General features: G+C 61.1%; 55 protein-coding genes and 4 pseudogenes (2 of these 59 running past the window's edge). 30 read left to right on the plus strand and 29 right to left on the minus strand.

Annotated features, from left to right (window positions below):
• The 5 genes from KDC96_RS06615 to KDC96_RS06635 all read right to left on the minus strand — a co-directional run.
• Window positions 1-1,150, minus strand: partial view of an efflux RND transporter periplasmic adaptor subunit gene (locus tag KDC96_RS06615; protein ID WP_173214093.1) — the 5' portion only. It extends 2 nt beyond the left edge of the window; 1,150 of the gene's 1,152 nt are visible here — the first part of the coding sequence; the start codon lies at window positions 1,148-1,150; only part of the stop codon is in view: it crosses the left edge, with 1 base visible at window position 1.
• Between the two features lie 11 nt (window positions 1,151-1,161).
• Entirely contained in the window at window positions 1,162-2,400 is a 1,239-nt protein-coding gene (locus KDC96_RS06620; protein ID WP_173214091.1) for a TolC family protein, read from the minus strand.
• Window positions 2,401-2,464: 64 nt separating this feature from the next.
• Window positions 2,465-2,878, minus strand: coding sequence for a hypothetical protein (locus KDC96_RS06625; protein WP_173214090.1), 414 nt, complete (start codon window positions 2,876-2,878; stop codon window positions 2,465-2,467).
• A 2-nt stretch (window positions 2,879-2,880) separates the two neighbouring features.
• A complete protein-coding gene (locus KDC96_RS06630) occupies window positions 2,881-3,525 on the minus strand; it encodes a class I SAM-dependent methyltransferase (protein ID WP_173214088.1) in 645 nt (214 codons plus the stop codon).
• Between the two features lie 8 nt (window positions 3,526-3,533).
• On the minus strand, window positions 3,534-3,896 hold the full coding sequence (locus KDC96_RS06635; RefSeq protein WP_173214086.1) for a DUF3703 domain-containing protein: 363 nt from the start codon (window positions 3,894-3,896) through the stop codon (window positions 3,534-3,536).
• A gap of 82 nt (window positions 3,897-3,978) precedes the next feature.
• Here KDC96_RS06635 and KDC96_RS06640 point away from each other — a divergent pair, with 82 nt between their 5' ends.
• Window positions 3,979-4,365: a helix-turn-helix domain-containing protein gene (locus KDC96_RS06640; RefSeq protein ID WP_173214084.1), complete on the plus strand. Its 387-nt coding sequence runs from the start codon at window positions 3,979-3,981 to the stop codon at window positions 4,363-4,365.
• A 47-nt stretch (window positions 4,366-4,412) separates the two neighbouring features.
• Here the strand turns inward: KDC96_RS06640 and KDC96_RS06645 are convergent, their stop codons facing one another.
• Together KDC96_RS06645 and KDC96_RS06650 are read right to left on the minus strand one after the other, a co-directional pair.
• The gene (locus tag KDC96_RS06645; protein WP_173214082.1) at window positions 4,413-4,679 is read right to left on the minus strand and encodes an AlpA family transcriptional regulator; all 267 of its coding nucleotides are present in this window, start codon (window positions 4,677-4,679) and stop codon (window positions 4,413-4,415) included.
• Window position 4,680: 1 nt separating this feature from the next.
• On the minus strand, window positions 4,681-5,142 hold the full coding sequence (locus KDC96_RS06650; RefSeq protein ID WP_173214080.1) for a hypothetical protein: 462 nt from the start codon (window positions 5,140-5,142) through the stop codon (window positions 4,681-4,683).
• A gap of 363 nt (window positions 5,143-5,505) precedes the next feature.
• Here KDC96_RS06650 and KDC96_RS06655 point away from each other — a divergent pair, with 363 nt between their 5' ends.
• From KDC96_RS06655 to KDC96_RS06740, 18 genes and pseudogenes are all read left to right on the plus strand, one after another.
• Window positions 5,506-5,832: a hypothetical protein gene (locus tag KDC96_RS06655; RefSeq protein ID WP_173214078.1), complete on the plus strand. Its 327-nt coding sequence runs from the start codon at window positions 5,506-5,508 to the stop codon at window positions 5,830-5,832.
• 26 nt (window positions 5,833-5,858) lie between these two features.
• A complete protein-coding gene (gene traL / locus KDC96_RS06660; RefSeq protein WP_173214075.1) occupies window positions 5,859-6,146 on the plus strand; it encodes a type IV conjugative transfer system protein TraL in 288 nt (95 codons plus the stop codon).
• Between the two features lie 11 nt (window positions 6,147-6,157).
• Entirely contained in the window at window positions 6,158-6,727 is a 570-nt protein-coding gene (locus KDC96_RS06665; RefSeq protein ID WP_152434338.1) for a type IV conjugative transfer system protein TraE, read from the plus strand.
• Window positions 6,724-7,479, plus strand: coding sequence for a type-F conjugative transfer system secretin TraK (locus KDC96_RS06670; RefSeq protein WP_173214073.1), 756 nt, complete (start codon window positions 6,724-6,726; stop codon window positions 7,477-7,479). Before KDC96_RS06665 ends, KDC96_RS06670 begins: the two co-directional genes overlap by 4 nt.
• Window positions 7,479-8,762: a TraB/VirB10 family protein gene (locus tag KDC96_RS06675; RefSeq protein WP_173214071.1), complete on the plus strand. Its 1,284-nt coding sequence runs from the start codon at window positions 7,479-7,481 to the stop codon at window positions 8,760-8,762. Before KDC96_RS06670 ends, KDC96_RS06675 begins: the two co-directional genes overlap by 1 nt.
• The gene (locus tag KDC96_RS06680) at window positions 8,759-9,637 is read left to right on the plus strand and encodes a DsbC family protein (protein WP_137678732.1); all 879 of its coding nucleotides are present in this window, start codon (window positions 8,759-8,761) and stop codon (window positions 9,635-9,637) included. Before KDC96_RS06675 ends, KDC96_RS06680 begins: the two co-directional genes overlap by 4 nt.
• Window positions 9,634-10,113, plus strand: coding sequence for a hypothetical protein (locus KDC96_RS06685; protein ID WP_249171956.1), 480 nt, complete (start codon window positions 9,634-9,636; stop codon window positions 10,111-10,113). The genes KDC96_RS06680 and KDC96_RS06685 overlap by 4 nt, the downstream gene beginning before the upstream one ends.
• Before the next feature lie 99 nt (window positions 10,114-10,212).
• A pseudogene (gene traC / locus KDC96_RS06690) lies at window positions 10,213-12,761 on the plus strand (type IV secretion system protein TraC).
• Window positions 12,761-13,165, plus strand: a complete 405-nt coding sequence (locus KDC96_RS06695; protein WP_173214067.1) for a hypothetical protein — start codon at window positions 12,761-12,763, stop codon at window positions 13,163-13,165. The pseudogene traC and the gene KDC96_RS06695 overlap by 1 nt, the downstream one beginning before the upstream one ends.
• Complete coding sequence (locus tag KDC96_RS06700) at window positions 13,158-13,538, plus strand: TrbI F-type domain-containing protein (protein WP_173214066.1); 381 nt, start codon at window positions 13,158-13,160, stop codon at window positions 13,536-13,538. Before KDC96_RS06695 ends, KDC96_RS06700 begins: the two co-directional genes overlap by 8 nt.
• Entirely contained in the window at window positions 13,535-14,041 is a 507-nt protein-coding gene (locus tag KDC96_RS06705; protein ID WP_173214065.1) for a S26 family signal peptidase, read from the plus strand. The genes KDC96_RS06700 and KDC96_RS06705 overlap by 4 nt, the downstream gene beginning before the upstream one ends.
• Entirely contained in the window at window positions 14,041-14,673 is a 633-nt protein-coding gene (gene traW, locus KDC96_RS06710) for a type-F conjugative transfer system protein TraW (RefSeq protein WP_173214064.1), read from the plus strand. The genes KDC96_RS06705 and traW overlap by 1 nt, the downstream gene beginning before the upstream one ends.
• Window positions 14,670-15,683 (plus strand): conjugal transfer pilus assembly protein TraU, encoded by a 1,014-nt coding sequence (gene traU, locus KDC96_RS06715; protein ID WP_173214063.1) that lies wholly within the window; start codon window positions 14,670-14,672, stop codon window positions 15,681-15,683. Before traW ends, traU begins: the two co-directional genes overlap by 4 nt.
• Before the next feature lie 34 nt (window positions 15,684-15,717).
• Window positions 15,718-16,434 carry a type-F conjugative transfer system pilin assembly protein TrbC gene (gene trbC, locus KDC96_RS06720; protein WP_249171957.1) on the plus strand — a complete coding sequence of 239 codons (717 nt, stop codon included), beginning with the start codon at window positions 15,718-15,720 and terminating at the stop codon, window positions 16,432-16,434.
• Window positions 16,431-18,151 (plus strand): annotated as a pseudogene (locus tag KDC96_RS06725) (conjugal transfer protein TraN). Before trbC ends, KDC96_RS06725 begins: the two are co-directional and overlap by 4 nt.
• On the plus strand, window positions 18,148-18,960 hold the full coding sequence (locus KDC96_RS06730) for a conjugal transfer protein TraF (RefSeq protein WP_173214059.1): 813 nt from the start codon (window positions 18,148-18,150) through the stop codon (window positions 18,958-18,960). The pseudogene KDC96_RS06725 and the gene KDC96_RS06730 overlap by 4 nt, the downstream one beginning before the upstream one ends.
• Complete coding sequence (locus KDC96_RS06735; protein ID WP_173214057.1) at window positions 18,950-20,386, plus strand: conjugal transfer protein TraH; 1,437 nt, start codon at window positions 18,950-18,952, stop codon at window positions 20,384-20,386. Before KDC96_RS06730 ends, KDC96_RS06735 begins: the two co-directional genes overlap by 11 nt.
• A 10-nt stretch (window positions 20,387-20,396) precedes the next feature.
• A complete protein-coding gene (locus tag KDC96_RS06740) occupies window positions 20,397-23,099 on the plus strand; it encodes a conjugal transfer protein TraG N-terminal domain-containing protein (RefSeq protein WP_173214055.1) in 2,703 nt (900 codons plus the stop codon).
• Window positions 23,100-23,103: 4 nt separating this feature from the next.
• On the opposite strand, the gene KDC96_RS06745 is transcribed toward KDC96_RS06740, so the two are convergent.
• On the minus strand, window positions 23,104-23,313 hold the full coding sequence (locus KDC96_RS06745; protein ID WP_173214054.1) for a hypothetical protein: 210 nt from the start codon (window positions 23,311-23,313) through the stop codon (window positions 23,104-23,106).
• Between the two features lie 109 nt (window positions 23,314-23,422).
• On the opposite strand from KDC96_RS06745, the gene KDC96_RS16680 reads away from it, so the two are divergent.
• Window positions 23,423-23,554, plus strand: coding sequence for a hypothetical protein (locus tag KDC96_RS16680; RefSeq protein WP_371815550.1), 132 nt, complete (start codon window positions 23,423-23,425; stop codon window positions 23,552-23,554).
• A gap of 303 nt (window positions 23,555-23,857) precedes the next feature.
• A complete protein-coding gene (locus KDC96_RS06750; RefSeq protein ID WP_173214052.1) occupies window positions 23,858-24,493 on the plus strand; it encodes a S24 family peptidase in 636 nt (211 codons plus the stop codon).
• A 181-nt stretch (window positions 24,494-24,674) separates the two neighbouring features.
• On the opposite strand, the gene KDC96_RS06755 is transcribed toward KDC96_RS06750, so the two are convergent.
• Window positions 24,675-25,148: a MarR family winged helix-turn-helix transcriptional regulator gene (locus KDC96_RS06755; RefSeq protein WP_173214050.1), complete on the minus strand. Its 474-nt coding sequence runs from the start codon at window positions 25,146-25,148 to the stop codon at window positions 24,675-24,677.
• Between the two features lie 77 nt (window positions 25,149-25,225).
• On the opposite strand from KDC96_RS06755, the gene KDC96_RS06760 reads away from it, so the two are divergent.
• The 4 genes from KDC96_RS06760 (at window position 25,226) to KDC96_RS06775 (ending at window position 30,714) form a co-directional block, all read left to right on the plus strand.
• Complete coding sequence (locus tag KDC96_RS06760; RefSeq protein ID WP_007163783.1) at window positions 25,226-26,113, plus strand: alpha/beta fold hydrolase; 888 nt, start codon at window positions 25,226-25,228, stop codon at window positions 26,111-26,113.
• On the plus strand, window positions 26,110-26,523 hold the full coding sequence (locus KDC96_RS06765; RefSeq protein WP_173214048.1) for a hotdog fold thioesterase: 414 nt from the start codon (window positions 26,110-26,112) through the stop codon (window positions 26,521-26,523). Before KDC96_RS06760 ends, KDC96_RS06765 begins: the two co-directional genes overlap by 4 nt.
• Before the next feature lie 110 nt (window positions 26,524-26,633).
• On the plus strand, window positions 26,634-27,620 hold the full coding sequence (locus KDC96_RS06770) for an efflux RND transporter periplasmic adaptor subunit (protein WP_173214046.1): 987 nt from the start codon (window positions 26,634-26,636) through the stop codon (window positions 27,618-27,620).
• Between the two features lies 1 nt (window position 27,621).
• Window positions 27,622-30,714, plus strand: coding sequence for an efflux RND transporter permease subunit (locus KDC96_RS06775; protein WP_256439047.1), 3,093 nt, complete (start codon window positions 27,622-27,624; stop codon window positions 30,712-30,714).
• Window positions 30,715-30,833: 119 nt separating this feature from the next.
• On the opposite strand, the pseudogene KDC96_RS06780 reads toward KDC96_RS06775, so the two are convergent.
• Window positions 30,834-31,466, minus strand: a pseudogene (locus KDC96_RS06780) (tyrosine-type recombinase/integrase).
• 349 nt (window positions 31,467-31,815) lie between these two features.
• Between KDC96_RS06780 and KDC96_RS06785 the strand changes: the two are divergent.
• A complete protein-coding gene (locus tag KDC96_RS06785; protein ID WP_173214042.1) occupies window positions 31,816-32,439 on the plus strand; it encodes a helix-turn-helix domain-containing protein in 624 nt (207 codons plus the stop codon).
• Window positions 32,436-33,650, plus strand: a complete 1,215-nt coding sequence (locus KDC96_RS06790; RefSeq protein ID WP_173214040.1) for a type II toxin-antitoxin system HipA family toxin — start codon at window positions 32,436-32,438, stop codon at window positions 33,648-33,650. Before KDC96_RS06785 ends, KDC96_RS06790 begins: the two co-directional genes overlap by 4 nt.
• A 93-nt stretch (window positions 33,651-33,743) precedes the next feature.
• Here the strand turns inward: KDC96_RS06790 and mobF are convergent, their stop codons facing one another.
• From mobF to KDC96_RS06835, 9 genes are all read right to left on the minus strand, one after another.
• Window positions 33,744-36,656 carry a MobF family relaxase gene (gene mobF / locus KDC96_RS06795; protein WP_212451716.1) on the minus strand — a complete coding sequence of 971 codons (2,913 nt, stop codon included), beginning with the start codon at window positions 36,654-36,656 and terminating at the stop codon, window positions 33,744-33,746.
• 48 nt (window positions 36,657-36,704) lie between these two features.
• The gene (locus KDC96_RS06800) at window positions 36,705-39,044 is read right to left on the minus strand and encodes a type IV secretion system DNA-binding domain-containing protein (protein ID WP_212451718.1); all 2,340 of its coding nucleotides are present in this window, start codon (window positions 39,042-39,044) and stop codon (window positions 36,705-36,707) included.
• Window positions 39,034-39,342, minus strand: coding sequence for a hypothetical protein (locus KDC96_RS06805; RefSeq protein ID WP_249171959.1), 309 nt, complete (start codon window positions 39,340-39,342; stop codon window positions 39,034-39,036). The genes KDC96_RS06800 and KDC96_RS06805 overlap by 11 nt, the downstream gene beginning before the upstream one ends.
• 688 nt (window positions 39,343-40,030) lie before the next feature.
• Entirely contained in the window at window positions 40,031-40,252 is a 222-nt protein-coding gene (locus tag KDC96_RS06810) for a hypothetical protein (protein ID WP_212451723.1), read from the minus strand.
• Between the two features lie 308 nt (window positions 40,253-40,560).
• Complete coding sequence (locus KDC96_RS06815) at window positions 40,561-40,959, minus strand: single-stranded DNA-binding protein (RefSeq protein WP_054588550.1); 399 nt, start codon at window positions 40,957-40,959, stop codon at window positions 40,561-40,563.
• 330 nt (window positions 40,960-41,289) lie between these two features.
• Window positions 41,290-42,648 carry an oxygen-independent coproporphyrinogen III oxidase gene (hemN, locus tag KDC96_RS06820; protein WP_371815551.1) on the minus strand — a complete coding sequence of 453 codons (1,359 nt, stop codon included), beginning with the start codon at window positions 42,646-42,648 and terminating at the stop codon, window positions 41,290-41,292.
• A 99-nt stretch (window positions 42,649-42,747) separates the two neighbouring features.
• Complete coding sequence (locus KDC96_RS06825; RefSeq protein ID WP_212451734.1) at window positions 42,748-43,521, minus strand: Crp/Fnr family transcriptional regulator; 774 nt, start codon at window positions 43,519-43,521, stop codon at window positions 42,748-42,750.
• 114 nt (window positions 43,522-43,635) lie between these two features.
• Window positions 43,636-44,334 carry a Crp/Fnr family transcriptional regulator gene (locus KDC96_RS06830; protein WP_212452471.1) on the minus strand — a complete coding sequence of 233 codons (699 nt, stop codon included), beginning with the start codon at window positions 44,332-44,334 and terminating at the stop codon, window positions 43,636-43,638.
• 248 nt (window positions 44,335-44,582) lie between these two features.
• Entirely contained in the window at window positions 44,583-45,431 is an 849-nt protein-coding gene (locus KDC96_RS06835; protein ID WP_212451736.1) for a cupin domain-containing protein, read from the minus strand.
• A 114-nt stretch (window positions 45,432-45,545) separates the two neighbouring features.
• Between KDC96_RS06835 and KDC96_RS06840 the strand changes: the two genes are divergently transcribed.
• Genes KDC96_RS06840 through KDC96_RS06850 form a run of 3 tightly spaced genes read left to right on the plus strand, consistent with a single transcriptional unit; the run spans window position 45,546 to window position 47,988 of the window.
• A complete protein-coding gene (locus tag KDC96_RS06840) occupies window positions 45,546-46,808 on the plus strand; it encodes an acyl-CoA dehydrogenase family protein (RefSeq protein ID WP_212451738.1) in 1,263 nt (420 codons plus the stop codon).
• Window positions 46,805-47,398: a pyridoxamine 5'-phosphate oxidase gene (gene pdxH / locus KDC96_RS06845; protein WP_212451740.1), complete on the plus strand. Its 594-nt coding sequence runs from the start codon at window positions 46,805-46,807 to the stop codon at window positions 47,396-47,398. Before KDC96_RS06840 ends, pdxH begins: the two co-directional genes overlap by 4 nt.
• On the plus strand, window positions 47,395-47,988 hold the full coding sequence (locus tag KDC96_RS06850; protein ID WP_212451742.1) for a molybdenum cofactor guanylyltransferase: 594 nt from the start codon (window positions 47,395-47,397) through the stop codon (window positions 47,986-47,988). Before pdxH ends, KDC96_RS06850 begins: the two co-directional genes overlap by 4 nt.
• Window positions 47,989-48,031: 43 nt before the next feature.
• Here KDC96_RS06850 and KDC96_RS06855 read toward each other — a convergent pair whose 3' ends face one another.
• The 10 genes and pseudogenes from KDC96_RS06855 to narH all read right to left on the minus strand — a co-directional run.
• Window positions 48,032-49,186 carry an NnrS family protein gene (locus KDC96_RS06855; RefSeq protein ID WP_212451744.1) on the minus strand — a complete coding sequence of 385 codons (1,155 nt, stop codon included), beginning with the start codon at window positions 49,184-49,186 and terminating at the stop codon, window positions 48,032-48,034.
• An 81-nt stretch (window positions 49,187-49,267) separates the two neighbouring features.
• Window positions 49,268-50,497 (minus strand): molybdopterin molybdotransferase MoeA, encoded by a 1,230-nt coding sequence (locus tag KDC96_RS06860; RefSeq protein WP_212451746.1) that lies wholly within the window; start codon window positions 50,495-50,497, stop codon window positions 49,268-49,270.
• On the minus strand, window positions 50,449-50,985 hold the full coding sequence (locus KDC96_RS06865; RefSeq protein WP_212451748.1) for a molybdenum cofactor synthesis domain-containing protein: 537 nt from the start codon (window positions 50,983-50,985) through the stop codon (window positions 50,449-50,451). The genes KDC96_RS06860 and KDC96_RS06865 overlap by 49 nt, the downstream gene beginning before the upstream one ends.
• Entirely contained in the window at window positions 50,961-51,461 is a 501-nt protein-coding gene (locus KDC96_RS06870; protein ID WP_212451750.1) for a molybdenum cofactor biosynthesis protein MoaE, read from the minus strand. Before KDC96_RS06870 ends, KDC96_RS06865 begins: the two co-directional genes overlap by 25 nt.
• Window positions 51,458-51,718, minus strand: coding sequence for a MoaD/ThiS family protein (locus KDC96_RS06875; RefSeq protein ID WP_212451752.1), 261 nt, complete (start codon window positions 51,716-51,718; stop codon window positions 51,458-51,460). Before KDC96_RS06875 ends, KDC96_RS06870 begins: the two co-directional genes overlap by 4 nt.
• Window positions 51,719-51,721: 3 nt before the next feature.
• Window positions 51,722-52,750, minus strand: a complete 1,029-nt coding sequence (gene moaA, locus KDC96_RS06880; RefSeq protein WP_249171960.1) for a GTP 3',8-cyclase MoaA — start codon at window positions 52,748-52,750, stop codon at window positions 51,722-51,724.
• Window positions 52,747-53,559: a peptidylprolyl isomerase gene (locus tag KDC96_RS06885; protein ID WP_212451753.1), complete on the minus strand. Its 813-nt coding sequence runs from the start codon at window positions 53,557-53,559 to the stop codon at window positions 52,747-52,749. Before KDC96_RS06885 ends, moaA begins: the two co-directional genes overlap by 4 nt.
• The gene (gene narI, locus KDC96_RS06890) at window positions 53,552-54,253 is read right to left on the minus strand and encodes a respiratory nitrate reductase subunit gamma (protein WP_212451755.1); all 702 of its coding nucleotides are present in this window, start codon (window positions 54,251-54,253) and stop codon (window positions 53,552-53,554) included. Before narI ends, KDC96_RS06885 begins: the two co-directional genes overlap by 8 nt.
• Before the next feature lie 3 nt (window positions 54,254-54,256).
• Window positions 54,257-54,748, minus strand: a pseudogene (gene narJ / locus KDC96_RS06895) (nitrate reductase molybdenum cofactor assembly chaperone); the annotation flags it as partial.
• 211 nt (window positions 54,749-54,959) lie between these two features.
• Window positions 54,960-56,255, minus strand: the 3' portion of a protein-coding gene (narH, locus tag KDC96_RS06900; protein WP_212451759.1) for a nitrate reductase subunit beta. It continues 234 nt past the right edge of the window; the window shows 1,296 of its 1,530 coding nt (coding positions 235-1,530); the start codon falls outside the window, past its right edge; the stop codon is at window positions 54,960-54,962.

Here is a 56,255-nt window from a genome sequence, read left to right on the forward strand (position 1 = left end):
AATGTCCATGTTCGGCCTCCTCTTTTCCGAGTTCGGCTTTGAGTAGGAAGGCGTTTTCGGTCGCGATCCGCTGGCCATTCTGCAATCCGGACTCGATCACGATGCGCCCTCCCGAGCGCGATCCCGTCACGACAGGCATCGCCCGAAACCCGGTACGCGTGCGAACGAACACGACTTCACGGCCTTCGACCATCTGAACTGCGGATTCAGGCACCGAGATCGAGGTCGCATCGGTTTCACCTGAGGGTCGGATGCGCGCCTGCAAGAATGCGCCTGGCTGCAATCCAGGGACCGCTCCGGCGAGTGAGATTATCGCTGTCGCGCTACGGCTTTCCGGATCGAGTGCCGGGGTCACCGAGCGCACACGTCCGCCGATCTCCCGGTCCTGCCCGAGCTCCAACGTAGCTTCATCGCCCGGCCGAATTCTCGCAGCATCGCTGGCAGGCAAGGCGACCTGCACCTGCAAGCCGCTCGCGTTCACGATCTGGAACATCTCTTCACCGGCGGAGACGTAGGAGCCAAGCACGATCGGCGCGCTGGTGATCTGCCCTGAAATCGGACTCGTCACGGCCAGCGAACGCCCATCCCCGCTGACACCAGCAGCAGCGGATGCGGCTTGTGCGCGTGACAGCTCCGATCTTGCCACTTGCAGATTGGCCTGCGCCGCTTCGAGATCCTGCCGGGCCGTCACATTGGCCTCGAACAGCCGCTTTTCGCGGTCGTAGAGCGCAGACAGTTCATTGACCCGCGCACGCGCGGCAGCGACCTGCGCAGCCAGTCCGGCAGCATCAGCGCTCTCGATCCGCGCGATCACCTCCCCCTGCCTGACATAATCGCCAAGCATCTTGTTCACGCTCTTCACCACACCGGATGCACGCGCATCGATCCGTGCGCTGGCATTCGGCGCCGCGGCGACGGTCGCTGGGAATACAAGCTCCGTTGCTGCGCCGAATTGGACAGCTTCGATTTCTATCGACGAAGCTGCGATCTGCTTCTCGTCGATCAGCAGAACGCCTTCGGGGACTTCGCTCTTTTCAACTTGTTCCGCTTGCTGGTCGGGTCCGTTTGAGTCAGCGGGCCAGAAGACCGAGGCCAAGGCGGCCAGCAAGATCAGGACGCCGCTTACGGCGATCAAATGGCTACGTTCCATGGAAATGGGCCTCACTGTGCGTTGAGCCAGATGAGCCGCGCCGCGAGCAGGCCGCGGGTCTCTTCTGCCTGAATCAGATTTTCACGAATGGCGTCGCGCGCTTCGGCAGCCGCCAGAACTTCGATCAGCGGAAATCTGCCATTGCGGTAGCCGATTTCGACGAGCCTGAGCGCTTCCTCAGCCTGCGGCAGGGATGCGCTGGAGAGGGTCTCCACACGCGTTTCGGCGGCCAGATAAAGCGTTCGCGTCCGCTCGAACTCCACGCGGTAGTCCGCCTCGGCTATCGCCTCGCTCGCGCTTGCCGCGCGGTATTGCGCCTCGGCGGCTGCGATGTTGCCCTGGTTGCGGTTGCGAAAGGGAAGCGGAATGGAAATCCCGACGATGAACGCTTGATCGTTGCTTTCCTCAAAACGGCGCACGCCTGCCGACAGCGTTGGGTCGGGAACGCCAAGCGAGCGCTCACGCGCAATTTCGGCTTCAGCAAAGCTGGTTCGAGCGCCCGCAATGCGCAGTTGCAACGGATTTTCGGAAACCGGCGGTGCAAGGGGCGGCGATAAGTCAGGAAAGACGTTCGATACTGCGGGATTGGGCTGTCCGGATACCCAGAGAGCCGCGAGCGCCTGACGTGCTGCTAAATCGTCTGCTTGTGCAGCCTGCAATTCGGCCTCCGCCTCGGCAAGCGTAGCTTGTGCACGCATAGCTCGAAGAGGCGGCTCCCGCCCGACCTCTACAAGCACGTTGGCGATCCGCGTCAGTTCACGGTTTCGCTCGACGATTTCCCGCGCGAGAACGAGGCGTTGGCCTGCGGCGACAGCCTGCACATAACGCTCGCGCACCCCCAAAGCGAGTTGCGACAAGGCAAATTCGCTCTGCAAGCCGGCGAAATCGGACGATGCGCGTGCGCTCGCGATGCGTGCGCTTCGCTTGCCGCCGAGTTCGAGCGGCTGACCGATCGCTAGGGTATATTCGGTCGACCGCAGCCCGGAGAAAGCGCCGGAGCCCGCGATGTTCTCGGCCTCGAGCGATAGCTCGGGATTGGGTCGGAGGCGTGCTTGGTCGATAGCCGCACGCGCGGCTTCGGCCTCCGCCTGAGGGCCGTAAACCCGGGGATTGCTGGAAGGGTCATCTTCCCCTTCAATGCCGACGCCCGCTCGAGCGAGCGCTTCCTCGAGTGTAACTGTTTCCTGTGCCAATACTGGCGAACCCGTGGACACGGCAATCAAGGCCGCGGCCAGTGCAAAGCACCGCATTATTGTATCTCCTGACTGAAACCAATCGAGCGCACGCGCAGGCGCACTCGCACATGATTTGCTGTCAGGCTTTGGGAGGTTGGATCAGAACCGGCGGCGCGCGCGAGGTGAGCATCGAAGTCGCCAGCGGACCCTTCAGGCTATTCGTGCGCGCAAAGGGCGACCCCAGGAACACTCCACTATCGGCGAGGCTGAAGCTGCAATTGTGATGATGCGTTGCCGAATGGTCCTGACCATCATGGTCCGGCTCGGGATCATTGCTATCGAAGTGGTCCGCCCCATGCGCATAAACGTGATCGGCCGCATGAACGAAGCTTTCGCCTTCTGAAGCATGCGCGTCAGGTAACGATAGGACACTACCGAAAAGAATGGCGATGATCGCAAGGAAGGGGAACACAAGACGCGGCATGTTACTCAACCCTTTAGGAGCCTTGCAAAGCTTGCGCAACCACGGCTGTCTGAGCGCTTGTCTTTTCATGATCACGATTTGGCACCGACGAATTCATACGCACAACCGGCCAGAAACTCGCGGAAATGAACTTCGCGCAAAACTTTGCGTGCTGGAAGCCAAGGGCGGAACTCTTCATATTCCCGCGCCACACCAAATGGTTTGGTCAGCACTATGCCGATTTCAATCAGCCATCGCGGCCAGCGCTCGGGGTGCTTCAGGCCAAGCAGGGCCATCCGGCCACCCGTCGGGAGAGCAGCTGAGGCGCGCTCGATGATCGCGGCGTAGTCAGGTGGCATTTCCAGTCCAAAGGTGCTGATGACTGCGCTGGTCTCGCTCGGAAAGCGGAAGGCGGCTACGTCTGACTGCACAAATTCGACATTGCTAGCTCGCAGGCGCTTCGCTCGTCGACGGGCTTGGTCGAGCATGCCTTGCGAAAGGTCGACCAGCGTCACCTTGCCGCTTGGTCCTACTCTCTCAAGCAGAAACGCGAGGTTTGCGCCGGTGCCAGCACATAGATCGATCACATGGTCACCGGCGTTGAGTTCAAGCCGGTTAACCAGATCGCGTCGCCAGCGACCAAGACCGGCCCACCGAAACCCCGACACCAATCGGTCATAGATTCCCGCGGTCTTGTCGTAGAGACGTTCAACCTGTTCGTTGGATAGAATTGCCATGGCGCGTGCTAGCGAACCTCGTCCGAAGAGATGGTGAAAACCTCCGCGAGGTCGTCCGGGTATGGCATTGGCGCGAATGCGCTCACGTTTGCGCGTCCGGTATTGCCCCAGGGGAGCCGTCCGGTGAGATTGCCAAGGGGAGCGAGCGCAAGACGTATGACCTGCCCCAGAACTTCGCGGCCATCGCGGGTTTCAACTGCATAGCCCAGCATCGTCATATGTGAACGAAGGTGCGGCCCGAAGAAGCCCTGGCCCAGAATATGTTCCCGCTCGAGCGCGGTCCAAGCCAAAGCCCGGTCACCAGACTGCCTGGCGGCACGGAAAACGCACCGCTCAGCTTCGATAAGTTCAATAATGTCCTTCTTTGCCACAGGATTTTACCGTTCTGCTTGCATCTTCGAATCGTCTTATGCACCTTGTAGTGGCTACAAGGTCAAGCATTGCGAGAAACCCATGAAGATTGGTGCCCTGGCGCGGAAGACCGGCACGACCGCCGAAACGATCCGCTACTACGAACGGACCGGATTGCTGGAGGAACCACCACGCACCGCCGGAAACTACCGGGACTATGGTTCGACCGAATTGGCCAGATTGCGGTTTATCCGCCGCGCACGCGACCTTGGCTTCACCATGGCGGAGGTGCGCCAATTGCTTTCTTTGTCGGATGATCCATCGCAATCGTGCGAAGCCGTGGACTCTATTGCCAGCCTCCACCTACGCGAAGTGGATCGGAAGCTTGGTGACTTGCGAAAACTGCGAACCGAACTGCGCCATATGGTCGACGACTGCCAGCACGGAGCGGTTGGCGAATGCCGGATAATCGAAGTGCTTTCCGGCTAGCGGGACAGCGCGCGTTTATTCGAGCGGTGACGGGACGCAAACCATGATCATCTCGAAATTCGGGGCGTGTTCTGACATATCTCGTCGGTGCGTTCGACAACAGAACCAATCCAGTCATCGATCTCGGCTTCGACCCAAACCGTGCAACGGGGACCGAGCGAACGCGACTTTGGAAAACGGCCTTCGCGCATCCGCTGATAGATTGCCGTTCGGCGCAGGCCCACGCGCGCCATGACCTCGGGAAGACGAATGAGCCGGTCTGGCGTTGGCTCGACAGGAACGGCTTCCGCGTCCGTTTCGATACCAGTCGTCATTTCAGAGAGCGAAGCTTTGTTCATCCTGCCGCTCCAGTTGCGCGAGGTGATCCGACAGGAGACCGGCGGTGCGGTGCGCGGTCCCCTTTGCCCAGCGCGGTCTCACATCGAGCAGCCTCTGGCCCAGCGCTTGATCCAAAGCAGACGGCAACTCGCTTATGAAGGTTTCAAGAAATTCCAGCACGCCGCTATTCTGCCAATCCTTGCTACGCTGCGAGTACCCCGCGAGTGCCAGCATCAGGGAGGTGCGCGGCGCGTGTCCGCTCGCGTCAAGGATGGCCAGCGCCTCTGGCAGTGTGGCTGACCTTGTCCCGGCGAGGATGCGTCGGAGCGCGTCCTTGTTGATATTCGTCTGTGCGGCAATCGTCCGCCGGGACTTGCCACTTTCGTCCACGGCATGGTCGAGGAAAGCGGCGACTCCTCGCGATAGTTCTTCCCATTTGTCGTTTGTGTTTCGCGCCATTGTTCCTGCTTCCGGTGATCTTCAGCGAATCACCAACAGGCTAGGCGACGCGTCAAACTGTAGGAAAGGAAAAAGAACAAATAAGGAACACGTAGGAAACTGGCTCATCGTCACACGATTTGATTCGCGCAGATTCCGGTCCCTCGATCTCAGACTTCGGTATGGGTGGCGCAATGATCGGTATTCTTGGCCGCAATGTCTGCACCGGTCGCGCAAAGCCTGGTCAGATTGCCCAGAATCGACGATTTCTCTTGGTCGGAATGCCGCGTGCGTCAGTTTCCGTTTTCCTACACCCTGCCTTCCAATCGAGGAAAGAACATACAGCGAACGCATCGCTGCCAATGTTCGAAACGGAGTTCCTCGATGAACAATGCAATCACCCTTCCCCGCCCATCCGTTAAAGGCATTCGTGCCCGCGACTATATTCTTCCGGCCGCGATTGCGCTCGCCTGCGCCGGTGCCGCCTATGCCGGTGCCGACACGACCTTTGATCCGGCGCTGCAGAAGTTCACTGACTTCCTCGAAGGTTCGGGCGGCAAGATCATCACCGTCCTCAGCCTTGCCGGCGGTTTGATCGCGCTCGCCTCGGGCCGCTTCGCCCTTGGGCAGGTCGCGGTCCCGGTCGGTGTCGGAATTGGCGTCGGCACAGGCGTGCCGATCGTCACCTCGGTCGTGACCGCAACCATTTGATCGCGGTCTAACGACGGGAGGGCGGCATGGCCGACAGATACCTCGTTCCACGGCGGCTCGACGACCCGGAGCTCATCGGCTTCTGGACCATCGACGAGTTTGCGGGACTGCTCGTCCCCTTCGCGTGGGGCATCCTTTCGCAGCACATCCTCATCGGCACAGCCCTGTCCGGGCTCACCTGGTTCGCCCTTCGAAAGGCGAAGGCGTCAGGTGCCGGGTCGAAACTGGTCCATGCTGCCTACTGGTATCTGCCGGGGAGCTTCCTCGGTCTTAAAGCCACGCCGCCCTCCCACTGCCGCCTGCTTGCAGGCTGAGGGAGGAACCCATGAGACACGAATTCGCCTATGAGGAAGCGCAGCGTCACCTCAAACAGCGCAACCGCTTCGCCGCGCTGTCAGCCGTGCTGGGCCTTACCAGCCTGCTGGCGGTCGGCGCGGCGGCGACGCGCGAGGAAAGCGTCATTTTGGTGCCTGTCACGACCGAGCGCCTGACGCTCGGGAGCGGCGGTACCGATGCGCACTACCTCGAACTCGTAACCCGCGACACCGCGCTCATGCTGCTCAATCGCGCACCCGAGAGCCTCGACTACTGGATGGAACAGGTCCTCAAGGTGGCAGATCCGTCAGCGCACGGGAGCCTCAAGGCCGAGCTCGTCAAGATCGTCGACGAGCAGCGCGGTTCGGACATCAGCCAGGCCTTCGTCATCTCGCGGATGGAGGTCGACGCGCAGGCGCTCACCGCTGTCGTCACCGGCACGCTCAAGACCTTCGTCGGTGCGCAGGTGATCGCAAGCCAAGAGCGCAGCTTCGAATTCAGCTGGAACCGCCGCGGCCTCAGTCTCGGCCTTACCGGCTTCCGCCAGCTCCCAACCGAAAACGAGGAGGAGAACCCATGACACTCCTATCCCGCCCCTTCCCCGCCGCGCTGACCGGCGTTGCGCTGGCAATCGCCACGGCCGCCTACGCTTCACCGGCACATGCCGACCAGTTCGTCGAGGCCGCTGATGGCGCCGCGATCGACTGCGTGCTCGCACGCGGCGCGCTGACCCGTATCGCCCTCATCGAGGACGGTTTCGGCAATGTCTCGAAGATGGCGAGCGGCTATCCCTACAACGATTTCGAGGTGACCCACGAGCCGGTGCGCGGCGACATCTATGTCTCGGTGCCGCTGCAATATGCGAGCGCAAGGGTCAGCTTCTTCGCGACGAGCAGCGCGGGCTATGTCTACAAGTTCACCTGCCGCGTCGAAGGCGAGGAAGCGAGCCAGCTCTTCGTCACCAATCCCGCGCTCGCCAAATCCCAGGCGAGCGAGTGGGAAGGCCAAGCCCCGACCCGCGACGAGGCCGCGATCCGGCTGATCGAGGCGATGGCGAGCGACGGGGTTCTGCCGGGCTTCCGGGCCCGCACCGAACTCTCTCGACCACGCCGAACCGACAGTCTCGAAGTGCAGCAGGTCGCCGAATACGAAGGTGCCGAGCTGATCGGTCAGGCCTTTACTCTACGCAATCTCGGCCCGATGCCCGTCGACCTTGCCGGTGAACGCGAGGCGCCCGCCGGGGCGCTGGCCTTTGCCTATGGCCGAGACAGCCTCCAGCCCGGCGAGAGCACGCAGGCCTTCCTCGTCTTTACAAAGGGAGGGCTCGAATAATGGCCGATCCCGACACACGCGATACGCCCGCGGCAGCGCCCAAGGACGAGACGCGCGGCGAAGCCCGGCGCAATCTCAACCGCACGGTGGCGCAGAAGCAGAAGCTGCTGCTCGCCGGGATCGGCGGGGTGGCACTCATCGCCGGTTCGATGTTCATCTTCGGTGGTGAGGATGAAGCGAGCGCCGACGGCGCGGGCGCGACCACGATCGAGACCGGCGCGCTGGTCAATCGCAATCTCTCGCAGCGCGAATTCGTCGCCACTTACGGCAACCGCCTCGATGCGCAGGGCAAGGCGATCAAGGACCTGCAGGAGAGCCAGCTTCCCAAGGCTTCTATCGAGCAGGAGCTCGAAGCGCTGCGCGGCGAAAACGCGCGGATGCTGAGCGACGGCCAGGCGGCGATCGATGCGATCTCGGCGGAGAACGCCGCCTTGCGCTCAGAACTCGAAACCGTCCGCGCCAATCCCCCGATCGCGCCGGCGGCCGCAGTCGATCCGCAGGCTCCGGGCTTTGCTCCCGGACCGCTCGAGCCGCCGAGCGAACCCAAGGCAAGCCTGCTGAGCTTCTCATCCGAAAAGCCGGGCGCAGCCAAAGTCAAGGCAACCGAGAACGCGCCGCCGCTGCTGCTCGAGGCAAGCCGCGATTACCTGCCGCCCAACAGCTATGCACCTGCTACCGTGATCGTCGGGGTCGACGCCTCGACGGGCGTGACCAGCCAGAGCGATCCGCTGCCCGTTGTGCTGCGCATCACCGGCCCGGCGCGCTCGGTGCTGCAGGGCAACAAGCTCCTCACCACCGATCTCACCGGCTGCCTCGTGAACGGCGCGGCGCGCGGCGATCTCTCGGCCGAGAAGGTTTACGTGAAGCTCGTGCGCATGACCTGCGCGCAACCAGGTGGACGCTTCGCGGTCAGCGAGGTCAAGGGGTTCATCGCCTTCGCCGGCAAGTCGGGCGTGCGCGGCAATGTCGTCAGCCGCGAAGGCAGCCTCGTCAGCCAGGCGCTGCTCGCCGGAATCGTCGGCGGCTTCGGCCGCGGCTTCTCGGCCAATGCCAACGGCATCTTTGCGCAGCCTGTCGGCAGCGACGGCAAGCGCGACGCGCTCTCGCCGACCGACATCCTCGCAGGCGGCCTGGGCCAGGGCGCGGGCGAAGCCGCCGACACCGTCAGCAAATACCTCATCGAACGCGCAGAACAGTACCAACCCGTCGTCGAGATGCCGACCGGCATCGCAGTCGAGATCGTCTTTCTTGACGGCGTCCATGTCAGGAGCACACCCCAATGAACTACTCGAACCAGCGGCCCGGCCTCAAGGCGCGCGCCGCGCACATATCGCTCGCCGCCGCCAGCGCAGCAGCCCTCCTTACAAGCGGCGTCGCGATCGTAACCGCCATGCCCGCGCAGGCCGCGATCACGCGAGATGTGGTTGAAGCGCTCAAGCTTCGTCTGCCCAGAACGCCGATCGACGCGCTCGATTGCACGACATTCGCGCCATGGTGCGAGGTCGTCTCGGGAGAGACGCTGTTCTACATCGACGAAGCGGCACGCTACCTCTTCGTCGGGCGGCTCTACGACATGGAGGAGCGGCGCGACGTGACTGCCGCGCGCCTGCTCGAACTCAACCCCGACCTGCTCGCCGCCGGCGCAGCCCGCCACGCCGGCGAGGACACTGGAGGGCGCCATGACGTTGCCGAAACCCGCGACAGGCAGGTCGCGACGCATGTCGATCTCAAAGCCCTTCCCAAGGAAGGCGCGATCCTGTGGGGCAATCCCAAGGGGCTGAAGCTGGTTGTCTTCTCGGATTTCCAGTGCGGCTACTGTAAGCGGCTCACCGGCGAACTCGAAAAGGCAGGCGTTCTTGTCGAGGAACGGCCGATCTCGATCTTCGGCGCGTCGAGCCGCCGCTTGTCCGAGGCGGTGCTGTGCGCCGCCGACCCGGTCGAGGCGCTCCATGCCGCATACACCGGCAAGCACCTCGAACCGCGCGCAACCTGCAAAAAGTCAGCTGCGCTCGATGCCAACGAAGCCTTTGCACAGGCCAACGGCTTTGCCGGAACCCCGGTAATCGTCCGGGCGCGCGACGGTGCGGTGCTGCACGGCTACCGTGATGCAAAGACACTGCGCGCCTTTGCCAATGCCAAGACCGGATCGAAGCAATGAGCGGCGGTGCGACCCGTGTCGGAGCGACGGCAATTCTCGCGTTGATGATCGCCGGCTGTGCGACGCTTGGCGGCAACGTCAAGGGCGACTTTTCCTGCCGGGCACCGGAGGGAAGCTGCGCGCCGACCTCGATGATCGACGATACCGCGACCCGCGTTTCACAGGCAGAACGGTCCGGTCATGCCTCTGCGGGAGCGCACAGGGCCGGTGATCGCGGATTGCGGATCGTTGTTGCGGGCTACCGCGACGGGGCGGGCCGCATCCACGAGGCCCGGGTTGTTCATGTCGTGCTGCCCGATCGCGCTGCCGAGCGCTGGCGCGCGCCGCGTTCGACCGGCGACGTGCTTCGCGCACTGGCGCGTCCGGCTGAAGCAGAAGTCGCCCCGCCCGCCGCCGCAGAAGCAATTCCTTTTCAGCTTTCCAATCCGTCCCCCAGCAGCCTCCCGATGTCCTGGTCATCCCCTCGCAGGATCTGACGGAGCTGCCCGGCGCCAAAGCGCCGGACCCCGGGGCACCTGGTCGTCCCCCTCCCCCGGCCAGGTGCCCCACCCCGTTCTGCCCGAAGGAGAGCCCAAGTGAACCTCTCGCTATCCTCTGCGCGCGACGCGCTTCTCGCTGGCCTGTTCGGCGATGCGAAAAGGGGCGACCATGCGCAGCCGCGTTTCGCGCTCGACATGCTGTCGGACTGGCTTCCGTACCGCGTCTATGACGAGGGCCCGGGGCTCTACCGCAACGCGCACTCGAAGGGCTTCATTCTCGAAGTCACCCCGCTCATCGGCGCCGACGAGCGGACAGGTGAGATCCTCGGCCAGTTCTTCTCCGAGAGCCTGCCGCAAGGCGCCTGCCTGCAGGTGCTGAACTTCGCGTCCCCGCGCATCGGCGCCATCGTCGGCCCTTGGTTCGCGCCGCGCTACGAGCAGGGCGGGATCTACGAAGCGATTGCGAAAGCCCGCACCAACCGGCTCTACGATCTCGTCTGGAACTCGGGCTCGGCACACGCGCCGTTTCATGCACGCCAAGTGCGTCTGGTGCTCTCGCTCGGCGTTCCGGTGCCCGGAAGCGTCACCGATGCAGAACTCACCGAATGCCGCGACGGGATGGCAGGCATGCTGAACTCGCTCGGCCTTGCATCGAACAGGCTCGAGCCCGCAGGCCTGCTCGCACTGGTCGACGAACTCACCTCGCCGACGACAGCGCGCGAACCCGATCTCACCCACTGGAACCGCGAGGACACGCTCGACGCGCAGGCCATCCGCCGCGATATCGAACTCGAGGTCGAGGACGACCGGCTGATCTTGCGCACCGAGCGCTTCCGCGAAACCGGACGCGGCCGCGACGGCGTGCCGCAAATGGGTGAGTGCTATCCCGATCGCTTCGATGTGCGCCACTACGGCGTGCGCTCTACCCCTGAGCGCTGGGCACCGTGGGAATGCGCGCGGCTCATCGGCGACATGTTCACCGACAAGCTGCGCTTTCCCTGCCCGGCTGCGACCATGCTGTGCCTGCATTATCCCGACCAGGAAGCCGCCTCGGCGCGCGCAGGCTACAAGTTCATGCGCACCACCAGCCTGTCGGAAACGAAGAGCGCACGTTTCCTGCCTAAACTGTCCGAGCAGTCGGCAGAATGGAGACATGTCCAGGCCGAGCTCCAGGCGGGCAAGAAGCTGGTCAAGCTGTTCTACGGTCTCACCACGATCTCGCCGCTCGGCGAAGGCGATGCGCATGAGCGCACGGTCAAGGCTATCTACAAGGCAGCCGGCTGGGACCTCGCCGACGAGCGCTTTCTCCAGCTCCAGGGTCTCGTCGCGGCCTTCCCGCTGAGCCTCGCCGACGGGCTTGTCCACGACCTTGCTCGGCTCAAGCGCTTCCGGACCATGCTCTCGACCACCGCGGCCCATATCGCCCCGCTGCAGGGCGAGTATCTCGGCGGCACTATCCCGCACCTGCTGCTTCTCGGCCGGCGCGGCCAGCCCTTCTTCTGGTCACCCTTCGAGAACGCGGCGGGCAACCACAACATCGCGATCTGCGGGAAGTCGGGCTCGGGCAAGTCTGTGCTCCTGCAGGAACTGTGCGCAGCGCTACGCGGCGCGGGCGCGAAGGTCGTGGTGATCGATGACGGACGCAGTTTTGAGCATTCGGTCAAGCTGCAAGGCGGCCGCTTTGTCGAGTTTACGCTCGCCTCGGGCTTCTCCTTGAATCCATTCTCAATGGTCGATGATGCCCGCGCGCATGAAGACGAGGATTACCAGCTCGACTGCTTTGCGATGATCAAAGCGATCGTCGGCCAGATGGCGCGGCCAAGCGCCGCCCCTCGGACACCGAGCGCGGGCTGATCGATCTTGCAGTGACCCAGGTCTGGAATACGCTCGGCAGCGGCGGCGCGATCGACGACGTCGCGCATGCACTCCATCAGAGCGACAACGAGGCGGGCAAGGACCTCGCTACCGCGATCGCGCCCTTCTGCCGCGGTGGCAGCTACGCCGGCTTCTTCTCCGGGAAAGCGAGCTTCGCGCTCGAAGACGATTTCACCGTCTTCGAGATGAGCGACCTCGCGTCCCGCGAGGAGCTTCGAAGCGTTGTCCTCTCGGCAATCATGTTCATGACCGGTCAGGCGATGACGCGCTCGTCGCGCTCGACCAAGAAGCTGCTGCTGATCGACGAGGCCTGGGCGATGCTCAAGGGCGGTTCGATGGGCGAGTTCGTCGAGACCTATGCCCGCACCGCGCGCAAATATGGCGGCGCGCTTGCGACCGCGACTCAGTCCTTGAACGACTACTACAAGTCCGATGGTGCGCGCGCCGCGCTCGAAAACAGCGACTGGATGCTGGTGCTCCAACAGAAGCCCGAGACCATCGCCGATTTCCGCAAGGAGGCCCGGCTCGACATGGACGACCGGACCGAGACGCTGATCCGCAGCCTCAAGCGCTCGGGCACCGAGTACAGCGAGATCTACCTCAAAGGTCCCGAGATGGAAGCCGTTGGACGCCTGGTGCTCGACCCACTCTCCGCGACGATCTTCTCCTCCGATCCTGACACCTATGCCGCGATCCACCGCCATGTCGAAAACGGCATGCCGCTGGAGCGCGCAGTCGCGCTGGTCGCAGGTGTGGAAGGAGGCATGTGATGGTGCTCGAGACCACCACGCTCGTCGATCGCGTGCCGCTTCCGTCAGTCAGACAAGCCCGCGACAAGCACCGTGTGATCGACTGGCTGGCGCTGTTCCAGGGCACCTGCCTGGTGCTGATCGAAACGGCAAGCTTCGCGGCGAGCACGCTGCTGCTGGTCCTCGGCCTGCCGCTGTTCGTGTTCCTGGCTGTAGCAGGCTGGGATCTCACGGCGCTGTTCGCGCAGCTCGGCAATCTTGCCGACCATTACCGCACCGCTGAACCGGTCGCGCGCCGCTTCTTTGCCCAGGACCTCCAGATCGCATTCCTCATCGCATCTGGCGGCCTCGCCCTGCTGCGATTGCCGGCTTTCTTGCACCGCCTCGATCGCCGCCTCTCCGAAGGATCTCCTCGCCATGGATAGACTGAACCTCCCGCTGCGCCAGCTGGGCCCGAAACTCCTCGCTTTAGCGGTGCTCGTTGCCGCGCTCCTGTGGGGTGCGTGGATTACGCAGCAAGTCACTGCCGCGCCCAAGCAGCGGATCGTCACGGTCCGGCTTGCCGAGACCATCGGGACATTCGTCGAGGAGGCCGCGCGCGCCGATGCCGATCCGGCGGTCGTCCAGGCGGCTAGCCTTGCCTACCTCAAGGCCGCCGAAAGCGCCGTCGCCGACATGGGCCATGACGGCCGCGTGGTGCTGGTTGCCGAGGCCGTGCTCGCGGGCGCTGCCGAAGACGCAACCCCCGAACTCGAGCAGCGCATTGCGGACCAGCTCGCCGGGGAGAAGCAGCCATGAGCCTGACCCGCTCGATCCTCCGTACGCTGCTGCTCTCGGGGCTGGTCCTGCTACCGCTCGCCTGGGCGCCGCTCGATGCCTTCAGCAAGGACCACGCGTTCCTCATCAATGCGAGCCCGAGCCTGCCCAACTGGGCGTTCTGGCTCGACAAGCACGCGCCGATCAAACGCGGCAGCCTGATCTTCTTCGAGCCGCCGCAAAGCGAGCTGGTCGAAAGGCATTTCGGAAAAGGACCGCAGATGTTCGGCAAGCGCGTGCTTGGCATGCCGGGCGATGTCGTGCGCCACGAGGGCGATGCGGTCTTCATCAACGGGAAGCAGGTCGCGAGCCTGCTCGAGGTCACCCGCCTTGGCGTGCCGCTCGCGCGCGGTCCCGAAGGCGCAATACCGGAAGGTTGCTACTACACCGGCACCAGCCATCCCCGCGGGCTCGACAGCCGCTATGGCGCAATCGGCTTCGTGTGCCGCGGACAAATCCTTGGCAGCGGGAGGGCGATCCTGTGATGCGCTCCCTCTTTCCGCTTGGCGCGCTTCTCCTCGCTGCGCTCCCTGCCAGCCTGCAGGCACGAGACTACGGCCAGCGCGGCGCGGTCTTCCCCGTGATCGAGCGCGATCTCTTGGAACAGATCCATACGCGCCTCGCCCAGATGGAAAAGTCGGGCGAGACCGCGCGGCTCAACGAGGAACTCAAGCGTCGCACGATCGCCCGCGTCAACCGGCCTGATCCGGTTGCCGGCGTGATCCGCGCAAGCGCAAGCCGCAGCTGGGCGTTCGACCCGACGATCACGCTTGCTGCCGATATCCGCGGGGCCAAAGGCGAGCTCATCCATGCTGCCGGAACGAGGGTCAACCCGCTCGACAGCGTCAAGCTGCGCGGCGACCTCCTGTTTCTCGACGGCGACGATCCGGCGCAGGTCGCCTGGTCGCTGAGGCAAGAGGTCAATGCCAAGCTGATCCTCGTCAAGGGTGCGCCGCTCGAGCTGATGAAGGCCCGCCAGCGAAGGTTCTATTTCGACCAGGGCGGCAAGCTGACGCAAAAATTCGGCATCAAGGCCGTTCCCGCGCGGGTGCGCCAGAACGGGCGCGTCCTCGAAGTCAGCGAGATTGCGCTGTCGCGCCGGAAGGCACAGCCATGACCGGAATCCGCGCCTTCCTCGTACTCTTCACGGCGATGCTGTCGCTGGTCTTCGCATCACCAGCTTCGGCCGATGCCGGTCCGGGCAAGTGCACCGGGCAATTCGTCAACCCCATCACCGACATCTGCTGGTCGTGCCTGTTCCCGATATCGGTCGGCGGGCTCGAAATCTGGCCGAGCAATCGCCCCGATCCCGACAATCCCGATCTGCCCGTTTGCCTGTGCGGGCTTCGCCCTGGCATCGCGATGGGGTTCTGGGAGCCGGTGCGGCTCGCCGATGTCAGCATGAAGCCGTGGTGCTTCGTCAATTTGGGCGGCATGAAGCTCGATCCCGGCTTTGATATCGGCTTTCGCTCGATCTCGGGTCCTTCGGCGGTGGGCGGCGCGAGCCAGTATTATTCGAGCTGGCACGTCCACTGGTATGCCTATCCACTGATCTACTGGATGGAGATCGTCGCCGATTTTCTGTGCCTTGAGCCGGGCTCGATCGACATCCTCTACATCTCCGAGATCGATCCGCTGTGGCAGGACAGCGAGCTCACCGCGATCATCAACCCTGAAGCGGTGCTCTTCGCCAACCCGCTGGCGCTCGCCGCCTGCGCTGCGGATTGCGCTGCATCGACCGCGAACCTGCCGCTCGACGAGATGTTCTGGTGCGCAGGCTGCCAGGGCTCGATGTACCCGATGAATGGCAATGTCTCGGCCTCGATCGGACATGTGCAGGCCTCGCGGCTCGTGCTCTCGCGCTTCGCTTACAAGCTCCACCGCGAGCTGGTCTCGTGGGGGACGATGGGTTCGAAGGGTCTGTGCGGCAAGTACCTCATGCCGGTGATGCGCAAGCAGCAATACCGCTTCCAGGCCACCAATCCCAATCCGGCGACGAAGGGCCGCTACGCCTGCCCGCCCGTCGGTGCCTCCACCACCTTCCAGTCCCCCGGACAGGTCATCCCCGCCATCGGCGAAGACATGGGATACCTCGTCTGGCGCAAGAGGAATTGCTGCGCGCTATGAGAAACGCCTTCCCCTACTCGTTGGGCTGAGCCTCGTGATCGCTGCCGGATTTGCCGCAGCTTCTGCGCAGGATGCCGGGCCCGACCTTGACCTGGCTGAGATCCGCGCGCGCGCGGCCGAACATGCCGCCGACGCCGAGGCTCTCGCCACATCGGTCAGGACAAAAGCGAATGCCCTCGCAGACGACGCGCGCGCCGCTCAGCAAACGGCTTTCGACAATCGCGCAGCCTATGCCGAGACTGCGCAGGCGACCGCGAATGCCGGGCCGCTCGATATCGATGGCATGATCCGCGCCCAGGCCGATGCGGAAGTCGCAGCGATGGGCGACACGCCCCGGTTCATCGCTTTTGCCTCATTAGCAATGCCCGAGCCCTCATTGAAGGCGCTGGTTCGCGATGTCTCGAGGGCCGGCGGCGTCACCGTGCTGCGCGGATTCCCCCAAGGCGACAGCGCGCGCTTCAAGAAGCGCATCGCCGCTATCTGGAGCGATAGCGATGATGCCGACGCGCTCGGGATCGACCCGCGCCTGTTCCGCGCCTTCGATATCAAGGTTGCCCCGAGCTTCGTGATGATCGCGAGCGATTTTGCCCCGTGCGACGGGTTCGACTGCAATGACGTCCTGCCGCCGCACGACCGCCTTGCGGGCAATATCAGCGTGGCCGAAGTGCTCGACACCTTTGCTTCGGGAGGCGGTCCGGGAGCACAACTCGCTCGCCTCCACCTTCGTCGCCTCGAAGGAGAACGGCCATGAGGCTCACACAATCGCTTCGCATAGGACTGCTCGCCCTTCTTGCCATAGCCGCGCCCCTTTCCGCGCAGCAGCAGGACGCGCGGGCCGATGGCAAGGCATTCGGCGAAAGCCTGCGCGGCGAAGCGCAAGAAGCTGCCAGGTCGCAGCCCGACGCATCCACCCTCCCCAACTACGATCGCAATGCCGTGCGTGACCTCGAAACGCTCGCCGACGATCCCGACCGGATCGAAAGTAGCGCGGCAGCCGCTGCCACCGGACACCAGGGCTATCGGGCGGTGCGCGACAGCGTGGCCAATCGCGCGCGCTTCGATCCAAGTGAGATCGAGGACGTTATCGCGCGCAGCCTCGCCATCAACGAGACCCCGCTCGACTATACCAGTGGCATGGATATCTCCGGCGGTCAGGGCAATTGCGTGCCGCTGCCGCCCGGGTCCGGATCGGCAGGGACCTACACCGCGACCTGCAACACCGGCACGCGGATCGACCAGTCGGTGGGTCAGTGCGCGGTGCCGCTCGTTGCCAGCGTGACCCGGCGCCAGCAATGGCACTATCTCTGCAATGAGACCAGCACAGTCTATGGATATCCCTGGTGCTCGGCATTCGATGGAGGCTCGTGCCGGATCACCGGGTATCGGCCCGGCCCCTGCCTCCAGTGGCGGCAGGACCAGTTCTATAGATACTGCACCGAACCTGGCGACCCCATCGCCGAAATCACATGCGACACTCCAGATGCGCGCTACACGCCCTATGCGGTGACCACGGACAACTCGATCGATACCTTTTCCGACGAGAGCCAGTGCACCGGATTTGCCGATAATGGCGATTGCACGCTCGACAATGAGATCTGCACCGATGCCGATCCGCAGACCCGCGTGATCGACGGTGTCTCGGTTACGCGGCCCTGCTGGGAATGGCAGCGCAGCTACACCTGCACATCGCGCGAGGCGGCGAGCGACTGTTCCGACATCGAAAGCCATGGCACCTGCCGGTTCATCGGCGAGGATTGCTTAACCGACGAAGACCCGTGCGAGACCTGGGAGCGCATCTACGAATGCCCCTCCCCGGAACTGACAGTTCCACCCAATATGTCTGCGACGGCGATGTCTATTGCATCGATGGCAGCTGCGAGACGATCGAGCGCACCGCCAACGATGAGTTCAAGGATGCCGCGGTCGCATTGCACGCCATGGACGAGGCGCGCGGCCAGTTCGATCCGAACACGCTGACGCTGTTCCGCGGCACGCGCAACACCTGCTCGTCCAAGGTCTTCGGCGTCTTCAACTGCTGCAAGGGCAAGGGTTTCCCGCTCATTCCGGGGATCAGCCTGCTGGTTGCGCTCGGCTGCGATCGCGAGGAAGTGCTACTCCACCAGCGCGATGCGCAGGGGCTGTGCGCCTATGTGGGGACCTATTGTTCGGACAAGTTCCTCGGCGTCTGCCTCACCAAGAAGAAGGTCTACTGCTGCTTTGAGTCCAAGCTCTCGCGGATCCTGCAGGAACAGGGACGTCGCCAGCTCCCCAAGCCATGGGACAAGCCCAAAGAAGAGCAATGTGAGGGGTTCACTCTCGACGAGTTTGCCCGGCTCGACCTCAGCCGGATGGATTTCAGCGAAGTCTATGCCGAGTTCACCGACGCGGCCCGACTTCCCGACGAACTCGAGACCAGCATCCTCATCCAGCAGAGGATCGAAGATTATTACGCAAGGGGCGGCCAATGACCCATCTGCATCACCTAACGGCGCTCGCGCTCGGCATAGCTGCCCTGCCCACCACTTCGGCCCAGGCGCAGGAGCGGCAGGACACAAGATCGACCACCGCTGCCGACGCGCTCTACTGCCAAGAGCGTAGGCTCGGCTACTGGTTCTACTGCGTGAAGCCCGCTCCCATTGAAGAGCCACAACAGCCTGAAGCCGAGCAGATCGCGGCCAGCCAAGAACTCGACGCGATCACCTCCGAGCTTCGCGAACTCAAGGCGCGCGCGATCCTCTATCCGACCGAGGCCAATGTAGCGGCCTATATCCGCTTCCAGCGCGCGCAGCTCGACCGCGCCTCGCTGTTCTCCGATGTCTGGCAGCGGGCGATCTGGCAGGACCCGGACCTCGACTACACGCTTGAACGCCCCGTCGGAGCGGTCGCCAAGAAGCAGTGGCAGGATGCCCGCAGCGCGGAGCGCGATCACGTCATGGCAACGCTCTCGCAGCGCTACGGCCTTTTCTATTTCTTCAGTTCGACCTGCGGACCGTGCGAAGTGATGAGCCCGATCGTGAAGGGCGTCGCCGACCGCTGGCGGATCACCGTGCGCGCGATCTCCACCGATGGCGGTCCATCCCGGCATTTTCCCGACTATCGGGTCGAGACGAACCAGCGCGGCAAGCTTGGTCTCGAAGGCAAAGCCACCCCCGCTCTGGTGCTGTGGGACAGCGTGACCAAACGCCCGATTCCGATCGGCTACGGCGTGCTCTCGGCCGACGAGCTGCAGTACCGCATCTACCTTCTCACCTCCAAGGAAGCCGGACATGATTACTAGCATCCGCAATGCGGCATTGACCCTTGCCGCCGCCAGCATGGTTGCCTCACCGGTCGCCGCGAATGTTGGCGACAGCATGGACCGCTTCATGGACGACATGGGGGCGGCGGCGAATGTCACCGGCCCGACCGCCTTCGAAGGCCAGTCGGCAGGCTATTACAGCCTCGGCAATGTCTGGACGCGCTTCCCTCAGAAGACGACCAACATCGCCAATCTCCAGCTGCCGCGCGCAAGGGCGGGCTGCGGCGGCATCGATATCTTTGCCGGCTCCTTTTCGTTCATCAACGCGAGCGAGATGGTCGCGCTCCTGAAGGCCGTTGCCAACAACGCGGTCGGCTTCGCGTTCAGCCTGGCGATCGATACCGTGTGCCCAGAGTGCAACAAGATCATGCAGGAGTTTAGCCAGAAGGCTCAGCTCATGAACAATCTCTCGATCAACTCCTGCGAGATGGCGCAGGGACTGGTCGGCGGACTGTGGCCCAAGGGCGATCTCGCCGACAAGGCGATCTGCGAAGCGATCGGGAACTCCGAAGGGATCTTTACCGATTATGCGGCCGCCAAGCACGGCTGCGGCACGCGCGGCCAGCGCGCGTCGACCAACGAGGGCGCCGGTACCGACTATGCCGACGTCAATCCCGGCGTGCCGCGCAACTACACCTGGCACGTCCTGAAAAAGAGCGCCTTCTTCAATCCGGGTGGTACCTTTGACCGCGAACTAGCCGAATACGCCATGACGCTGATTGGCACGGTCATCTACGTGCCGCCCAAGGATGATGAACCCGGCAAGTTCGTGCCGTTCGCGGGCGACGCGTCCTCGACGCTCGTAAGCGCGCTCCTAGACGGGACGCAGGGCCAGACCGTGCGCGTTTTCCGCTGCGACGAGACCGATCTCTGCCTCAATCCCACCTTCGAGCAGATGAGCCTATCGAATGCAAAGGCCATCCGCCCGCGGGTCGCGCTCCTCATCGGGAACATGGTCGATGCGATCCGGGCCGACACCGCGATCGGCAATGCCGAAAAGGAACTGCTGCAGGTCGCCGCTGTCCCCTTGTACAAGATCCTTACCGTCCAGGCCGCCTATGGACGCGGCATGCCGACCGACGACCGCGAAACGCTCGCCGAGATCGCCAGCATCGATCTGCTCTATGCCATCCTCGACCGGATCGTCTCGGAAGCCGGTCGCTCGATGGCGAGCTTCATCGCCGCCGATGAAGCCAAGCTTGCGATCTGGCGCGGCCAGGTCGCCGAAGTGCGCTCTGGCCTGGTCCAGAGGCAGGCTACTGGACAGGCCAAGGTCTCGGCGATCATGCAGATCATCGAGAAGACCGCGATGATCGAGAACGCGCTCGCCGCTTCGATGTCGCCCTCGATGTCCGCAGCGCTCGACTGGTCACGCGGCCTCCAGTCGCGCTCGATTATTCCCTGAGTCGAGCGCCATGGTCGAAATCTTCACAACCGGCGGCGGTGAGTACATCGTCAATGTCTTGAACGCCGTCGCCGCGTGGACCGGGGCCGGTGGCTACAAGAGCCTGATCCAGGTGGCGCTGGTCTTGGGCATGGCGCTTGCGGTCATTGTCGTCGCGTTCAACCAGGACTGGCGCGCCTGGCTCAACTGGTTCCTCGGCGCGACTCTCATCTACATGTGCCTGATGGTTCCGCGCATGGATGTGCAGGTCACCGACCGCGTCAATCCGAGCCTTGCACCGGCCACGGTCGCCAATGTCCCGCTGGGCCTAGCGCTCATGGCAAGCTTTACCAGCCAAGCGGGCGACTACCTAACCCGTTCCGCCGAGCTCGTCTTCGGCCTTCCCGACGATCTCAACTATTCGAAGAACGGCATGATTTACGGCGCGCGCCTGCTCGAAGCGACGCGGTCCCTGCGCATTGCCGACCCCGAATTTGCCGCCAATTTCGACGAACATGTCCGTCAATGCGTATTCTACGACCTGCTGCTCGGTCGCTACTCGATGAAGGAATTGTCGGAGAGCAACGATATCTGGGCGACCATTGCGCCCGGCAGTGCCGCGCGTGCGCAGCGCTTCCTCACCCGGCAGGCGGACGATAGCGTCACGGCCACGATCATCACCTGCCGCGAAGCATACACTGCGCTCTCCAACCAGTGGGCCGGGCTTATCGATGAGATGACACAGGTCGCCGGGCGCCAGCTCTACCCCCGGCAGACCGAAGCGCTCGCGAAGGCCAAGCTCATCGCCGACCTGCCGATTGCCTATCAATACCTCACCGGCGTCTCGAAGGATGCAAGCAGCATCTTCCGCCAAGTTCTGACCATCAACGCCATGAACCAGGCGATGCATGGATTTGCCGGAGCTAGCGGCGCATCGAGCGTCGATGTGTTCGCGCTGACCCGCGCCGATATCCAGACCGAACGGACCTATTCTTCGATCGCGCATAACGCGATGAAGTGGGTCCCGATCCTCAATGTCGTCCTGACGGTCGTATTCTACGCGCTTTTTCCGGTGCTCTTCCCACTGTTCCTGATGCCCAAGACCGGACCGATCGCGCTCAAAGGATACGTCACGGGCTTCTTCTATCTGGCAGCTTGGGGGCCGCTGTTCGTCATCCTGCACATGATCCTGATGCTCAAGGGCGCGAGCGATGTGGCGGCAGCGGGCGGCGCAAGCGGGCTCAGCCTCGCGACCTTCTCCGGCATGACCGACGTCAACAACGATATCGGGATCCTGGCCGGCTACCTCGTCGCATCGATACCGTTCCTTGCAGGCGGCGTCGCCAGGGGCGCGCTCGCAATATCGGGCCAGGCAACGAGCTACCTCAATCCGAGCCAGAACGCGGCAGAAGAGGCGGCGCGCGAAGCGAGCACCGGCAATGTTTCGCTCGGGAATACCAGCCTTGAGAACTCGAACGTGTTTTCGCGGCAGTTTGCGCAAGCCAGCCTCGCTCCCAACATTGGCTACGGCGCCGCGCAGACGCGAGCCACAAGCGAAAACGGCACCCAGACCACCGGCTTCCCTCAAGCCGAATTCGCCACCGTGCCGACCTCGAGCTATCCGTTCACCCCGACACTCGGGCAGGACTTCTCGAGCCGGCTTGCGACCATGGCGAGCCAGAGCCGCGGCCAGAGCGAGACCTTCTCGAACCTTGCCCAGCAGTCGACGAGTTCGGCTGTCACCCGCTTCAGCGAGCTACGCGATGCGTACACCCGCTCGCGCTCGAACGAGAGCGTCAGTGGCACGTCAACGAGCGACAGCATCGGCAGCGCCTTCAGCGAGGTCGACAACGCCTCGAAGACACTTCAGCAGCAATTCGGGCTGTCGCGCCGCGCGGCCGATGACATCACCGTATCTTGGTTCTTGAACGGGGATGGCGCTCTAGGACTGAAGGGAGAAAAAGGCGCTGGCTCGGCGAGCATAGGTGTTAAGGGAGGACGCAACCAGAGTTGGACCGACAGTGATATCGGGATCGCCTCCGAGGATCGCTCGCGCATCATGGGCGCGCTGAGCCAGATCTCGGACAGTCGCAGCTGGTCGAGCACGCGCGAAGGCTTCCTGCGCGAAACGAGTTCGAGTTCGGAGGCGCTGGTGTCAAGCAGCTCGGCCGGGATTACCACGTCGATCACCGAAGCGCAGAGCTATACCCGCGAAGCGCGCCGAGCCGAGGAGATCGCCAGCCGCCTCGAGAACCAGGCGAGTTGGTACGAGAGTGCCAATGCCGCAGGCACTCTCAACCTCAGCCAGGCCTATCGCGAATGGGGCATGGCGGAGATCGAGGCTAACCGGGATTACTACGGTCCGGTGCGCTTTGACGACATCGACTTCCAGATGAGCGTGCGGGGCCAGCAGCTTCAGGCGCGGTTCGTCGAAGGCTATGCGGACCAGCTCAATGCCGAGATCTCGGGCGACCTGGTCTTGCCGGCCTCTGCGTCCATCGCTCGGCCCTCGGCGAGCAGCGCCGAGAGCGTCCGGGGATCAGTGCGGCTTGACGGTGTGCCGGGAAGCCTGAGCGCCCCGTCCAGCGAACGTGAAGACATCGCCCGTGATGTCGATCGGGTGCAGCAACAGGGAGATCGACGGATCGGGACCGTGAAAGGCTACCTCGATGGCAAGACCCGCGATGCGAAGGGAGCCTCGGCCGAAGCGGCAGACGATGTTAAGGAATGGTAGGCTGCTAAAGGATGACGTCGTGCACAATTACGAACACGACAAAAGCTGCCAATGCAGCAAAAATCGCAATCAACTTGAGCCGTCCCCAAGGGTCAGCCCAAGTCTTTTTCCAGGTGTAGGAAGTGAGACGGTTCTCGGCGATGGCCCGGTCGACTTCACGAAGACCTTCCCAGTCCTGCTTGCCACCAGTGGGATTGTTGTCTGGATCGCTCATCGCTCATTCTCCTTCAGTGGTAAATCGGCGCTCTCACCTCTAAATCGTCCCAACAGATCGCTGATAAAATAGACAAGAAGCATCACGAAAGCGAGAACGCTATCTTGGCCTGCAGACTCGAAAATTTATTGCGTCGAAGATCGATCAGCTATGCGAGGACGGCGAGCAGAACGGGGCAAGACTCTGGCAGGTTGTGGTCCGTCGCTATGAGCAACTTGCCGCGCGCAAGTCCCATTCCTGATGGAACTGTTGGGATCTCCAGCCTCGACTGACTGCAGATAGGCTTCCAGCCGCTCTAGCGTTCGTCGACGCGGCCTTCGTCCTTGCCGGAGGTCGAGTACGAATCGAGGATCACCGACTGCGCGCCTGCCGAAGCGTGTAGCCGAAATATGATGATCTTTCAGATGCTTTTCGATCCGTTCCAGCAAGGTCATGACCCTTTCGCTCCGACTCGCAAATCCCTTGTGTTCCTGTTATGTTCTTAGTAAGATCATATCCGCGAGTCTAGGAAAATTCCTACGATTGAGATTCGAAGGACAGACAGATGGAACATGTCAGGGAAGAGCTCGACCGGCTGATTCTCAAGGGCGGATATGGCTACGCCTCGATATCGCGGCTGCTCGGCCGCAATCCCGCTTATGTACAACAGTTCATCAGGCGCGGCTCTCCAAGAAAGCTCGATGACGAGGATCGAAAGACGCTTGCCTGCTTCTTCGGTGTCGACGAGCAAGTGCTCGGTGGTCCGGCTAATCCGGTCACCGATGGCATGGTCGAGATCCCCGTACTCGATGTGGAGGCATCCGCCGGCTTTGGCGCGGTAGCTGCTAGTGAGACTGCACACACCCGGTTCGGGTTCGATGAGCGGTGGCTGCGGCACCTGACTTCGGCCAAGAGCGCCAGCCTGTCGATCGTCGGCGTCAAGGGTGACTCGATGGAGCCCACTCTCAGTGATGGTGACGAGGTTCTGGTCGATGCTTCAGATCACGGCTCGCGACTGCGAGACGGGATCTACGTCCTTCGTTCTGATGATACCCTCGTCGTGAAGCGGATCGCTATCAAGCCAAATGGTAGGCAGATCACCATTGCCAGCGACAATCCGGCTTACCCTACCTGGCACGACATGGATCGGTCGGAAGTTCACGTGGTGGGCCGGGTTATCTGGTTTGGCCGAGCCTTGTAGCGGCAGGACTTGGGCCGTTAGTTGACGGTCGGCTTTCGGCGCTGGTTTCGCAAAAAGCGGACCTTCCGCCTCCGACCCAATTGCGGATATAGATGGGTAATTGGAATTACCGCCATTCTTCGGCGTTGGCGTCGACTACAGCTGGTAAAGTTACCTTCTCTCGCGGCGACCGCTGGGCCCTTTAGGCATCGCCCAAATTGCGCTGCATTGCGGCCAAAGTAGACTTGAATGCCTCCAAGTCCTCGTCCTTTATTCCTGTGAGCAGGCGCGCATAGACCTGATCCGCTTCGACTCGCATTTTCGGAAGCAAGTCGATTGCAGCGGATCGCAGGTGCACCTGCCACACACGGCGGTCGTTTTTGGCGCTGCGCCGTTCGACCAAGCCCAATTCTTCTAGCCGGTCGATCGCTTGCCCGATGCTTGCCCGCTCCAGCTCCAATTGACCGGCCAATTCGGTCTGGGTCATGCCGGGTGTCCGGTAGAGATAGGCTAACGCACGCCACTGGGTGCGGGTGAGTCCAAACTGCTCGAGTGAGGAATCGAAGGTACGGCGCAATCGTCGCGTGAGCTCTTCCAACAGAAAAACCAACCGGTCTTGATCGGTCAGGAATGGCGCCGCTTTTTCATCGGGATCGTGGTCGAGCTTTGTTGCCATGCAAGGCACCTTAACACAGCATCGACTTAGATAAAGTCATTTACTGTAAATCAATTTACAATATAGTGGCTTGCGATATGGAGATTTTGACCACCAAAATTCATGGAGCGGGAGGACTCTCCCTTGCCGCAGAAGTGATTGGTGGCGACAACGCCATGCCCGTCCTGCTCGCACATGGCGGCGGGCAGACGCGCCGTGCGTGGAAGCGCGTAACAGGTGATTTGGCCGAAGCTGGCTACCGCACAATTGCGATTGATATGCGCGGTCATGGCGAGAGCGATTGGGCTGCGAGCGGAGCATACGATATTCGCGACTTCGCTTCCGATCTTGTAGCGATTGCATCAGGCATGGAGTGCAAACCAGCACTCGTTGGTGCTTCGCTGGGGGGACTGGCCGGGATCATCGCCGAGGGTTATCTCGCGCCAGACACTTTCGCTTCCCTGACCCTTGTAGACATTGCCCCGCGCATGGAGCCGGGCGGCGTGATGCGTGTGGTCGGTTTCATGGAACAGCATGTCGATACCGGCTTTTCTTCACCTGAAGAAGCGGCGGGAATCATCGCGAGGTACATGCCGCATCGCCGCAAGCGCGGGGCTGGAGAGGGACTGCGGCGCTACCTGCGCAAAAAGGATGATGGCCGCTACTACTGGCACTGGGACCCGGCCTTTATCCGTAACATCATGACCACGAAGCGAAGCGATCCGGCTCATCAGGATCGGCAATTCGATGCGCTGAGCGATGCGGCCAGTCGGCTTTCGTTACCAGTGCATCTCATTCGCGGCGGATCGAGCGATCTGGTTTCCGAAGAGGCGGTGGCGCATTTGCGCGACCTGGTCCCGAACACCGAATATTCCGACATCGCAGATGCCACGCATATGGTGGTGGGAGACGCCAACGACGCCTTTTCGGAAGCGATCCTCGATTTTCTGACCCGCCATCACTCTCCCCAAGGAACTACAGCATGAGCAAGGAGCACGGTCCAATCGATTGCGAACGTCTTGATGAGCTGTTGCGGATTGCTCCGTTTCATCAATGGCTCGGTCTGACGGTAAAATCGTATTCTAGCGAGCAGATTGAGCTCGAAATGCCGTGGCGCGAAGAGATTATCTCGAACCCGATGATCGGTTCAGCTCATGGCGGCGTGCTGGCATCGCTGATTGACCTCACAGGGCTCTACACATTGCTGTCGCAAGGTGTGACAGCGAAGGTGACAGCCGACCTGCGCGTTGATTATCATCGCCCGGCGACTTCTGGGCCCCTCATTGTGACGGGTCAGGTGGTCAAGGTCGGAAGGCAAATCTCGGTTGCCGAAAGCCGGATAGTTGGACCGGACGGCAAACTGATCGCCAGCGGCAGGGGTGCCTACATATGTTAGCGCGCGCCACCCTAACGGCTTTCTGTTTGGCTCTTGCTGCATGCTCAGGTGGCGTGGACGGAAGCGAGGCGGGGCAAGACGCGCAGTCAGGTCCGCGCAAAGTTCAGACAATGGTCGTCGAACCCGAATTGCTCGCAGAACCAGTAAAAGCATTCGGCACCATTGCAGCCAAGCAAAGCAGTTCGATCGGAGCGCTCGCAGAGGGGCCGGTTGAGCGCATTTTCGTAAAGGTCGGCGACAGGGTATCGCGGGGCCAACCACTCTTTCGTATCCGTCAGGCTGATTACCAGCGGCGCGTCGCCGAAGCGCAGGCCGCCGTCGATCTAGCTAGCGCCCGAGCGATCGAGGCAGAACGGCGCTACGAGCGCGTTATTGCGCTTGCACCTAAGGGTTTTGTATCAAACGCGCAGGTCGATGCGGTCGAAACGGAACTTGCCGTTGCACGAGCGCAAAAAACGCAGGCTCAGGCAGTGTTCGGCACCGCGCAGCAAGCGTTATCTGATACCATCACGCGAGCGCCTTACGATGGCGTTGTTACCGCTCGGTTGGTCGATGAAGGGGTCTACCTCAACAACCGCTTTTCGATGGGCGGTCAATCAGCAGCGCTCCAATTGCAGGAGCTCGGAACGGTCGCCGCCATCGTGAACGCGCCACAGGAATATGTTGACGCCTTTCGGCGAAATATGCCCGCTCGCGTCTACATCGAAGGGTTCGACGAGCCGATTGATAGCATAGTCTATATTATCAACGACCGGGTCGACCCTGAGAGCCGGATGGTCGAATTGCGGCTGCCGATTGCCAATCCAAATTATCGCATCAGCTCAGGTTTGGGGGCTCGCGCTGAAATCAACGTCCCACCCGTTTCGGCGATAATCCTCCCTCGAACCGCAATCCGTGGCGATAGTGCTGCCGCGCACGTTTTCATTGTTGAAAACGGGAAGGCACATGGGCGCGAAGTTACTTTCGAGAGCATCGATCTTGATCGGGTGCGCATTCTTTCAGGCTTGGCCGCAGGGGATGAATTGGTCCTCGATCCGCCTTCGACTTTGCGTGACGGTGAAACAGTAGAGTCCCGCCAAATGAGCGATGCAGACTGATATGTGGCTCGCTGACGTATCGATCCGGCGCCCCGTCTTCGCTACGATGCTGATCGCCTCGCTCGTGGTGCTGGGACTTGTTTCGTTCAATCGGCTCGGCGTCGACCTTTTCCCAAAGGTGGAGTTTCCATACGTTTCAGTAACGACGGCGCTTCCTGGCGCCTCGCCCGCATCCGTGGAGACCGAAGTTACCGACATTGTCGAGGAACAGCTCAATACCATTGCGGGATTGCGTCAGATGCGGTCGACCAGTGCGGAGGGTGTGAGCATCGTCAATCTCGAATTCGAACTCGAGGAAGATGCCGATGTGAAAGCGCAGGAGGTGCGCGACAAAATGTCGCGGCTTGGAGCCGATCTGCCTGCCGATTCCGAATCACCGGTCATCGAAAAGGTCGATCCCGATGCCGCGCCTATTCTCTCGGTTCTCATGTCGGGGGACATGCCCGCTCGTGACTTGACCGCTTTCGCAGACGAGGAGGTCAAGGAGCGTTTACAGCGCGTCCCCGGCGTCGGTTCAGTCGAGCTGGTCGGCGGACGCAAGCGGGAAATGCGTATCTGGCTCGATGCAGCCGCGATGCGCGCTCGCGGAGTGACTGCGGACGACGTACTCGGCGCAATTCAGCGCGAGAACTCCGAACTGCCGGGTGGTCGGTTGGTCACCGAGGGGCGCGCGCGCCAATTCGGTGTCCGCATACTCGCCGAAGCGGATAGCGCGGCAGAATTCGCGGCCATACCCATCGCCTATCGACCCAATGGCCAAACCGTTCGGATCGGCGACGTCGGGCGGGTAGAAGACTCGATTGAAGACGAGGCCAGTTATGCTCAGCTCGACGGTGAACCAGGCGTTGTTCTTGAAGTCCGCAAGCAAAGCGGTGAGAACACAGTCGCCGTCGCCGAACACATCCGCGCCGACATTGAGGAGCTGCGAGCTTCGGCACCAGAAGGCGTCACCTTCGTCATCGCGCGCGACACTTCTCGCTTCATCGAACAGGCCATCGGAGACGTGCTGTTCGACCTGTTAATTGCCGTGGTTCTGGTGGTCGCGGTGACATTCCTTTTCCTTCTCAGTTGGCGCGCTACGATCATAGTATTGCTGGCGATCCCCACTTCGATAGTCGCAAGCTTCATTGCCTTTGCGGCGTTCGATTTCACGATCAACATGGTCACTTTGTTAGCGCTGACGGTCGCTATCGGCCTGCTGGTCGATGACGCGATCGTCGTCGTCGAAGCAGTTCAAAATGATGTCGATGAAGGTGCTGACGCAACTGGAGCGGCTCACGCAGCCACTAAGCGGGTTGCGTTGGCTGTTCTGGCTGGAACTTTTGCGACTTTGGCAGTGTTCGTGCCAATCGCGTTTATGGAAGGAATAGTTGGCCGCTTTTTCTTTCAATACGGTCTTGCAATCGTCTTCTCCGTCAGCGTCTCGATGCTGGTTGCCTTCACGCTCACACCCGCGCTTTCGGCCCGGTTGCTGCGTCCCGAAGAAAAGGAGAGCGGCTGGTTCGCACGCATAGAGCGATTCCATGTCGGGATGCGACAACGCTACGAAAGGCTCGTATCTTGGGCGATCCGCCGCCGCTACGTCGTACTAGGCGGCGCCCTTGCCAGCGTATTCGTGGGGGGGGTTTTTGCGGCGCTCGTGCCCAGCACATTCATGTCCACTACGGACCGCTCGGAATTTCTCGTCACGATCAAGCTACCGCTCGGCACAGGGATAGCCGGGGCAAAGGATGCAGCGCAGCAGGTGGATGCCGCTCTGCGCGAAAATCCCGAAGTCGAACTCGTTTTTGTCAGTGCGGGCAGCGGGACCAATCCAAAGATCAACGAGCTCGATATCTATGTCGGCCTTTCGCACAAACGGTCACGCGACGTGACGCAAGACGATATAATGACCTTCGCACGCCAGGCAGCACTCGACGGAGTCCCGAAGGCACGCCAAGTCGCGGTGGAGGAAGTCCCGTGGGTTTCCGGTGCCGGGGTCGGACAGACCGCGATAGAGCTGATCATCACAGGGCCGGATACCGCCACAATCAATCGCTACGCGCAATGGCTCGAAAGCGAGCTGTCCGCGCGATCTGATTTCGTAGACGTGCGCTCCACATATGAGGGTGGCAGACCTGAGTTGCAGATCGCGCTCGACCGTGATCGGGCGGCGGATCTCGGTATTTCTGCGCGCGACCTTGCGGCAGCTTCGCGGACACTCGTAGGCGGGAGCGATGCCGGGACGTTCGAGACGGGTGGACGCCGCTACGACGTTCGGGTCCGGTTGGAGGAAAGCGAGCGACAGCGATTGAGCGACATAGAGGCGCTGCCCCTCAGGACAGCGCAGGGCAGTCTGGTCGATTTGGCAGCAATTGCCGACATTGATGTCACGCTGAACGCCGCAGAAATCGAACGCATTGATCGATCGCGCCAGATTTCGGTGCTCGCCAATACCGCGCCGGGTGTTCCGTTGAGCGTGGCCGTCTCGGATTTAGAGGGCTTGCTTGCCGCCAACCCACCGCCAGCTGGACTGTCTACCCAAATGGAAGGCACAGCGCGCCGCCTCGCTGAAACGAGCGAGGCCATTATCTTTGCCTTCATCTTAGCGATTGTCGCACTCTACATTGTCCTCGCAAGCCAGTTTAACAGCTTCGGGCAACCGATCATCATCATGCTCACCGCGCCGCTGTCCTTCTCGGGCGCGTATTTTCTCATGTGGGCAGCAGGTCAGGAAATGAGCTTGTTTGCGCAAATCGGCATGATTGCGCTTATGGGTATCGTGATGAAAAACGGCATCCTGCTTGTCGATCGCGCCAACCAGTTCCGCGATGCTGGCAAAGATGCTGCTGCGGCCATGCGCGATGCCGCGCCGGAACGGCTGCGACCAGTCCTCATGACCGCGCTGGCTGCCGTTTTCGGAATGATGCCCGTCGCATTGGCACAGTCAGACGCTGCGGAATGGAGAAACCCCATGGGATTCATCATTATCGGCGGTCTCACGACATCTACCTTCCTGACATTGTTGGTGATACCCGCAGCTTATGCGGCAGCCTCGGATTTGCGGAAGCTCGTGAGCAACTTTCGATCCTCGCTCTTGCATGGACCGTCCTAGGTCGAAGCGTTGGCTCAACCGTTACCGGTTTTGTGATCGGCGCAGGGTAGAACAAGCATTGTCCGCATTCACCTCCAGAAGCGGACGCTGGGCCATTTGAGATCAGCGCCCAACTCCAGTCAGATCTCAGTTTTCTCAGCGAGAGTAAGAGCATCTTCAATGTCGACACCAAGATACCGCACGGTGTTCTCGATCTTGGAATGACCGAGCAGTATCTGGATTGCACGTATGTTGCCTGTGGCTTTGTAGATGATTGAAGCTTTGGTCCGGCGCAGTGAGTGGGTGCCGTATTCCTCAGGACGCAAGCCAATAGCCGTCACCCACTCATCAACAAGCCGCGCGTACTGTCGCGTGCTCAAGTGGCGTGTTTGATCAACTCTGCTCGGGAAGACGAAGTCCTCCACGTCACCACATCTGAGCTCGAGTCACGCAAACAGGCTTGCACGCGCATCTGATGCGATCTCAAACTGAACAGGTCGACCTGTTTTGCGCTGCGTGATTGTTGCTCGCGTCCGGATTTCCGGGCCGCTGACTAGGTCGCCGATTTTGAGCTCGACGAGATCACAGCCTCGCAGTTTGCTATCGATCGCCAAGTCAAACAGAGCGCGGTCTCTTATGCGCTCCTCGCGATCAAGAAAGAAACGGATCGCCCAAATCTGCTTTTGATTGAATGGACGCTTGGGACCGATCTTAGCACCGAAGTTCCAAGGCACTCGGTTTTGAGAAGCAGGATCAAATTGTGAATAGGTCATTGTCATTCTCCTTGGCCGGAATGGCCGCAGAGAATGTCCGCTTTCGGGAGCTAAGATCTCGGATGGCTACGTCCGACATTGGGGCGCATTGCCGCCGTTCGCGCTCCTGACTAATCGGCAGGCCTCTGGGCGAAAGCTCTGTCATCGAAGGATCGGGAGAAAAAATCCGAAAATGGTTCTGCGAAGTGACGACTGCTCGCGCTTTATGCCCGTCAATCTCCGTCCATGATATGCAATGACATATGATTAGTCAGCCATATATGTCGCTACAGATTTCTCTTGCTTTTTGAGAAACCTTTGTATATGCTAAAACATATAAACGTCGATCAACATATGCAGAACTATATTTATGAGCACGGCAATCGAAGACATCGCCGCAAGCATCAAAGCGGCTCGGATAGCAAAGGGCTTTACCCAGAAACAGCTGGGTGAACGGGTAGGTTTGCCCCAAAGCCATATCTCCAAGATCGAAGGCGGGAGTGTAGACCTACAGATTTCCAGCCTTGTCGAAATAGCGCGCGCGCTCGACCTCGAGCTGAAGCTTGTGCCTCGAAGGACCATACCGGCGATCGAAGGCGTTGTGCGCTCACAGCGCGAAAGAAGCGAGGCAAGTCGAGCGCTCGCAACGATTGCTGAAACCAACCGGTTCGCCGAGCGAGTACGGCAGACCTATCCGAGCATCACCGAGGTGAATGAGCTGCAAAGCGCACTTAAAAATATCCCGACCGTTAATCTCAATCCCGAAACGCTCAAGGCCATCCAGCAGGCCTTGCAGCCCGTCGCCCATCTGAAAAAACATTTTCAGGACTTCGGCTGGGCGCTTGAACAGCAAGAGGGAACGAAGAAGTTCGCCCAACAGATCGCGGCATCCACACGTGCCCTCCAGCGCGTCAGAAACCTGCAGGTCCACGCAATCGATCGAGATAGTGCCCCGAGACGGCCTGCTTACCGGCTTGAGGACGACGCCACATGATCGACGCAGCGGCTCTCGATATCTTTCTGGGTAAGACGCGCGTTGGAACGATTGCGCGCCTCGATGGAGATGCGAGCATCTTCACATTCGACGAGGTCTACCTTGCCGACCAAAATCGGCCAACGCTGTCGCTCGCCTACAAGGATGCGAATGGCGAAATCATTGCGGACACACGCAGCTATCGAACGAAAATCGAGCCGTTCTTCTCCAACCTCCTTCCCGAAGGCACGCTTCGCGACTACCTCGCCCGCCGCGCGGGCGTAAAAGCCGTGCGCGAGTACCACCTTCTCGCACAGCTCGGGCACGATCTTCCAGGCGCAGTGCGCGCCATCGCCGTCGACGCCGAGGAAACGGAGGCCGACGAGCCCGATGCAGAAGTGGTGGAGAAGCAGGCAGAGCGCGCGCTGCGCTTCTCGCTTGCCGGCGTGCAACTCAAATTCTCGGCGATCAAAGCCCAGGGCAAGAATGGCGGACTGACGATCCCGGTCACAGGCAGCGGCGGCGACTGGATCGTCAAGCTGCCCTCTGCAAGACATCCGGACGTGCCCGAGGCAGAATTCGCGGCGATGAAACTGGCCGCAAAGATCGGGATCGACGTACCTGAAATCGACCTTGTGCCCCTCGATCAGATCGATGGCATACCCGAAGGTATCACCCGTTACGGAGAGTCCGCTTTTGCCATCCGGCGCTTTGACCGGGGTGAAGAAGGACCAGTGCACACCGAAGACTTCGCCCAGGTGTTCGGTGTCTTTGCAGACGATAAATACGAGAATGCGAGCTACCGCCAGATCCTCAGTGTGCTGGCGATCGAAACCGACGAGCAAAGCGTGGTCGAATTCGTCCGCCGGCTCACCTACTCGGTGCTGATCGGGAATGGCGACATGCACCTCAAGAACTGGTCGTTGATCTATCCGGATAGGCGCAACGCGCTGCTTGCACCTGCCTATGACTTGCTTTCGACGCTCGCCTATATCCCGGGCGACGATGCTGCACTCAAGTTTCATAGCTCGCGCGAGTGGGCGTCCTACACCTATGATGAACTCGAGGCGATCGCCGATAGAGCTCGGCTGCCTGCCAGGCTGATCACCGCGACAGCAAAGGATGTCGTTGCACGGTTTGATGACGCCTGGAGCAGCGAAAGCGGACACCTCCCCTTCCCCGATCATGTGCGAAGCGCGATCGAAAGGCATCGCAAGACTCTTGCGATCTGAGAGCGGTTCCGAAATCCGATCGTTCGCGCGTAAGCACCACCTGGACCAACTGCCGGGCCCAATTCGTCAGAAAATCTTGCACATAGCGGCCCTTCAAATCCCGAAGTCCAGTGTCTTGCTCTTGCTTCGGGCGAGTTCCTTTTCGGCCTTGTTGGCCTCTTCCGGTTTCAGCTGATCAAGTTCGCCGTTTTTCTTTTCTGTCGGCGTCAACTGTGCGGTGACCTCGAGGGCCGAGGCCTTCTCGCCTTTGTTGCGTGCCACGGCTGCTCCGAGCCTGTCCGAACTGTCGACGACGAGTGTCAGGTGATCGCGAAGCCTCGTGATCGTCACCAGGAACGTTTTCTGGTTCGACAGGTTGCGCTCGCGGCTGTCCATGACTGCAATGCCGCGATCGGATGTCAGACCCTGCGCCATGTGGGCGTTGAGCGCATAGGCAAGATCGATCCGCTTCAGCATCGGATCGTCCTTTTTGAGCTCAACCTGGTCTCCCTTGGAAGTTTCGAAAGTGACCTTCCCGCCGACAACGGCAACCACCTTGGCCTGGTCGGCATTGAAGAGGCCGCGGCGATGATCGTTGCGGGTCCAGCGGATCCGGTCGCCTTCATGGATCTCGAGCTTTCTTGACTCATGCAAGGTCAGATTCTGGTCGCCCTTCCCTGCCCTGATCCGCGCGGGATCGAACCGGAACCGCTTGCCGCGCTTGTCCGCGACTTCGACCTGCCTGCCCTTCCGGTCCTGTCCCAAGACACGATACTCGCCCGCTGACAGTCCCAGGGCCTGTTGCTTTCTCGAGACCTCGAGCACCCGGCCAGGCTGGTAGGCTGACAGATGTCGCAGTTCTTCGCGGGTCGTGTTGACGCGATCCAGCACTCCAAGCTCGGCCTTGCCCGGTCCGATCTCGCCATTGGCGAGAAGTCCCTGCTGGACGGCAGCATTGACCGCAGAGCGGATGGCGCGGCCCGAAGCGTAGATCGAGGTGCGCGAGCGGGTGTCCTTGTCGAGCGCCAACCAGGTGTCAGCAGCGACCAGCGCGCCATCGCCCTTGGCCTCGAGTGTGTGCGGCTGCAGGTGACGCAGCGCCGTGCGTACATCACCCGCCTGCGCTGCCGCCTGCGCCTCGCGGATGACGGGGTCGCGGGCGCGCAGGTTGGTCGCCATTTCAGCGCTCGCCATGCCCGTCCGCTGCAGGAGCGCGAAGGGTTTGCCCGCATCAACTGCGCCGAGCTGCTTGCGGTCCCCCATCAGGACCAGGCGGTGAACGCCAGCCAGATTGGCGAGGCGGACGAGCTTTTCCTTGTCCTCATTCGAGACCATCGAAGCCTCGTCGAGGACAAGCACATGGTCTTTCAGCGCCGCCTTTGCCTCCGCGCGAAGCGCCGCGTTGCCAGGATCGTCGAGCAGCTTTTTCCAGCCACCAAGAAAGCGGGCCAGCGTCTGCGAGCCGATGCCGGTGTCGCGTTCGAGCATCTGGACGAGCGTGTTCTGGATCGCGAGCCCGATGACCGGGCGGCCATCGTCGCGCAGCACCTCGGCGACGGGCTTCAGAACGCTGCTCTTGCCGGCACCTGCAATTCCCTGGACCGCGATCGTTCGATCTTCGGACGTCAAGATCAGCTTCGCCGCTCCGAGCTGACCCGCATTCAGCCGGAACCCCTGCCCTGCCATTGCAGCGGACTGGACACGAGCGTTTGCGCTTCCCGGCTCAACTGCAGACGAGCTCGCACCCTTGCCAGCGGCAACCTCGGTCAAGATCCGCTGCTCGGCGATCACCGCGTCTCGCGAAGCCAGCCAGCCCGTGTGCTCTCCCTTGCCCGCTATGAGGTCGCCGGAGCGCACCAAGGCGCGGGTCCGTTTTTCAATATCGGCAATCGTCGCTGGCAACCCGAAATCGAGCGCAGCCTTGTAGAGCGCGGTGCGCTCGAAGGCAGCCTCGCGCTGCGAAAGATGACGCACCGCCGAAGCGACGGCCTGTGCCGCTGCGATCGTCTTACGGTCCTGTCTGAGGACCGACTTGGGCACAAGCGGATCAGCCGGATCGCCCCTGACATGCGCGGCGAAGCGTCCCAGCCATGCGCGCCCGCGCTCGACAAGCGAGCCGAACCTGCCAGTTTCGATCGACTGTTTCAGTGTGCGGGTCCGGGCCCGCTCGACCAAGGGCGCGAGGTCCAACCCGATCGATTTCGCGGTTTCGCTCCAGAGCTTGCCCAAGGTTTCGCGGTCCTCGATCGTGTCCTTGCTGGCGCGCGTATCGAGCGCGGCGATGCGGCCTGCTTCAAGACCAGGACCGCGCCGCGCATCGAGCACTTCCTGGCGGCGGCTCGAGAACGCCATGACCTGTTCGCGGGTGATACCGCGCGCTTCGAAATTGCCGTGCTTGAGGTTCGGTCCCGGCTCGTAGCCAAGCTTCTCGACAGCGATGCGAAAGCGCGCCATCGCGATAGCATTGAGCGTGGTGTTGAGCTGCCAGAGCCGGTCGTTCTTGAGCGTGCGCCACTTGCCGTCCTTGCCTTGTGTGACATTGGCGATGACCGCATGGAAATGGAGGTTCGGCTCCTGGTTGCGGTTGGTGTCGTGCTGGAACAGGCCGATCGCAAGGTTTCCCGTCGACTGCGTGACGATCTTGCCTTTCTCGACCATCCGGGTCTCGGCCGCATTCTTCTCAGCCCAGTGCAGCGCTTCGAGGACGGCTTCGCGGTAGGCGGCGATAATCCGTTCGTCCTTCCCGACGAGCGCCAGCAGCGACCAGCTCTTGGGCACCGAGAAAGTGAGATCGGTGCCCGACCGGTGCGCCTGGCCGGGATTGCCGACGCTGTTGCCGTCGGGCAGCTCACCGCGCAGCAGAGCATCAAACGCCTTAGCCTCGACCTTGCCCTCAAGACCGAGGCGTTTCGCGCTATCACCGATCCATTGGCCCGAACGATCGGCATCGGCGCTGGCGTAGTAATTGTCCGAAGCGAAATAGCTCGCGGCCGCCGAAGGCGAGCGGACGTTGGCGACGGAAAGCATGGGCTGGGATCACTTTCTCTTGGCCCTCGTCCCCTCCCCGGTCGAGCGTCACATATCCGGGTCGAAGTCCCCGTAATCGTGACCATGGTCCTGCCCCTGATCGGCATCGCGACCCTGCTTCGCTGCACCGCCAAGAAGCGACTTCTGCTGCTCTTCCTGGAGCCTCTGGTCGGCCTTGCCGCGCGCGACCTGTGCCCGCTGATGCGCTGCGGGATCCGGAATATCGGACCTGGCGGAAGGCACAGCCCGTTGCTCCATGCCGCGGTGCTCCTCAGCTTTCGAAGACAGAGGAAGTTCGGATTGAGCCGGCCGCTGAGGGTCCGATGTCGCCCTTTTCCCTCGCGCATTCGGATCGCGACGCTTCCTTGTCTGGTCCGGTCGAGCCTGATCGCCCTTGTTGCTGCGACGGGTCCGGCGCAGTTCCTTTTTGTCTTCCTTGTCGGCTTTCTTTTCAGCGCTGTCGGAGCGATCGTGCGCGTCCCTCATCCGGCGAGGATCACCATCATTGTCGCCTGTTTCAGAGGCTGCTCCGGCACCGCCCCCTGCTCCATCTTTACCATCAGAGTGCCGGGTCTGCGGCGGTGGCTTCGGCATATCGCGGGGAATGAAGCCTTCGGCTACCCGAGGCCAGTTGCGCGGTGCGAGAACCACGGGTGCCGCCGGAAATCCTTCGGGAAACTTGATGAAACCATGAAGGTTCTTGAGCTTCATCAGCTCGTCAGGAAGCAGCAGTGGTACGACCTGGCGCCGGGGCGTCAGGCTGACCGCGTCACGCGCATTGTTGTAGCCGTAGCTGTAACCTTCCTCCATCTCGCGAACCTCGCGGTGGCCGATGATATCGGAACACCAGGTGGCGGTCTCGCGATCTGCTGTGCCAAGGATCAGCTTGGTGCGGGCAAGCGAGGAGAGGGTCATCGCCATGTTCTCACCGTAGACATCCTTGAGCTTGGCAAAGGCATGAATCCCGGTGACGATCGCGCCCCCGAAATTGCGCGCGGTCTGGAGGCCCTTTTCGAGTGAAGGCAGGCGATGCAGCGCGCCAAGTTCGTCGATCAGGAACCAGAGCCTGATGTCCCGCGAGCGCTGGCCCGCCATCAGCGTATTGATCGCGGTATCGAGCCACAGCGTGAGCAACTGCGAGAGCACGCTCATGTCGATGTAGCGCGCGGACAGAAACAGGATAGAGCCCGGTTTACCTGCCCCGTTGACCCACTCGCGGACCGAAAAGGGCGTCCCGTCTTCGGGCAGCATCTGGAGCGCCTTGGCGTTGACATTGAACACTGCACGCACCGATTCCGCCATGCGCGCCGCGCTCGGCGTACTGATGGGACCGGCCATGGTATCTTCGACGAGGCGGTGCAGATCGGAGAGATCGGCGTTCATGAGTTCGTGGGCGAGCGCGGCGTTGGTGCCCCTCCCAGCTTCGGCGAGCTTGAGACAGGTCTCGACGAACAGCGTGCGCGCGGCGAGCACCCAGAACTGTTCGGCGCCGCCCCCATCATGCGGGACGAGCGACTCCGCCGCGGCATGGAATTCGGCACGCGTGGAGCAATCGTTGAACACGCTCCAGGCGGGGCAACGCGCGTCGAGCGGGTTTAGAATGATGTCGCGTTTGGGATCGTAGAAGGTTTCGACAAAGGCCCCGGTAAGATCGAAAATGACCGCACGTTCGCCCCGTTCACGGATCTCCCTGGTAAGCTCGGTTAGGACGACGGTCTTGCCTGTCCCGGTTGTGCCAACAAGCATCGCGTGACTCTGCTCAAGACGCCAGGGCCAGCTGACCCCGGCGAGATGCGCGGGTGAATAGAAGCCCGCATCCCGCAGCGAAGTCGACCCGGCCAGACGCCAGCGCCAGCCCAGCGCATAGCCATATTCGCGGGCACGGGCATCGCGGTTGTGCGCGGCGATCTCCCGGTCAAGTTCGCGCAAGGTAGCAAGCTCCGCCCCGCGTACATGCCTCTTCTGTTTCGATCTCTCGCCGAAGCGTTCGGCAACCCACCAGAAAAGAGCGAAGAGCGGCGCAAGAATGAACCCAGCAAGCCACAAGGCGCTGATCACCGCGCTCCGGAATAGCGCGACCGCTTCGCGCATCGGCGGGTAATCGGTCACGACGGAAATAGGAAAAGCAACGAGGTTCCCATCGGCCAGCTTGAGGTTCACAAGCTTGTCCGGATCGAACTCCATGAAGGCATAACCAGAGGCATAGGCATGCATCCACAGGAGGTAGACCTGATAGTCGTCTAGCGCGCTGCTTACGTCCCAATAGACCAGCCCGAGAACGACCAGGAGTGTCACGATCAGGGGTCCCTTGAGGCCCGCGGCAAACATGAAGCCGAAATGCCCGAGGAGCTGGCTGCCGCGGGTGAAGTTGACGAGATTATGCTTCATCGTCGCCTCCCATGGATCGGGGTGCAACGATACCGAGGCGTTCCAGCCGGCGCTGGTAGGCAGCGACCGTTCTGTCGCGCAGAGTGCTGTCGGGATGATGCGTAAGCAGCGCATCCAATGCGACCGTGATGAAGATGTGCTGGCGCACCGGATCGGTCGCCGGCGTCCTCAGATCAGCTTCGGTCGCGCGCTGCCAGGCATCGAAGATGCAATCGCAAACAACGATACTCGCGCTGACCCTGCGCTCGTCTGCTTGTTTCCTGATCCATTCGGCGATCAGGGGCGTGACATAGGTCACGAACCGGTGGTGTCTTTGCATTTTTCCAAGTTCCTTGTGTTCAAAGAACCTGGCTCACCCTTCGAAAGGCAAGTGCCACTCTAGGCCGCAGCAGGGGGTGTAGGAAAACGGAAAATTCACGTCGCTTTTCAGCAGATTAAATGGATCTGTGCCGACTCGGCACGGACGAGAACGCAAGTGGACCGGATCCGGCACAGAAGATGGTATCGGCGAAATTTCGTGAATTCGCGAAGCAATTCCGCGCCTTCCATTGCAGCACCCGCTGCGTACGGTGTGCTGGGTCAAGCCCATTCTCAAGTGCGCGTCAGTCACCAGTTGCTTCCCCGGTCAAATCATCGGAGAAAATGCTTTCGTTTCAAAACGGAAGCGTAGCGCAGCGTCGACTTTAGCGGCGGAATTTTTTGTTTTGAACCGAGATATCCGGCCTGGAATTTTCCTCAGATGTTCCGGAATGGGGACCAAATAGCCAACATCAGCGGCCAATGCTCTGGTCCGGTCGGATATGAAGGCAGAGGGGCAGGTGTATTGCCCGGCGCAATGAACCGTTATGCTAAACAGTCTGGTCTTGGTTGGATCCAGAGGCGGCCGATTATTCGTCCAACTTTCGGACTGCGACATCGCCAACCCTCGCCCCTGCGAGCATGAAAAAAGACAAGAACCTTTCCCAGTCCCTGCCCTCTCCGCGCGGTCAGAACTCGTCTGACATTGCCCCATGCACCGTATGCACTACGCGCGCTGCAAGGTGTGCCGGAAGCGCGTTGTAGTCGCCCTCGTCCAGGGCAAAGTATCCCAGTTCGCGGTCCTCGACGATGTGCTGATCAAAGAAGCTGTGCAGCGCCCGTCGCTCTGCCACAGCCAGAGCGGCAAAGTAGCGTTCAGAGTTCGAATTGTGCTTAGCAATTGAAGCCATGATATCCTCCTGATGTCTGCCGTTGACGGCAGGAGCAGGACGGATGGGCGGGCGACCGGCGGGTCAGGGATCGACCCGAAGGGCGACCGCGAAGCGGCGGTAGGGGTAACGATTTTGTCGGACCGGAGCGCAGCGAAGGGGAGGCAAAATGGTGGGACCCTGCCGTCCTTGACGCGCCGGTTGCGCGGCCATCAGAATGGGACAACCGTGAGCCAGGCCCCTCCCCCGTCAGAGAGTTCGAACAACGCAAGAAGGGGCCCTGTCCGGCTTGGACAGGACCCCTTCGGAAGAGAGATCGACGGGAGAGTTCAGTCGATCTCGGGAGCATCCTTGTTGTCGTCGTTCTCGCCGGAGCCGTTGCCGCGGGAGAGAAAGTCGACCTTGTCGGCGAGGATCTCGGTGCCGTAGCGCGTGACCCCGTCCTTGTCCTCCCACTGGGTGTAGTGGATGCGGCCCTGGACGCTGACGAGCTGACCCTTGGTGCAATACTGGCCGACGGTCTTGGCGAGGCCATTGAAGCAGGTCACCCGGTGGAACTCGCTTTCTTTGGCGGTGTAGCCGTTTTCATCCTTGTAGGTCTTGCCGTCCTTGTCGCGCGCGGGGCGATCGGTGACGACAGTGATCCCGGTGACGTTGGTGCCGCCCTTGGTCTCGCGGGTGTCGGGATCGCGGGCGATGCGGCCGGTGAGGATTGCGATATTGGTCATGGTATAAGTCCTTCAGTTCCTCAAACCGGAGACCATCTCCGGCTTGCGAACTTGCCAAAGAAGCAGGGTATGGGAGGACTGCACCGCAGGAGCAAAGCTCCAAGGGAAACCTGTTCATGACGGGTGGTGCGGGCAGGCAGCGCAGCTGCCAACACGGCCGGAAAGGAACGGGTTGCTGTCCTCAGCTGACCTGATTCAGGACTGTTCGCGAAGAAAGCCGGATGGGTATCGGGTGCGGGTCTGAAGGTGTAAATATTCTGGCGCTAAGCGATCGTTCCTAGGCATTGCGTCCGAAAGGAGTCGTGGCTCTGTTTTTACCTTCACCTTTAGCTACACCGCCGAACTGAAGCGATCAGGCATGTGTTCGCGATAGGGGTCGAACTGAGCGGCAATTGCTCGCGAGTATGGCAGTCCATCCGGAGTAATCGAAATGGTGCCGTCTTCGCGGGATGCTAGGCCGCGATCCAGAAACGGACGGAGTAACGTGCTTGTTTCGGCTTCGAGCTCAGGAGGCACTTGAGCTTTCCCCCAACACAGAAGCTGCTCGATCACTCGACCCCGAACTTGGTCGTCCGGCGATCTCGACACGCCCCGAACTGTCGCAATCCGACCGTCCGATGCCAGCATGCGGTATCGACCGCTATTCTTTTCATTTTGAGCGAGCAGCGTCTCGAACGAACTGATTGCCGATGCGCCGAGGCCTATCAAGGCAGGCGCATCGTCATCGGTGAACCCTTGGAAATTTCGGCGCACAGCCCCTGCTTGCGCGGCAATCGCCAGCGGATCGGTCGCGGAGCGCGCGAAATGGTCGAAACCGATCGGGCTGAACCCGTGCGAACAAAGATAAGTGAAGCCAAGCTCCGCCATGGCAAACCTGGCGGCCCGGTTCGGCATGGAGCGGCAATCCACTGCGCGTTGCCGCGGTACCGCGTGCGGCATATGCGCATAGCCAAACAGTGCAATCCGGTCAGCTCCGAGCGCAACAGTGCGCTGCAGAGTAGCGAGCAGATCATCACTGGATTGCTGGGGCAAGCCGTACATCAGGTCGAAGTTGAGCGACTTCACACCGGCATTGCGTAACAGCTCGGTAGCCTCTGCAATCAGGGCATCGGATTGAATGCGCCCTATCGCTTCCTGACAATGGGGCGCGAGTGTCTGAACGCCGAGGCTGGCACGATCGATCCCTAGCGCCCTTATGACCTCGGCCCATTCGCGAGAGATCGTGCGTGGGTCAAGTTCGATAGAGAATGCCGGATCGGATATCCGAAAGCGGATGATCAAATCATCGACGAGCCGGACGAAATCCGTTGGCGCCAGCGCATTGGGGCTCCCGCCGCCAAATGCAATTCGGCGAACCTGTGAGTTTGAGGGGAGCAGACGCGAAACCGTTTCGATCTCGCGATGCAGCGCGTCGAGATAGGATTCCAATCGGTGTCGGCGTCCGGCGGCACCGGTATTGCAACCGCAGTAATGGCAGATCCTCTCACAAAACGGGATATGGACATAGAGGGAGACGTCGCCCTCTGCGCACTCGACAGCGGTGCGATAGTCGCTTTCGTCGATCGCCTCGAACTCCGCCGCAGTCGGGAAGCTAGTATATCGCGGAACAGACTGCTCAAGCAGCTCTGGATAGTAGGGCCACATTGTTTCTGGATGCTCGCACTCTGCGAAGGCGTCTTTGATCCGCATCAATTCTAGCGCCGCTGGATCGACCTTCGATCGTCAAGATTACGACACCCCATTTGTGCGACGGTGCGACGCCATTCGAACATAACATCGGAAGCGGCGTTAGGTTAGGACGGGGAAGTGGCCGGCTTCTTGCTTCAGTGCGGCCAGATCGAGGATCTTGACTTGCGACCTGCCCGAAGTGGACACGAGGCCCGCATTTCGAAGCTCCGTCATCTGTCGGCTCACAGTTTCGATCGTAAGCCCAATGTTCTCGCCAATATCACGGCGAGACATCGGAAGATCGAGCAGAGCTCCATTGGAAAATGGAGAACCGATCCGTTCAGCCATGCTGACCAGGAAAGTCGCGACCCGTTCCCGCGCTGTCTTCTGCCCTAAAGCAATGGTCTTTTCGCGACTTCGACCGAGGGTACGTAGCAGATGGCCAATGAAGTTATTGTTCAGCGCCCTGTCGTTCTGAGCCAATCGAATAAACTCCGTCGCCGGAAAGGCGATGAGTTCGCAGTCTTTTAAGGCGCAGAGGTTGTAGGCGTGCGTTTCTCGTGCTGGAAGATAGATGAAGTCGTCTTTGAAGTAGAAACCCATGACATGGGTACGTCCACCCGAAACGCTGGCAATCAGCTTAACCGCCCCCTCGACGACAAGCACCACCTGGTTGACCCTGTTGTCGACAACGCGAGAATCCCCCGAGCGAGCACCAGCATATCTGGCGAGCGCCTGCAGACGAAGATGCGTCGCTTCGGCAGCGCCAAGCGAGGCCACGGGTGCTCTTGTTCCCCCAAAAATGATGGAAGTCGGCAAAGCTTCAGCTGATTGCTTCGAGTGCATCACCGGAAGATGCACGATGAAATGAGCGTCGTCCTTGATTTTGGTCAAACCAACTATTTCGCCTCTGGAGGCCATTCAGTCGGTGTCCTGGAAGCATCAAAGTGTCCGGCGAGCCCTGCCGCTTCGAGACAATCAGGCTCAAAGCAACTACAGCATAATCGGCTAGCCACCTCGTTCTGCAAGGGCCTTCAGCGAGTTGATTGTCAATTCTTTGCGGCCGGGAAGATCAATCAATCCTTCCTTCTTCAACTTGCTGATGTGCCGGCTTACCGTTTCAATGGTGAGACCGAGAACGTCTGCCATTTGCTGACGGGAAAGAGGAAGGGTGATTGTTCGCTTGTCGCCAGGCTCCGCTTCTTCGCAAGTCGCTGGGACGAGGCGCTCGGCCGTCTCAACGAGGTATGTAGCCAGTTTCTGTTCGGCATTCATCCTTCCCAGCAGGACCATCCATCGCCGGGTTCGGTCCAGTTCGGCGAGCGTTCGCTCAAGCAACTTGTGCTCAAGACGAGGATGTTCGCGAGCAAATCTGTCGAAATCGGTGCGCCTGAATACACAGACCTGTGCGTCGCTGAGCGCTTCGACACCATAGGGTGTGGTCTCGCCAAACGGACGGCCGAGGAAATCCGATGGATAGACCATCCCAAGAATCTGCTCTTTGCCGTCTGCCGTTTGGGTCGAAAGCTTGAGGACGCCTTCCACCACATTGGCAACGATAATCGCCTCATCGCCTTCCCACAGCAGCTGTTCGCCTGCACGAAGGTTCTTTCTCCGCCCGATCGCGTTAAGCAATCCTATTTCCTCGTCGTCGAGATCAGCACAGATCGCCCGATTGCGAACAGCGCAAGCTTGGCAAGAATTCATTGCTGCGTCGATTTCGAGTGATTCCATGTGATCAGGATAGCGCCAGCAATACAGGCTGCCAATGCTCGGCTCTCGCGCATCCGCTGACCGTACACCTGAATGCGCAGGGAGTTAGCGAAGAGTTCCACGAAGAATTTCTGGTTTCTGTTGCACGCGACGCCTCAGAAGTGCGGGGCGCTCAACGTTTTTCAGCGATCGCTTCTTACTGATCTTGGCGATCATAGGCGGGCCTGATGACTGGAGCACTCCTAAAAGGGAAGCGGGCCTTGCCACGACGAATAGCGCAGATGCTCCAGGCGTTCTGGTAGGACCGGATCGTAGGCCTGGTCGAACGAAAAATCGGCTTCATTCTTGCTCCAGACGTTCTCGTGTTTGCCACCAACGAAGCGGATCAGTGAAACCGCGCCCCAGCGCGAACCATAGGGGCCATGGGGAATGGCCGGCGGGCGCCAGAAATAGGCACCCGGATGCATGGTGCCAGGCGGTCCGGCAAGCGAGCCGGCAATCATATAGCACTCTTCCACCACCGGGTGGCTTTCTTGCGGCCCCTCTCCGCTTGGCGGCTCCGATTGAGGCAGGATCAGCGATAGGAACGTGCGTTCGCCGCTCTCCGGATCGGTCCGCAGATCCTTTCGCGAGATTCCCAGATGGCGCAGATTGGAGTCATTGAGCGTCATATCCCAAGCCATCTGCCGGGTCTTGAGATGCGAGATCGCACGCGCCGTGTCGCAGTCGCCGATATCTCCGACGAGAACGGGTTCGCGATTGTAGAATGCAATCAAGACGCAGCCGTTCTTGCTTGACATGCTGTTGCGTGTCCAGCCTGCGGGCAGGAAGGCATAGCTGTCCGCTTCATAGAGCTCGCCATCCATTTCCAGCGAGCCATCGAGAACGAAAAACTCTTCATCCGCGACAATATGCTCCGGCCCCATACGAGACCATCCGACCGGGTACCGCATCAGTGCGGTGCACGCACCCGTTTCGGGGTCACGGCTCAGTATCTTGTATTCGGCGTCCGGCCGCGCAAGCCCCGCTCCGATACGTTGCCACGGGAGCAATTGCGATTGAACAAACTCGATATGTTCGCGGCTATCCATAAACGCCCTTAGAGAACAAACTCGATGGACGAGCCTTGACCCAGATCAATTCAAATTGCCGGATAGAGTCTATCTCTGGGTGCGAAATAGACACTTCTGCCGAGCACCCTACCGATGGATTTCAGCCTTTCCGACAATCAGTCCCATTGGCGCAATCGCGTGCGCGATTTCATGCACGCACATGTCTATCGTGCGGAAGACACATATCGATCCCAACTAGGCAAACACGAAGGCGAACGATGGCAAGTGCCGCCGATTGTCGAAGAACTGAAGGCGCGCGCCTATTCCGACGGTTTGTGGAACCTGTTCCTGCCGCCGTCCGAGCATGACGAGGAGGACTATCGCGGAGCCGGTCTCAGCAACCTCGACTATGCGCTCTGTGCGGAAGAAATGGGGCGGGTCGGCTTTGCTTCGGAAGCATTCAATTGTTCAGCCCCCGACACCGGGAATATGGAGGTGCTCCACCGATACGGAACGCCGGAGCAAAAGGCGCAATGGTTGCGCCCGCTGCTCGATGGAGAAATTCGTTCGGCCTTTCTGATGACCGAACCGGATGTCGCTTCTTCCGATGCGACCAACGTCCAGACCTCGATCCGCCGTGACGGGGACGAATATGTCATCAACGGGCGCAAATGGTGGTCGTCCGGAGTTGGCGATCCGCGTTGCAAGCTGGCAATCGTCATGGGCAAGACCGACCCGGATGCGGACACCCACCAGCAGCAATCACAGGTCCTCGTTCCGCTGGACGCGCCGGGCGTAGAGATCGTGCGGATGCTGCCGGTGTTCGGATATGACGGCGCGCCGCATGGGCACGGCGAAGTCGTGCTGCGCGACGTCCGGATTCCTGCCAGCAACATCATCCTTGGTGAGGGTCGCGGCTTCGAAATCGCGCAGGGGCGGCTCGGACCAGGGCGGATTCACCATTGCATGCGGGCCATCGGCGCCGCTGAGCGCGCGATCGAGAAGATGGCGGAGCGGCTTCAGTCGCGGATCGCTTTTGGAAAGCGCTTGTCAGAACAATCCGTGTGGGAACACCGTTTGGGTGAAGGTCGGTTGGATATCGAGATGACAAGACTGCTCTGTCTCAAGGCCGCCGATATGATGGACAAGGCGGGCAACAAGGCGGCCAAACTCGAGATCGCCTTGATCAAGGTCGCTGCACCGAGAACGGCATTGCGCGTTCTCGATCACGCGATGCAGGCCCATGGCGCGGGCGGACTTTCTGACGATTTCGGCTTGGCTGAAGTCTATGCCGGCATGCGCGCATTGCGGATTGCCGATGGTCCCGATGAAGTCCACTTGCGCTCGATTGCCCGAATGGAATTCGGGCAATCCAGGGACCGTATGGCCGACTGGCGAGATCGCAGGGGCTCATGAACGGCCTTTCCGCCGATCCGCATGCACTCTTCGGATCATGGTATGCAGAAGCGTCCCGGCACCCCGACATTGCAGATGCGAGTGCGGTCAATATCGCAACAGCAAGCAAGGATGGCATACCATCGAACCGCATGGTCTTGCTAAAAGGGCACGACGCAGCGGGTTTCGTGATTTACACTAATCTTGGCAGTCGCAAGGCCAACGAGTTGGCAGCCAATCCCCATGCCGCCCTCTGCTTTCATTGGGCTCCTCTGCGCCTTCAGGTCCGGATCGAGGGATCGGTCCAGCCAGTCAGCGAAGCGGAAGCTAATGCCTATTTCGCCTCAAGACCGCTCGCCAGCAGGATCGGCGCATGGGCGTCGAAGCAATCAGCCCCTCTTGAGAGCCGCAGGAAACTGATTGCACGTATTGCTCGATTCACATCTTCCTTTGCCCTGAAGGATCCAGGACGCCCGCCGTTCTGGTCAGGATTCCGGATCGAACCGCGTCGCTTCGAGTTCTGGACCGAAGGAGAATACCGGGTGCACGACCGCGTGGTGTTCGAAAAGCAGGACAATGCTTGCTGGGAGCGCTACTTGCTTTACCCGTGACCGATGCAACGCCAACGATAGTGATCGCCGCCGGTGGCGAAGGACGCCGCATGGGCGGAAGCAAGCCGGCTCAAATACTGGCCGGGAAATCTCTTCTTGACCATGCCTTGCATTGGGCAGGTAAGCATTCCGATCTGATCGCTATTGCTGTTCGCGATTCCGATCAGCTTGAACACACCTCGATCCCGATACTGGTCGATGCAGCGGCAGGCCTTGGTCCGATCAGCGCCTTGAAGAGTGCCTTCAGTTTCGCTGAAAAGCATGACCGTGACCAAGTCCTGCTGATCGGATGCGATCTGCCGTTCCTACCATCCGATTTGGCGGAACGACTTGCGCGGGAAATTGGCTCTCAATGCTGTGCTATGCCAGTGAGCAACGGGCGCGACCACCCCATGACCGCTTTGTGGAGGGTCGAGCGCACCGCCCTCGAAGCCTTTGTTGCGGCGGGAGGGCGTTCGATCTGGCGTTTCGCGGAAAGCGTCGGGGTGAAACGCATCGACTGGGCGCCGGAACAAGGCACCGATCCCTTCACCAATATCAACGACCTTGAAACGCTCGCACGTGCTGAAGGCAGGCTCCGGCAGCCATAAGGTCCGGGAAGAAGCGCGTGCTTGCTGTCGCCCCTGCGATCGCTCAACCGGTTTTGCGCGGCCGCAGAAGCAGGGGACCGTAAATCCCCGCGAACCCGCCAAAGGCCGCGATCCATGCCGCCCCCGACACGCCGTGAAGCAGCTGCGCCTGAGCGGGCCAGATTCCCGCCGCGAGCCGGGCAGCGACCGCCGCAATGACCGCGATATAGAGAGCCTTCGTCCCTCCCCCTGCTGTCAGGTCCCGCCCGGTGTGGCCGAGCGTCGCGCGGGTCATCACGGCCAAGGTCATGAGGCCGATCCCGCCTGCCATCCACAGGTGTTGCGCCGTCCCCGCCCCTACGAAACCATAGCCTAGTGTTTCGGCTGCGCCAGCCAAAGCGCCGAGCGGTATGAACAGATAACCGGCGTGCAAGACCAGCACGAGCGGCTCCGCTCCAGTCCGGTCCCCAGCCCAGCGCATAAGCCTAACGAGGTGGAGCACTCCGGCGATCGCAAGGAACACGGCTGTGACCAGTGCATCCGGTCTCACCAGCCAACACAAGATGGCAACCAGCAAACCAGCCAGTGCAATCTTGTCGAAGACCTGCATCGGCGGGACCGGCAATCTTCCGTCCCCGCGTTTCGCCAGCCAGTTGCGCGTGAAGGAGGGCACGATCCGGCCTCCGATAAGGGCGATCATCAACACCGCGGCGCCTAGTCCAAGACGCAGCCCGTACCCCTGCGCAGCAAAGGTCCCTGTCGCAGATTCCCAGTGGAACAGTCCATTCGCAAGACAGAACACGCCGAGCAAAGCCACAACCGGCAGGTTGCGCCAGTTTTTCCCGGCGACAATCTCCCGGCCTAGCAGCCCAGCCAGAACGAGGAGCATTGCAAGGTCGGCAGACGCGACCGCGATCGGATCGAGATATTGCGAAACGGTAACCGCCAAGCGGCCCGCAAGCCATAAGGCCACAAGTCCACCCAGCGCCCATCCGGTGACCGGCAATCGCCCGGTCCAATTCGGGACCGCCGTCAACAGGAACCCGGCAATGATCGCGCCCAAATAGCCAAACAAGAATTCATGCGCGTGCCAGCTCACCGGATCGAACGCTGTGGGCAACACTAGTCGCCCGGAGAGGATAGCAATCCAGAGGACCATCGCCGCCGCGGCCCAAATCGCTCCCAGAAGAAAGAATGGACGGAAGCCAAAGCTCAGCACAGCTGGACCCTGCCATGCACGATGCCGCTCCATAGTCCTTGTTGTCACCACTGCCATGCTCCTAAGGCCATCAAACTAAGGCTAGAACTCGGTAGCGACTATAATATCGCCCGATGCGCGGGCTGAACCTCCGGGCGTGCAGCGTATAAGCCAATCCGCTCGAGCGAGCGCGGCCTGAGCGCCGCTTTCCTGATTGCTGAGTGGGCGCAATCCGCGTTCACCCCAAGAGGCGCGAACGAAGGTTTCACGGCTGCCCGTTTCGGGTATCGTCCCTTCAAGCGGCAACTCCCGCCAGCGTAAGACCTGGCCGATTGCCTGGCCCTGCAGCTTCGCAAGCAGTGGCACCAGGAACAACCGCGCAGTGACCATGGCGGATGTCGGATTACCGGGAAGCCCGAGCACCCACTTGCCCTTTGCCCTTCCCAGCCACACAGGCTTTCCGGGTTTCATCGCGACTTTGGCGAACAGCACTTCGAGGCCGTGAGGCGCAAACATGGGCTTGGCAAAATCGCGCTCACCCACCGAAGCGCCGCCGGTCACGATCACGACATCGGCCAGGCCCAGCACCTTACCGGCAAGTCGCTCAAGCGCAGGTAAGGCGTCCTCACCGATCGCCCGATCGACAATCTTCGCCCCAGCCTGCTCAGCCATGGCTGCAACGCCGAGCGTCACGCTTTCGGGAATGGCATCGGCGCGGAGGTGCCCCTCACCGGGAGGCGCAAGTTCGTCTCCGGTGCCTATGATGGCGACCTTCGGCTGCGCATGAACCTGCACCGTCGCCTGGTCTGCAGCGGCCGCTGCGATCATTGCACGAGGTGACAATCGTGTTCCTGCTTTCAGCAGGATGTCACCCGCCGCAAAGTCGCTGCCAGCCTGGCGCACATGCCAACCGGGGCCATAGCCCTCGGTAAAGCGCACCATTCCGCCCTCGCGCTCAGCATATTCCTGCATTATGCAGCGGTCAGTGCCCTTTGGCATCGGAGCGCCAGTAAAGATGCGCGCGGCCTCACCCGGCCCAACCTCTCCCGAGAAGCTCGATCCCGCACGGCTTTCGCCAACCACCCTGATCGGCTCGTCCGGGGATGTCGAAGCGTCCAGAACCGCGAATCCATCCATTGCCGCAACTGCCATGCGCGGCGCGGCACTGCGAGCTGTTACCGACTTGGCAAGCACGCGCCCGGTTGCGCAGGCAAGCGCGACCTCCTCTATCGCCAGAGGTCTGACTTCGGCTTCAAGCCGAGCAAGCGCCTCATCAACCGTAATCAAGCGCAGACATCCCGCAATCGCGGCAACGCGCCCGCGATTGAGCATGGCTTGTGACGGCTGTCGAATTCCAGTTCAAGCAAGCCATCCCAGGCATCCCGGCAGGCTCCGGGTGAACCGGGCACGCAGAAGATGAAAGCATCCCCCGCCTGTCCTGCAAATGCGCGCGACTGCATGGTTGCGACGCCAACGCTTTGCATGCTCTTCTGGTGAAAGGCCACCGAGAAGCCATCCATTTCGCGTTTGAGGAGTGGCTTGACAGCTTCCGGCGTATGATCGCGCGGCGAAAACCCAGTCCCGCCGGTGGTCAGGATGATCTCGATTTCGGGGTTTTCGAGCCACTCGCGCAGGCAAACGCGAATATCCTCGATCTCGTCCTTCACGATATCGCGCGCAATGAGCTTGTGCCCCGCCGATTGCATGCGCTCGACGAGCAAGGCGCCTGAGGTGTCGGTCTCGAATGTACGAGTGTCGGAGATCGTGAGAACGGCGACACCCAACGGATAGAAGGTCAGCATTTCATCGATTCCCGGCATAATTCCTCACCTGCGCGCCTATCCCAGCGTGCGTTGTCCAATTGGTCCTGATCGGTCGGTTCGATCCAGCTTGATCCACTCTCACACTCTTCGCGTTTCCAGAACACGGCCTCGGTCTTCAGCCGGTCCATCATGTAATCGGCAGCTTCGAAGGCGGCGCGCCGATGCGCAGACGCCGTGGCGACAAAGACGATCGGTTCGCCTGGAAATATCCTTCCTGCTCGATGGACAACATGGCTTCTTGAGATTGGAAAATGCGTATGGGCATCTTCGGCAATGGCCCGCATCGAAGCCAAAGTCACACCGCGATACTTCTCCAGAATGAGAGCTTCAATGTCGCCGCCATCCTTTGCCCGCGAACGCGCACGACCAGTGAAGCTCACCACTGCGCCTTCGTCGTCGAGCTCGCTTGAAAACTGAGCGAGCAGCGCGGCAGGATCGAACTCCCGCTCATGCAATTCGACCATCATGCTCATCCACCGGACACCGGAGGAAAGATCGCCACGACATCGCCGGGCCTCACGACCGTATCGACGGGAACGATGGTTTCATTGATACAGGCCCGGATCCGTCCTTTGGCCAGACTATCTTGAAGGAGCGGAAAGGTGCTGCCCAGACTCGCCAGGAGATCAGGCACGTGAAGCCCCGTGGCTGGTAGCGGGATGTCGACAGTCGGACCGCATGGATCGGCCAGTCGGCCGCAGAGTTCGACGCTGATCGTGACTTCAGCCATCCCTTATCCCCCTATCGATGCCAGGTGCGGTGTCGCGCCGCTATTCCCCTCATGCAAACGATGAGCGGATGCCTTGGCTCCAACCAGCGCCCGAATGCGCTGGGCCAAGTCCGTTTCTGAATCCCCTGCCAACAGCGGTCGCAGATCGAAACCGCCATCCCCAAACAGGCAGAGATGCAATCTACCGTCGGATGACAATCGCAGGCGATTGCAGCTTGCGCAGAAATCTTTCGAATAGGGGGCGATGATCCCGATGCGGCCCTTGGCCTCTGGATGGCCGAACTCTACGGCCGGGCCTGCACCGACCTCGCGAGGCAGCCGCTGCCATCCGACAGCTTCCAGCCGGTCGATGACGCTCTGCCCCGCGACATGGCGCTCGTCGAAGAAGGAAGCGTTGTCGTTCGTTCGCATCACTTCGATGAAACGCAGCGAAAGATCGCGGACGGCAACGAAATCGACCATCGCCTCTAGCTCATCATCATTCACTCCGCGCATAAGCACCGCATTGAGCTTGATGCTCTCAAACCCTGCAGCTTCGGCTGCATCGATACCGCGCATCACCTCGGTAAGCCGGTCATGACCGGTGATGGCCGAGAAGCGGGCGGGATCGAGCGAATCCACGCTGATATTGATCGCGCTCACACCGCAATCGCGCCATGCTTGCGCACGCTGGGCGAGACGGTAACCGTTTGTGGTCATTGCAATTTTGCGGATCCCCGGCACTTGCGAAACCGTACGGACGACGTCTTCGAAATCGCGCCGCAAGGTCGGTTCCCCGCCCGTCAGGCGGACTTTCCAGAGGCCGAGCTGTGCAAAGGCGGTGACAGCTCTGCGAATCTCCTCAACCGACAACTCGATCGGCTTATTGCACGGCTTCTTGTATCCCTCCGGGAGGCAATAGGTGCAGCGAAAGTTGCAGACGTCGGTCAGCGAAAGGCGCAGATATTCGAAGCGCCGCCCGATACTATCGCTCAGCTGCGTCGAGCCGCCAGTCGCCAAAGGCAGAACATCTCGGATGCGATGATCGTTCACTGAACCAGCGGACCTTCTGCCGCAGCGAGATTGACGCCTTCGATCTCGGTCTCACTGGCAAGGATCGAAAGATACTGGGACATGGCCTTGCGGTAGCTGGCTTCCTCGAGGTAGTTGCGGATCGATTGCTCGACCACTTCGAACGGCAATTGCCTGCCCTCGGCGCGGCGCCCAGCACGGATTACATGCACACCATAGGGTGACTTTACCGGTTCGCGGCAAAGCTCGCCTTCCACCAACCCGAACAGCGCCTGCTCGAACTCTGCGACCGTCTGGCCCTTCCCGATTTGGCCGAGATTGCCGCCCTGTTCTTTCGAAGGACAGGCAGATTTGGCCTTGGCCAACTCGCCGAAGCTGGCTGGATTGGCTTCGAGCTCGCGAATAGTCATACGGGCATCGCCAACGGCTAGACTGTAATTGAAAGTGTCCTCCGGGCTGGCGGAGAAGAGGATATGCTCCGCTTCGATCAAGGTCTCGCTGCAGAAGCGGTCGGTGTGGTTTTCATAGAAGCGCCTTGCTTCCTCTGCGGTTGCGTTCGGCACCATGACATTCTCGACCAGGAGAGCGTCGATCCGGGCATCGTCCTCGACCAGTTTGCGGCCTTCGACATCGGTACACTCACCGGCGACGATCTCTTGCCGGTCCGCTTCCGCGAGCAGGAGCTGGCGGACAGCGAGCGCCCGCGCCGCTTCCTGCCAGGCTTCCTCTGCGTCCGGGGCCGGATGGTTCTGTACCTCGGCGGCGATGGCGGCGGCGGGAATTTCGACCCCGCCGACGACCACTTTGGGATGCTCCATGACGTCAGCCATGGCTCAGGCTCTTGCGCGAACGCACGACTTGATAACCACCACGCCACAAATAGCGCACCGGAGCCGATAGCATGTGCACCAAGCGGGTGAATGGAAACAGCACGAAGATCGTGAGCCCCAGAAACAGGTGCAATTTGAAGATGATATGGACATCGGCAATATAGCTCGCCGCATCACCCTGGAAGGTGAAGATGCCCTGCGCCCAGTTCATGAACTTGACCATTTCATGGCCGTCGAGATGACCTGCCGAAAGCGGGATGGTCGCAAGACCCAGCGCCAACTGGACCCAGAGGATCAGGATGATCATGTTGTCGCTGAAATTCGACGCCGCACGGACGCGGGGGTCGAAGAAGCGGCGATGGATCAGCAACGTGGCGCCAATGATCGCTGCGACGCCGGCAATTCCGCCGGCGACAATCGCCAGCAACTGCTTGGCTCCGTGGCTGATACCCAGAGCATCGAACAGCGCGATCGGGGTCAGCAGGCCAACCAGGTGCCCAACAAAGATAAACAGCACCCCGACATGGAACAGGACCGATCCAACCATCAGCTGCTTGCGGCGCAGCAGCTGGCTGGAACCCGAACGCCATGTATAGGGCTCCCGGTCGAAGCGAATGATTGAGCCGATCGTGAGTATGGCGAGCGCGATATAGGGATAAATCCCGTAAAGCAGGTGGTGGATGAAGTCTTCCATGGCTCAGCTCCTTGCCGAGGATTGAGTAGCTGGGGTTTCGCGCATCCGATCGAGCATCTGGCCGACCTTCGGACACGCCGCATTGGGATCGGGGACCGCTTCAGCCCCGAAGCGGATTTCCTCTTCTTCCCACTGCGCATCTAGCTCCTCGAGGCTTTCCGGATCTTCCGCCGGGGGAAGCGCGCTCTTCGCCTCTTCGTCCATCTCGACCCCGGCAATGTCGCACAGCAGGGCGAACAGCGGAGCATAGTCGGACCCCTTATCTGCCAGCCGCGCGGCCAGCGCGACCAGCACCACCCCCGGTTCCGCCAGCATGTCACGCGCGGCCTCATCTGGCAGGGTCGAACAATAATCGAGAAACAGCGGCAAGTAATCGGGCAGTTCATTGCCGGTCGGCTCGAGCCCTGCGGCGAGGTACCGCTCGCGCAGGTCGACCATGGCCTGGCCGCGATCGCGGCTTTCACCGTGAACATGTTCGAACAGATGCAAGCTGTGCGCCCGCCCCGATCGAACAGTTCGACATAGGCCTCTTGCGCATCATAGATGTCACTCGTGGCAAGCCGGGTGAGGAGCGGATTCAGAGCCTCGACGGATTTGGCCTCAAGCGAGCGGTCATCATTGAGCCGCTGACGGATTTCGCCTGACACTGACTGCAAGTCCTTGCTCGGATATTGCAGCAGTAGAGAAAGCAAATGGAGCGATTTCATCAGAATACCTCCGTCGGAGTCTGGAGTTTCTTGCGGGCGGGAGGAGCGCCGAACAGGTTCGTTTCGCCGCTGCCACCGGAGCAACCGTTACCAAAGGAAAAGCCGCACGAGCCGCGCTCGTCGAACATGTCTTCGGCATCTTCGCGGTGACCGGTGGGGATGACGAAGCGGTCTTCATAGTCCGCCAGCGCCATCACCTTGTACATCTCCTCGATTTGCTCGCCGGTGAGGCCGACATCGGTTGCGATGGTCTCATTGTGGACACCCTCGACCGATTTCGCCCTCATATATCCCCGCATCGCAAGCATGCGTTCGAGGCACACCGCAATCGGTTCTTCGTCTCCTGCGGTCAGCAGGTTGGCGAGATATTTGAGCGGGATTCGCAAGGATCGAATATCGGGCATGTTGTTGTTGACCGATATTTGCCCGGCATTGGCGGCAGCACTGATGGGTGACAGCGGCGGCACATACCAGACCATCGGCAGCGTGCGATATTCCGGGTGGAGCGGGAAGGCGACCTTCCATTCCATCGCCATCTTGTAGACGGGCGAATTGCGCGCCGCTTCCAGCCAGGCTTCAGGCACGCCATCCTTGCGCGCCTGCTCTATCACCTCGGGATCGTTGGGATCGAGGAAGATATCGAGTTGAGCCTGATACAGATCCTCGACATTCTCTGACGAGGCGGCCTCTTTGATCCGATCCGCATCATAGAGCATGACGCCGAGATAGCGGATGCGGCCGACGCAGGTTTCACTGCAAACCGTCGGTTGGCCCGCTTCGATGCGCGGATAGCAGAAGATGCACTTCTCGCTCTTGCCGGTTTTCCAGTTGTAGTAGATCTTCTTGTACGGGCAGCCCGACACGCACATGCGCCAGCCGCGGCAGGCTTCCTGGTCGATCAGGACGATGCCGTCCTCCTCGCGCTTGTAGATCGCGCCCGAGGGACAGGCAGCTACGCAGGTCGGGTTGAGACAGTGCTCACACAGCCTCGGCAGATACATCATGAAGGTGTTTTCGAACTGGCCGTAAATCTCCTTCTGGACCCCTTCGAAGTTGTAATCTTCGGAGCGCTTGGAGAATTCGCCGCCGAGGATTTCCTCCCAATTGGGACCCCACTCGATCTTCTCCATCCGCTCGCCCGAAATCAGGCTGCGCGGACGCGCCGTCGGAAACGCTTTGCTCTCGCCTGCCTTCTGCAGATGCGCGTAATCGAAGGTGAAGGGTTCGTAGTAGTCGTCGATTTCGGGCAGGTCCGGGTTGGCAAAGATCTTCGCCAGAACCCGCCACTTGCCGCC

It is taken from the genome of Erythrobacter sp. JK5 (assembly GCF_018205975.1).
Classification (GTDB): Bacteria; Pseudomonadota; Alphaproteobacteria; order Sphingomonadales; family Sphingomonadaceae; genus Erythrobacter.

Coding starts and splice junctions, on each gene's coding strand:
- KDC96_RS06620 (WP_173214091.1), bottom strand. CDS start 2,400: ATGCGGTGCTTTGCACTGGCCGCGGCCTTGATTGCCGTGTCCACGGGT.
- KDC96_RS06625 (WP_173214090.1), bottom strand. CDS start 2,878: ATGAAAAGACAAGCGCTCAGACAGCCGTGGTTGCGCAAGCTTTGCAAG.
- KDC96_RS06630 (WP_173214088.1), bottom strand. CDS start 3,525: ATGGCAATTCTATCCAACGAACAGGTTGAACGTCTCTACGACAAGACC.
- KDC96_RS06640 (WP_173214084.1), top strand. CDS start 3,979: ATGAAGATTGGTGCCCTGGCGCGGAAGACCGGCACGACCGCCGAAACG.
- KDC96_RS06645 (WP_173214082.1), bottom strand. CDS start 4,679: ATGACGACTGGTATCGAAACGGACGCGGAAGCCGTTCCTGTCGAGCCA.
- KDC96_RS06650 (WP_173214080.1), bottom strand. CDS start 5,142: ATGGCGCGAAACACAAACGACAAATGGGAAGAACTATCGCGAGGAGTC.
- KDC96_RS06655 (WP_173214078.1), top strand. CDS start 5,506: ATGAACAATGCAATCACCCTTCCCCGCCCATCCGTTAAAGGCATTCGT.
- traL (WP_173214075.1), top strand. CDS start 5,859: ATGGCCGACAGATACCTCGTTCCACGGCGGCTCGACGACCCGGAGCTC.
- KDC96_RS06665 (WP_152434338.1), top strand. CDS start 6,158: ATGAGACACGAATTCGCCTATGAGGAAGCGCAGCGTCACCTCAAACAG.
- KDC96_RS06670 (WP_173214073.1), top strand. CDS start 6,724: ATGACACTCCTATCCCGCCCCTTCCCCGCCGCGCTGACCGGCGTTGCG.
- KDC96_RS06675 (WP_173214071.1), top strand. CDS start 7,479: ATGGCCGATCCCGACACACGCGATACGCCCGCGGCAGCGCCCAAGGAC.
- KDC96_RS06680 (WP_137678732.1), top strand. CDS start 8,759: ATGAACTACTCGAACCAGCGGCCCGGCCTCAAGGCGCGCGCCGCGCAC.
- KDC96_RS06685 (WP_249171956.1), top strand. CDS start 9,634: ATGAGCGGCGGTGCGACCCGTGTCGGAGCGACGGCAATTCTCGCGTTG.
- KDC96_RS06695 (WP_173214067.1), top strand. CDS start 12,761: ATGGTGCTCGAGACCACCACGCTCGTCGATCGCGTGCCGCTTCCGTCA.
- KDC96_RS06700 (WP_173214066.1), top strand. CDS start 13,158: ATGGATAGACTGAACCTCCCGCTGCGCCAGCTGGGCCCGAAACTCCTC.
- KDC96_RS06705 (WP_173214065.1), top strand. CDS start 13,535: ATGAGCCTGACCCGCTCGATCCTCCGTACGCTGCTGCTCTCGGGGCTG.
- traW (WP_173214064.1), top strand. CDS start 14,041: ATGCGCTCCCTCTTTCCGCTTGGCGCGCTTCTCCTCGCTGCGCTCCCT.
- traU (WP_173214063.1), top strand. CDS start 14,670: ATGACCGGAATCCGCGCCTTCCTCGTACTCTTCACGGCGATGCTGTCG.
- KDC96_RS06730 (WP_173214059.1), top strand. CDS start 18,148: ATGACCCATCTGCATCACCTAACGGCGCTCGCGCTCGGCATAGCTGCC.
- KDC96_RS06735 (WP_173214057.1), top strand. CDS start 18,950: ATGATTACTAGCATCCGCAATGCGGCATTGACCCTTGCCGCCGCCAGC.
- KDC96_RS06740 (WP_173214055.1), top strand. CDS start 20,397: ATGGTCGAAATCTTCACAACCGGCGGCGGTGAGTACATCGTCAATGTC.
- KDC96_RS06745 (WP_173214054.1), bottom strand. CDS start 23,313: ATGAGCGATCCAGACAACAATCCCACTGGTGGCAAGCAGGACTGGGAA.
- KDC96_RS06750 (WP_173214052.1), top strand. CDS start 23,858: ATGGAACATGTCAGGGAAGAGCTCGACCGGCTGATTCTCAAGGGCGGA.
- KDC96_RS06755 (WP_173214050.1), bottom strand. CDS start 25,148: ATGGCAACAAAGCTCGACCACGATCCCGATGAAAAAGCGGCGCCATTC.
- KDC96_RS06760 (WP_007163783.1), top strand. CDS start 25,226: ATGGAGATTTTGACCACCAAAATTCATGGAGCGGGAGGACTCTCCCTT.
- KDC96_RS06765 (WP_173214048.1), top strand. CDS start 26,110: ATGAGCAAGGAGCACGGTCCAATCGATTGCGAACGTCTTGATGAGCTG.
- KDC96_RS06770 (WP_173214046.1), top strand. CDS start 26,634: ATGGTCGTCGAACCCGAATTGCTCGCAGAACCAGTAAAAGCATTCGGC.
- KDC96_RS06775 (WP_256439047.1), top strand. CDS start 27,622: ATGTGGCTCGCTGACGTATCGATCCGGCGCCCCGTCTTCGCTACGATG.
- KDC96_RS06785 (WP_173214042.1), top strand. CDS start 31,816: ATGAGCACGGCAATCGAAGACATCGCCGCAAGCATCAAAGCGGCTCGG.
- KDC96_RS06790 (WP_173214040.1), top strand. CDS start 32,436: ATGATCGACGCAGCGGCTCTCGATATCTTTCTGGGTAAGACGCGCGTT.
- mobF (WP_212451716.1), bottom strand. CDS start 36,656: ATGCTTTCCGTCGCCAACGTCCGCTCGCCTTCGGCGGCCGCGAGCTAT.
- KDC96_RS06800 (WP_212451718.1), bottom strand. CDS start 39,044: ATGAAGCATAATCTCGTCAACTTCACCCGCGGCAGCCAGCTCCTCGGG.
- KDC96_RS06810 (WP_212451723.1), bottom strand. CDS start 40,252: ATGGCTTCAATTGCTAAGCACAATTCGAACTCTGAACGCTACTTTGCC.
- KDC96_RS06815 (WP_054588550.1), bottom strand. CDS start 40,959: ATGACCAATATCGCAATCCTCACCGGCCGCATCGCCCGCGATCCCGAC.
- hemN (WP_371815551.1), bottom strand. CDS start 42,648: ATGCGGATCAAAGACGCCTTCGCAGAGTGCGAGCATCCAGAAACAATG.
- KDC96_RS06830 (WP_212452471.1), bottom strand. CDS start 44,334: ATGAATTCTTGCCAAGCTTGCGCTGTTCGCAATCGGGCGATCTGTGCT.
- KDC96_RS06835 (WP_212451736.1), bottom strand. CDS start 45,431: ATGGATAGCCGCGAACATATCGAGTTTGTTCAATCGCAATTGCTCCCG.
- KDC96_RS06840 (WP_212451738.1), top strand. CDS start 45,546: ATGGATTTCAGCCTTTCCGACAATCAGTCCCATTGGCGCAATCGCGTG.
- pdxH (WP_212451740.1), top strand. CDS start 46,805: ATGAACGGCCTTTCCGCCGATCCGCATGCACTCTTCGGATCATGGTAT.
- KDC96_RS06860 (WP_212451746.1), bottom strand. CDS start 50,497: ATGCTCAATCGCGGGCGCGTTGCCGCGATTGCGGGATGTCTGCGCTTG.
- KDC96_RS06865 (WP_212451748.1), bottom strand. CDS start 50,985: ATGCCGGGAATCGATGAAATGCTGACCTTCTATCCGTTGGGTGTCGCC.
- KDC96_RS06870 (WP_212451750.1), bottom strand. CDS start 51,461: ATGAGCATGATGGTCGAATTGCATGAGCGGGAGTTCGATCCTGCCGCG.
- KDC96_RS06875 (WP_212451752.1), bottom strand. CDS start 51,718: ATGGCTGAAGTCACGATCAGCGTCGAACTCTGCGGCCGACTGGCCGAT.
- KDC96_RS06885 (WP_212451753.1), bottom strand. CDS start 53,559: ATGGCTGACGTCATGGAGCATCCCAAAGTGGTCGTCGGCGGGGTCGAA.
- narI (WP_212451755.1), bottom strand. CDS start 54,253: ATGGAAGACTTCATCCACCACCTGCTTTACGGGATTTATCCCTATATC.